This is a genomic window from Paracoccus broussonetiae (assembly GCF_031854425.1).
In the GTDB taxonomy this organism is placed as follows: Bacteria; Pseudomonadota; Alphaproteobacteria; order Rhodobacterales; family Rhodobacteraceae; genus Paracoccus; species Paracoccus broussonetiae.
The window spans coordinates 1-55849 of the sequence record NZ_JAVRQI010000007.1; the positions used below are offsets into that span (position 1 = coordinate 1).

Annotated in this window: 59 protein-coding genes and 1 riboswitch (1 of these 60 cut by a window edge); of the genes, 19 read left to right on the plus strand and 40 right to left on the minus strand. The window is 63.5% G+C overall.

Annotated features, from left to right (window positions below):
• Positions 1-174: 174 nt before the first annotated feature.
• Genes RM190_RS10025 through dapA form a run of 6 tightly spaced genes read right to left on the minus strand, consistent with a single transcriptional unit; the run spans position 175 to position 5854 of the window.
• The gene (locus RM190_RS10025) at positions 175-1677 is read right to left on the minus strand and encodes an AMP-binding protein (protein ID WP_311759293.1); all 1503 of its coding nucleotides are present in this window, start codon (positions 1675-1677) and stop codon (positions 175-177) included.
• Between the two features lie 17 nt (positions 1678-1694).
• A complete protein-coding gene (locus RM190_RS10030; protein ID WP_311759294.1) occupies positions 1695-2102 on the minus strand; it encodes a DUF3830 family protein in 408 nt (135 codons plus the stop codon).
• 11 nt (positions 2103-2113) lie between these two features.
• The gene (locus RM190_RS10035) at positions 2114-3400 is read right to left on the minus strand and encodes a TRAP transporter large permease (RefSeq protein ID WP_311759295.1); all 1287 of its coding nucleotides are present in this window, start codon (positions 3398-3400) and stop codon (positions 2114-2116) included.
• The gene (locus RM190_RS10040; protein ID WP_311759296.1) at positions 3400-3915 is read right to left on the minus strand and encodes a TRAP transporter small permease; all 516 of its coding nucleotides are present in this window, start codon (positions 3913-3915) and stop codon (positions 3400-3402) included. Before RM190_RS10040 ends, RM190_RS10035 begins: the two co-directional genes overlap by 1 nt.
• Positions 3916-3974: 59 nt before the next feature.
• Positions 3975-4949 (minus strand): TRAP transporter substrate-binding protein, encoded by a 975-nt coding sequence (locus tag RM190_RS10045; RefSeq protein ID WP_311759297.1) that lies wholly within the window; start codon positions 4947-4949, stop codon positions 3975-3977.
• Positions 4950-4978: 29 nt separating this feature from the next.
• Entirely contained in the window at positions 4979-5854 is an 876-nt protein-coding gene (dapA, locus tag RM190_RS10050; RefSeq protein WP_311759298.1) for a 4-hydroxy-tetrahydrodipicolinate synthase, read from the minus strand.
• Between the two features lie 123 nt (positions 5855-5977).
• Here dapA and RM190_RS10055 point away from each other — a divergent pair, with 123 nt between their 5' ends.
• From RM190_RS10055 to RM190_RS10070, 4 genes are read left to right on the plus strand one after another with little or no spacing between them, the layout of a single operon-like run.
• The gene (locus RM190_RS10055; protein ID WP_311759299.1) at positions 5978-6343 is read left to right on the plus strand and encodes a tautomerase family protein; all 366 of its coding nucleotides are present in this window, start codon (positions 5978-5980) and stop codon (positions 6341-6343) included.
• A gap of 42 nt (positions 6344-6385) precedes the next feature.
• Complete coding sequence (locus tag RM190_RS10060) at positions 6386-7528, plus strand: acyl-CoA dehydrogenase family protein (RefSeq protein ID WP_311759532.1); 1143 nt, start codon at positions 6386-6388, stop codon at positions 7526-7528.
• On the plus strand, positions 7525-7959 hold the full coding sequence (locus tag RM190_RS10065; RefSeq protein WP_311759300.1) for a MaoC family dehydratase: 435 nt from the start codon (positions 7525-7527) through the stop codon (positions 7957-7959). The genes RM190_RS10060 and RM190_RS10065 overlap by 4 nt, the downstream gene beginning before the upstream one ends.
• Positions 7960-7961: 2 nt before the next feature.
• Complete coding sequence (locus tag RM190_RS10070) at positions 7962-8624, plus strand: GntR family transcriptional regulator (RefSeq protein WP_311759301.1); 663 nt, start codon at positions 7962-7964, stop codon at positions 8622-8624.
• Here the strand turns inward: RM190_RS10070 and RM190_RS10075 are convergent.
• From RM190_RS10075 to RM190_RS10090, 4 genes are all read right to left on the minus strand, one after another.
• Entirely contained in the window at positions 8621-8830 is a 210-nt protein-coding gene (locus tag RM190_RS10075; protein WP_311759302.1) for a hypothetical protein, read from the minus strand. The two genes, RM190_RS10070 and RM190_RS10075, sit on opposite strands and share 4 nt — an antisense overlap.
• A gap of 107 nt (positions 8831-8937) precedes the next feature.
• Positions 8938-9897 carry a TRAP transporter substrate-binding protein gene (locus RM190_RS10080; RefSeq protein WP_311759303.1) on the minus strand — a complete coding sequence of 320 codons (960 nt, stop codon included), beginning with the start codon at positions 9895-9897 and terminating at the stop codon, positions 8938-8940.
• Between the two features lie 23 nt (positions 9898-9920).
• Positions 9921-11201 carry a TRAP transporter large permease gene (locus RM190_RS10085; protein ID WP_311759304.1) on the minus strand — a complete coding sequence of 427 codons (1281 nt, stop codon included), beginning with the start codon at positions 11199-11201 and terminating at the stop codon, positions 9921-9923.
• Positions 11202-11203: 2 nt separating this feature from the next.
• A complete protein-coding gene (locus RM190_RS10090; RefSeq protein WP_311759305.1) occupies positions 11204-11758 on the minus strand; it encodes a TRAP transporter small permease in 555 nt (184 codons plus the stop codon).
• A gap of 204 nt (positions 11759-11962) precedes the next feature.
• Here RM190_RS10090 and RM190_RS10095 point away from each other — a divergent pair, with 204 nt between their 5' ends.
• Positions 11963-12730: an HpcH/HpaI aldolase family protein gene (locus RM190_RS10095; protein ID WP_311759306.1), complete on the plus strand. Its 768-nt coding sequence runs from the start codon at positions 11963-11965 to the stop codon at positions 12728-12730.
• Here RM190_RS10095 and RM190_RS10100 read toward each other — a convergent pair.
• The 9 genes from RM190_RS10100 to RM190_RS10140 form a co-directional block, all read right to left on the minus strand.
• Positions 12727-13644 (minus strand): LysR family transcriptional regulator, encoded by a 918-nt coding sequence (locus RM190_RS10100; protein WP_311759307.1) that lies wholly within the window; start codon positions 13642-13644, stop codon positions 12727-12729. The two genes, RM190_RS10095 and RM190_RS10100, sit on opposite strands and share 4 nt — an antisense overlap.
• A gap of 31 nt (positions 13645-13675) precedes the next feature.
• Positions 13676-13963, minus strand: coding sequence for a DUF4286 family protein (locus RM190_RS10105; RefSeq protein WP_311759308.1), 288 nt, complete (start codon positions 13961-13963; stop codon positions 13676-13678).
• On the minus strand, positions 13960-14871 hold the full coding sequence (locus tag RM190_RS10110; protein ID WP_311759309.1) for a dihydrodipicolinate synthase family protein: 912 nt from the start codon (positions 14869-14871) through the stop codon (positions 13960-13962). Before RM190_RS10110 ends, RM190_RS10105 begins: the two co-directional genes overlap by 4 nt.
• Positions 14868-15797 (minus strand): dihydrodipicolinate synthase family protein, encoded by a 930-nt coding sequence (locus tag RM190_RS10115; RefSeq protein WP_311759310.1) that lies wholly within the window; start codon positions 15795-15797, stop codon positions 14868-14870. The genes RM190_RS10110 and RM190_RS10115 overlap by 4 nt, the downstream gene beginning before the upstream one ends.
• On the minus strand, positions 15794-16228 hold the full coding sequence (locus RM190_RS10120; protein ID WP_311759311.1) for a MaoC family dehydratase: 435 nt from the start codon (positions 16226-16228) through the stop codon (positions 15794-15796). Before RM190_RS10120 ends, RM190_RS10115 begins: the two co-directional genes overlap by 4 nt.
• A complete protein-coding gene (locus RM190_RS10125) occupies positions 16221-16625 on the minus strand; it encodes a hypothetical protein (protein ID WP_311759312.1) in 405 nt (134 codons plus the stop codon). Before RM190_RS10125 ends, RM190_RS10120 begins: the two co-directional genes overlap by 8 nt.
• Positions 16626-16636: 11 nt before the next feature.
• The gene (locus tag RM190_RS10130) at positions 16637-17773 is read right to left on the minus strand and encodes an acyl-CoA dehydrogenase family protein (RefSeq protein ID WP_311759313.1); all 1137 of its coding nucleotides are present in this window, start codon (positions 17771-17773) and stop codon (positions 16637-16639) included.
• Positions 17774-17798: 25 nt separating this feature from the next.
• Entirely contained in the window at positions 17799-19001 is a 1203-nt protein-coding gene (locus RM190_RS10135; RefSeq protein ID WP_311759314.1) for a CaiB/BaiF CoA transferase family protein, read from the minus strand.
• Between the two features lie 465 nt (positions 19002-19466).
• Positions 19467-20417 (minus strand): GlxA family transcriptional regulator, encoded by a 951-nt coding sequence (locus RM190_RS10140; protein WP_311759315.1) that lies wholly within the window; start codon positions 20415-20417, stop codon positions 19467-19469.
• A 45-nt stretch (positions 20418-20462) separates the two neighbouring features.
• Between RM190_RS10140 and RM190_RS10145 the strand changes: the two genes are divergently transcribed.
• The 5 genes from RM190_RS10145 (at position 20463) to RM190_RS10165 (ending at position 24860) form a co-directional block, all read left to right on the plus strand.
• Positions 20463-21293: an MBL fold metallo-hydrolase gene (locus tag RM190_RS10145; protein WP_311759316.1), complete on the plus strand. Its 831-nt coding sequence runs from the start codon at positions 20463-20465 to the stop codon at positions 21291-21293.
• A 19-nt stretch (positions 21294-21312) separates the two neighbouring features.
• Complete coding sequence (locus RM190_RS10150) at positions 21313-21858, plus strand: cysteine hydrolase family protein (protein ID WP_311759317.1); 546 nt, start codon at positions 21313-21315, stop codon at positions 21856-21858.
• A 79-nt stretch (positions 21859-21937) separates the two neighbouring features.
• Entirely contained in the window at positions 21938-23122 is a 1185-nt protein-coding gene (locus RM190_RS10155) for an MFS transporter (RefSeq protein ID WP_311759318.1), read from the plus strand.
• Between the two features lie 189 nt (positions 23123-23311).
• Positions 23312-23884, plus strand: a complete 573-nt coding sequence (locus tag RM190_RS10160; RefSeq protein WP_311759319.1) for a TetR/AcrR family transcriptional regulator — start codon at positions 23312-23314, stop codon at positions 23882-23884.
• Entirely contained in the window at positions 23877-24860 is a 984-nt protein-coding gene (locus RM190_RS10165) for an NAD-dependent epimerase/dehydratase family protein (RefSeq protein ID WP_311759320.1), read from the plus strand. Before RM190_RS10160 ends, RM190_RS10165 begins: the two co-directional genes overlap by 8 nt.
• Before the next feature lie 283 nt (positions 24861-25143).
• Here RM190_RS10165 and RM190_RS10170 read toward each other — a convergent pair whose 3' ends face one another.
• Entirely contained in the window at positions 25144-26286 is a 1143-nt protein-coding gene (locus RM190_RS10170) for a Hint domain-containing protein (RefSeq protein WP_311759321.1), read from the minus strand.
• Positions 26287-26717: 431 nt separating this feature from the next.
• On the opposite strand from RM190_RS10170, the gene RM190_RS10175 reads away from it, so the two are divergent.
• Positions 26718-27758, plus strand: a complete 1041-nt coding sequence (locus RM190_RS10175) for a hypothetical protein (protein ID WP_311759322.1) — start codon at positions 26718-26720, stop codon at positions 27756-27758.
• A 249-nt stretch (positions 27759-28007) separates the two neighbouring features.
• Here the strand turns inward: RM190_RS10175 and RM190_RS10180 are convergent, their stop codons facing one another.
• Complete coding sequence (locus tag RM190_RS10180) at positions 28008-29120, minus strand: NAD(P)/FAD-dependent oxidoreductase (protein WP_311759323.1); 1113 nt, start codon at positions 29118-29120, stop codon at positions 28008-28010.
• A 408-nt stretch (positions 29121-29528) separates the two neighbouring features.
• Positions 29529-29675: riboswitch (FMN riboswitch) on the plus strand.
• A gap of 74 nt (positions 29676-29749) precedes the next feature.
• On the opposite strand from RM190_RS10180, the gene RM190_RS10185 reads away from it, so the two are divergent.
• Positions 29750-30229, plus strand: a complete 480-nt coding sequence (locus RM190_RS10185) for a 6,7-dimethyl-8-ribityllumazine synthase (protein ID WP_311759324.1) — start codon at positions 29750-29752, stop codon at positions 30227-30229.
• A gap of 180 nt (positions 30230-30409) precedes the next feature.
• Complete coding sequence (locus RM190_RS10190; RefSeq protein ID WP_311759325.1) at positions 30410-30721, plus strand: hypothetical protein; 312 nt, start codon at positions 30410-30412, stop codon at positions 30719-30721.
• A gap of 73 nt (positions 30722-30794) precedes the next feature.
• Here the strand turns inward: RM190_RS10190 and RM190_RS10195 are convergent, their stop codons facing one another.
• The 8 genes from RM190_RS10195 to RM190_RS10230 form a co-directional block, all read right to left on the minus strand.
• Complete coding sequence (locus RM190_RS10195) at positions 30795-31826, minus strand: MBL fold metallo-hydrolase (RefSeq protein ID WP_311759326.1); 1032 nt, start codon at positions 31824-31826, stop codon at positions 30795-30797.
• A complete protein-coding gene (locus RM190_RS10200) occupies positions 31814-33541 on the minus strand; it encodes an ABC transporter permease (RefSeq protein ID WP_311759327.1) in 1728 nt (575 codons plus the stop codon). The genes RM190_RS10195 and RM190_RS10200 overlap by 13 nt, the downstream gene beginning before the upstream one ends.
• Positions 33542-33547: 6 nt before the next feature.
• The gene (locus RM190_RS10205) at positions 33548-34516 is read right to left on the minus strand and encodes an ABC transporter substrate-binding protein (RefSeq protein ID WP_311759328.1); all 969 of its coding nucleotides are present in this window, start codon (positions 34514-34516) and stop codon (positions 33548-33550) included.
• On the minus strand, positions 34507-35652 hold the full coding sequence (locus RM190_RS10210) for an ABC transporter ATP-binding protein (protein ID WP_311759329.1): 1146 nt from the start codon (positions 35650-35652) through the stop codon (positions 34507-34509). The genes RM190_RS10205 and RM190_RS10210 overlap by 10 nt, the downstream gene beginning before the upstream one ends.
• A gap of 218 nt (positions 35653-35870) precedes the next feature.
• Complete coding sequence (locus RM190_RS10215) at positions 35871-36608, minus strand: calcium-binding protein (RefSeq protein ID WP_311759330.1); 738 nt, start codon at positions 36606-36608, stop codon at positions 35871-35873.
• A 103-nt stretch (positions 36609-36711) separates the two neighbouring features.
• Complete coding sequence (locus tag RM190_RS10220) at positions 36712-36858, minus strand: hypothetical protein (protein ID WP_311759331.1); 147 nt, start codon at positions 36856-36858, stop codon at positions 36712-36714.
• A 203-nt stretch (positions 36859-37061) separates the two neighbouring features.
• Positions 37062-37817: an anti-sigma factor family protein gene (locus RM190_RS10225; RefSeq protein WP_311759332.1), complete on the minus strand. Its 756-nt coding sequence runs from the start codon at positions 37815-37817 to the stop codon at positions 37062-37064.
• Positions 37818-37861: 44 nt separating this feature from the next.
• On the minus strand, positions 37862-38353 hold the full coding sequence (locus tag RM190_RS10230) for an RNA polymerase sigma factor (protein WP_311759333.1): 492 nt from the start codon (positions 38351-38353) through the stop codon (positions 37862-37864).
• Positions 38354-38445: 92 nt separating this feature from the next.
• On the opposite strand from RM190_RS10230, the gene RM190_RS10235 reads away from it, so the two are divergent.
• The gene (locus tag RM190_RS10235) at positions 38446-39792 is read left to right on the plus strand and encodes a S8 family serine peptidase (RefSeq protein WP_311759334.1); all 1347 of its coding nucleotides are present in this window, start codon (positions 38446-38448) and stop codon (positions 39790-39792) included.
• 234 nt (positions 39793-40026) lie between these two features.
• Positions 40027-40401, plus strand: a complete 375-nt coding sequence (locus RM190_RS10240) for a hypothetical protein (protein ID WP_311759335.1) — start codon at positions 40027-40029, stop codon at positions 40399-40401.
• A gap of 26 nt (positions 40402-40427) precedes the next feature.
• Here the strand turns inward: RM190_RS10240 and RM190_RS10245 are convergent, their stop codons facing one another.
• The 7 genes from RM190_RS10245 to RM190_RS10275 form a co-directional block, all read right to left on the minus strand.
• Entirely contained in the window at positions 40428-41339 is a 912-nt protein-coding gene (locus tag RM190_RS10245) for an NAD-dependent epimerase/dehydratase family protein (protein ID WP_311759336.1), read from the minus strand.
• Between the two features lie 26 nt (positions 41340-41365).
• Positions 41366-42331, minus strand: coding sequence for a mannonate dehydratase (locus tag RM190_RS10250; protein WP_311759337.1), 966 nt, complete (start codon positions 42329-42331; stop codon positions 41366-41368).
• A gap of 22 nt (positions 42332-42353) precedes the next feature.
• Complete coding sequence (locus RM190_RS10255) at positions 42354-43424, minus strand: ABC transporter ATP-binding protein (protein ID WP_311759338.1); 1071 nt, start codon at positions 43422-43424, stop codon at positions 42354-42356.
• Positions 43425-43438: 14 nt separating this feature from the next.
• The gene (locus RM190_RS10260) at positions 43439-44182 is read right to left on the minus strand and encodes a ribonuclease activity regulator RraA (protein WP_311759339.1); all 744 of its coding nucleotides are present in this window, start codon (positions 44180-44182) and stop codon (positions 43439-43441) included.
• A gap of 77 nt (positions 44183-44259) precedes the next feature.
• Positions 44260-45534 (minus strand): ABC transporter substrate-binding protein, encoded by a 1275-nt coding sequence (locus RM190_RS10265; protein ID WP_311759340.1) that lies wholly within the window; start codon positions 45532-45534, stop codon positions 44260-44262.
• 36 nt (positions 45535-45570) lie between these two features.
• On the minus strand, positions 45571-46413 hold the full coding sequence (locus RM190_RS10270; RefSeq protein WP_311759341.1) for a carbohydrate ABC transporter permease: 843 nt from the start codon (positions 46411-46413) through the stop codon (positions 45571-45573).
• Positions 46414-46430: 17 nt separating this feature from the next.
• A complete protein-coding gene (locus tag RM190_RS10275) occupies positions 46431-47372 on the minus strand; it encodes a carbohydrate ABC transporter permease (RefSeq protein ID WP_311759342.1) in 942 nt (313 codons plus the stop codon).
• 156 nt (positions 47373-47528) lie between these two features.
• On the opposite strand from RM190_RS10275, the gene RM190_RS10280 reads away from it, so the two are divergent.
• Positions 47529-48299, plus strand: a complete 771-nt coding sequence (locus RM190_RS10280) for an IclR family transcriptional regulator (protein WP_311759343.1) — start codon at positions 47529-47531, stop codon at positions 48297-48299.
• A gap of 257 nt (positions 48300-48556) precedes the next feature.
• A complete protein-coding gene (locus RM190_RS10285; RefSeq protein WP_311759344.1) occupies positions 48557-49702 on the plus strand; it encodes a Hint domain-containing protein in 1146 nt (381 codons plus the stop codon).
• A 217-nt stretch (positions 49703-49919) separates the two neighbouring features.
• Here the strand turns inward: RM190_RS10285 and RM190_RS10290 are convergent, their stop codons facing one another.
• Positions 49920-50516 carry a TetR/AcrR family transcriptional regulator gene (locus tag RM190_RS10290; RefSeq protein WP_311759345.1) on the minus strand — a complete coding sequence of 199 codons (597 nt, stop codon included), beginning with the start codon at positions 50514-50516 and terminating at the stop codon, positions 49920-49922.
• Between the two features lie 117 nt (positions 50517-50633).
• Between RM190_RS10290 and RM190_RS10295 the strand changes: the two genes are divergently transcribed.
• Complete coding sequence (locus RM190_RS10295; RefSeq protein ID WP_311759346.1) at positions 50634-52178, plus strand: MFS transporter; 1545 nt, start codon at positions 50634-50636, stop codon at positions 52176-52178.
• Positions 52175-52561: a YybH family protein gene (locus RM190_RS10300; RefSeq protein ID WP_311759347.1), complete on the plus strand. Its 387-nt coding sequence runs from the start codon at positions 52175-52177 to the stop codon at positions 52559-52561. Before RM190_RS10295 ends, RM190_RS10300 begins: the two co-directional genes overlap by 4 nt.
• Before the next feature lie 125 nt (positions 52562-52686).
• Here RM190_RS10300 and RM190_RS10305 read toward each other — a convergent pair whose 3' ends face one another.
• The 3 genes from RM190_RS10305 to RM190_RS10315 form a co-directional block, all read right to left on the minus strand.
• Positions 52687-54819, minus strand: coding sequence for a TonB-dependent siderophore receptor (locus RM190_RS10305; protein ID WP_311759348.1), 2133 nt, complete (start codon positions 54817-54819; stop codon positions 52687-52689).
• A gap of 160 nt (positions 54820-54979) precedes the next feature.
• Positions 54980-55783, minus strand: coding sequence for an ABC transporter ATP-binding protein (locus RM190_RS10310; RefSeq protein ID WP_311759349.1), 804 nt, complete (start codon positions 55781-55783; stop codon positions 54980-54982).
• Positions 55780-55849 carry the 3' end of a FecCD family ABC transporter permease gene (locus RM190_RS10315; protein WP_311759350.1) on the minus strand. 977 nt of this gene lie beyond the right edge of the window, so the window shows 70 of its 1047 coding nt (coding positions 978-1047); its start codon lies beyond the right edge, outside the window — the gene reads right to left on this strand; it ends in the stop codon at positions 55780-55782. The genes RM190_RS10310 and RM190_RS10315 overlap by 4 nt, the downstream gene beginning before the upstream one ends.

Below are 55849 nucleotides of genomic sequence, written 5' to 3' on the forward strand. Positions count from 1 at the left end.
CGCAGGCCCACCGCCAACGATCACAACGTCATATTCCATCGCCTCGCGGACGGTATCGCTCATGCCTGAATGCCTTTCCTGCTGGGCGGTAGTCGTGCCAAAGCGCGGCGCCCGCCCCAAATCATTGCCGTCTCGCTTGGCGTCGGGCTTTGCACGTGATGATTGCGCCGCCGCTCAGCCGGCTGGTGTCAGGGCAGCGCCTTCGGTGTCGGGAAGTGCCTTGCGCCGCAGCTTGCCGAAGCCGTCGCGCGGCAGCATTTCAACCAGCCGCCAGGACTTTGGCACCTCCTCGGGACTGAGGAAACGGCGCGCCCAGGCTGCAAGGTCCGCCTGTCCCAGCGTCACGCCCTCGCGCGGGACGACGGCGGCCGCGACGCACTGGCCCCATTCCCGGTCGGCAATGCCGAAAACGGCGACATCGGCGACATCGGGGTGGCGCAGCAGGACGGCCTCGATCGCTTCGGGGTGAAGCTTGACCCCGCCGGTGTTGATCACGTCATCGCAGCGCCCGGAGAGGTAGAGGTAGCCCTCCTCGTCCAGCCAACCGGAATCCCCGATGCTCTGGAAACCCTCGGCATCGCGGCGGGGCCGGGGCGCGGCGGGGCCAAGATATTCGCTGCGCCCTGCCACGTCGTCGGGCCGCATGAAGATCTCTCCGGCCACACCGGCGGGCTGCAATTCACCCCTTGGACCATAAATGCGGATCTCGGTTTCGAATCCCCTGCCCACCGAGCCGGGATGACCAAGCCATTCCTTTCCCCGGATGACGGTCTGGCCGGTATTCTCGCCCGAGCCATACATTTCCGAGACGCGTTCCGGTCCCAGGCGATCGATCCATGCCTGCTTCAACCATGGCGCGCAGGGCGCGCCGGTGTGGTAAAGCATGTGCAGGCTGTCCAGGCGCGCGGGCGCCTGCCGGTCGGCCTCAAGCATGCGCACCATCATCGTCGGCACAAGCATCACGAAGCCGACCTCATGACGCTCGATGGCCGCAAGCGCACGAGCGGCGTCGAACTTCTCCATCAGGACGATGCGGTTGCCCTCGAACAAGCCATTCTGCGCCCAGGTGAAGGGCGCGTTATGCGACATCGCACCGCAAACAAGCTGCGTCTGATCGGCCCGGAACCCGAGGGCGGGTGCGATCCGCCCCCAGCTTTGCCCCGGCACGCGCAGGTGCGGGCGATGATCACACATCAGCTTTGGCAGTCCGGTCGAACCGCCCGACATCACGATCTTGGCAGGGCATGGGACCGCGTCCGGAAGGAACGCGCCCCGGCCCTGCCCCGCCGCGACCAGCGCCTCGGGCCCGAGGTCGCCAACCGGCCCGCGCGCCTGCCCCACAACCAGCCGCGCGCAGCTGCGGGCGCGAAGCGACGCGGCGGCTTCGGGCGTGATCGCGGGATCCATCACCAACGTCGTCGCGCCGACTCGCCATACCGCGAGAGCAAGCGCCAGATGCGCCACGACATTGCCAAGCGCGATCCCCACCACGTCGCCCTGTCCGATGCCCCGGGCGGCAAGCCCCTGCGCCATCCGCTCGACCAACCGGTCGAGCCCGGACCAGGAGAGCGATGCTTCGGCCCCGTCCCGGGGCAGAAAGCGGATCGCTTCGGCTTCGCCGCGGGCTGCGGCAAGAGCGCGCAACCGCGCGGAATAGCTGATCGGGGCAAGGGTCATCGGTGGCTCCGTAGCGATCAGGCCTGCTCGATCCTGATCTCCTGCGCGCCCTCCCAGAGCACTTTCGGGCCGATCTCCGCAAGCTTGTCGAGATTCGAGGTAAGCGTCATGAAGTGATTGCCCGCCAATTGACCAAGCTTCGAGGCGAAATGCACCCCGCCATAGGCAAGCAGGATCTCGGTCTCGCTGATGCCGCCGGGATAAAGGATGAACTGGCCCGGCGCCGGATAGCTGGTGTGGTTCTCGTAGCCCAGGCCGAAATCCTCGTCCCCAAGCGGGATCCAGACGCCCTCGCCGCTCCAGCGGACGTGGACGACCTTGCTGATATAGGGCAACTGCTTCTTGAAGGCCTCGACGGTCTTCGGGGCTGCGGCCTCGAACTTTGCGTCGAATTCGATGCCCGAGATGGTGACTTTAAGTTCCATTGAGATTTTCCTTATTCGATCAGGCCGAAGGCGCGCGGCAGCAGCAGCGACAGACCCGGCAGGTAGGTGACGGCGAGGAGGACGACAAACATGGCCGCCAGCGGCAGGCCCAGCTTGCGCGTGACCTGCATGACGGTTCGCCCGGCTACGCTGGACGAGACGAAGAGCGAGACGCCATAGGGAGGCGTCACGGTGCCGATGGCAAAGTTCATGACCACCACCAGCGCGAAGTGGATCGGATCGATGCCAAGCTGAGTCGCGATAGGGGCGAGCACCGGGACGAGGATCAGGATCGCGGCGATCGTCTCCATGAACATCCCCACGACCAGCAGCAACAAGTTCACGATGAGCAGGAAGACGATCGGGCTGGACGAAACCGAGTTCAGCCATTCCCCGAGAATCTGCGGGACGTTCGCATTCGCAATCAACCACGAGAAGACGCTGGCCGTGCCGATGATCAGCATGACCGCCGCCGACAGCGAAACCGTGCGAAGGATCAGCACGGGCAGTTGCGAGGGTTTCAGTTCGCGGTAGACGAAGACGCCGACCAGAAGCCCGTAGAAGGCCGAGACTGCCGCCGCCTCGGTCGGGGTGAACGCACCGCCAAGGATGCCGCCGAGGATCAGGAAGGGCATTCCCGCCGCTGGCAGCGCGGCCCAGCCGGTTTTCAGCAGGCGCGACATGGTGAAGGGCTCGGTCTCGCGGTAGGTATCGCCACCCTTGCGCGCAAAGTAATAGGCGCAAACCATCAGCAGCAGGATGCACAGAAAGCCCGGCACGATCCCGGCGATGAAGAGCGCACCGATCGACACGTTCGACACCACCGCCATGATGACCATGGTCAGGCTGGGTGGGATGACCTGGGCAAGCGACCCCGCACAGGCGATCAGTGCCGCGCCGAAATCGATGTCATAGCGTCGGCGGCGCAGTTGCGGCTGCATGATCGCCGAGATCGCTGCCGTATCTGCCGAGCCGGAGCCGGAGATCGCGGCAAGCCCAGCCGCGGCCACGCAGGACACCTGGTAAAGCGAGCCCACGATCCAGCCGATCAGCGCCGAGGCAAAGGCCACGATGCGGCGCGAGATGCCGCCCGCATCCATGATGACCCCCGCGAATACGAAGAAGGGGATCGCCATCAGGGTGAAAGTGTTCAGGCCCGCGAAAACCCGCTGGCTGACGATGGCGACGGGCACGTCCGTGGTCGTCAGCAGCGCGAGCACGGCCGAGGCCCCCAGCACGAAGACGACCGGCACGCCAAGGGCAAGAAAGCCCGCGAAGGCAATGGCGATAATGAGCATCAGACGGCCTCCTCTTCGGTCTCGGGTTTGGGTGGGGGAAAGGGATCGTCCCAGCGCTGAACGACCGACAGGAAGAGTTCCAGGATCATGTAGGCCGCGCCGACGGGCAGGCAGGCATACATGTACATCATCGGCACCCGCATCGAGGGCGAGGTCTGGAACTGCCCAAGCTTCAGCAGCGGCAGGCTGCCATAGGCCAACACCGCAAGGAATGCGCCCGAGACCAGCGCAATCAGCACCAGGGCCGCGCGCGCCCCCGCCAGTGGCAGCTTAGACGGCAGAAGGTCGATGGCGACGTGCTGCCCGCGCGCCAGCGTCACGCCCGCGCCAAGCAGCACCAGCCAGATCTGGCAAAAGGTCGCGATCTCGGCCGCCTGCGAGATCGAAAAATTCAGGAAGTAGCGCCCGGCAACCTGGACCAGCACCGCCACCAGCATGACCGAGAAAAGCGCCACCACCACGGCCGACACGATTGCGCGCAGGACGAGGCAAATGCGCTCGATGATAGCAAACATTCGGAGGTTCCCCCTTCACCGTCCGATGGCCGAAGCCACCGGACAAGGACATGCCGTGGTCACTCGACCTTGCCGATCAGATCGAACAGCTCTTTCTGGGCATCGGACTTCAGATAGCCCTGCTTGATGCCCTCGGCCGCGCTGCGGAAGGGTGTGATGTCGGGATGGCTGATCTTGACGCCCGCCGCCTCGATATCTGCCACACGGGCCGCGTCGCTGTCGCGATAGGTGGCGCGCTGGAAGCTGCCAGCCTCTTTGCCGGCCGCGTCCAGTGCGGCCCGGACGTCATCGGGCAGTCCCTGATAGGCGGCCTCGCCCATGATCACGGGGGCGACCAGCTCGAGCCAGCCGATCATCGCCCAGTCGGGCGCGACCTCATAGAACTTCTGCGCGTAAAAGTTGGTATTCGCGGCCTCGGCCCCGTCGACCACGCCGGTCTCAAGCGCTCCGTAAAGCTCGGTATAAGCCAGCGGGGTCGGATTCGCTCCGAAAGCCTTGAAAGTGTCGACATGGGCCGGGTTCTGCATGGTGCGGATCTTCAACCCGCCAAGGTCCGACATCTGCTCGATCGGTTTCTTGGTCATGATATGCCGCGTGCCGGCCGAGAAGAAGGTGATCAGGTGGAACCCCTGCGCCTTCAGCGCCTCCTGCACCTCGGCGATGACGGCGGGATCGTCCAGCGCGCGGTCCATCTGCTGGGCATCCTTGAACAGGAACGGCAGGCTGAAGACCGAAAGATCTGGCACGAAGTTCGCCAGCGTCTCATTCGCGGTCACGGCGATGTCGACCGTGCCGATCTGGGTGCCCTGGATGCTCTCCATCTCATCGCCAAGCGTAGCATTGTCAAAGACCTGGATTGTGGCCTTGCCACCGGTCTTCTCGCCCATCAGTTCGCCCATCTTGCGCATGCCGACGCCATAAGGCTCGTCGGCATTCGCATTGTGGCTGGCCTTGAGGGTGACGTCCGCAGCCGAAGCGGGGGACAGGGCGAAGGAGGCAAGGACAAGGCCAAGCGCCAGGCTTTTCATTTTCATCGTAATCTTCCCTGTTGGTTTGTCTTGGTTCATTTCAGAAGGTCGAGCTCGGCCAGAATGCCGCGCAGCCGGGCTTCAGCATCGGCGGGCAGCGGAAGGCGCGGCGGGCGTGGGTCGCCCATCGGACGCCCGACCAGCCGCATCGCCGACTTGGTGGCCGAGACATAGAGATCCCCCGCCAGCGCGTTGATCAGCGGCAGGCTTTGCAGATACAGGCTGCGGCCAAGTGCTGCGTCGCCATCGACCGTCTCGGTGAAGGTCTGCGCCGACAGCGCGGGCGCAATGTTCGACATGACCGAGCTGTAGCCCTCGGCCCCGGCAAGATAGCTCTCCCACGGGTAATAGCCCGCAAACACGGTCATCCGGTCCCCGCATAGGTCCAGAAGCTCGGTCACGCGGTGGACGTTCTTTGACGTGTCCTTGATGTAGCTGATGTTCTCGACTTCCGAGAGCCGGGCGACCAGCGGCGCGGTCAGATCGACATTCGCTGTAAAAGGATTGTTGTAGAGCATCATCGGGATCGAGATCGCCTCGGCCACACGGGTGAAGTGCGCCACAAGCTCCGCCTCGGTCGGCGAGGAGTAATAGGGCGGCACCAGCATCACGCCATCCGCCCCAAGGCTTTCGGCCTCGCGGCTGAGGGAGACGGCCTCGTCTGTCCATTCGGCCGCGGTACCGATCAGGACCGGCACCCGGCCCGCAACTTGCTTGATGGTGGTCTCTGCCACCGCCGCGCGTTCATCACGGGTCAGCGACAGGAATTCGCCGGTGCTGCCCAGCGGGATCAGGCCATGCACGCCCTCTTCGATCTGCCATTCCACATAGCTGCGCAAGGCGGCCAGATCGACCTGTCCCTTGTCGTCGAAGGGGGTCACGCAGACCGTATAGCTTCCGCGAAACTTCATTTCCGCTCTCCCGAAACTGATCCAATTCAAAACTGTTGATTTAAGATTTGATGTGATCTGATATTGTGTCAATAGGAAGATATCAGATCATATCTGATCAGACAGCCACGGATGGAAACCCTCATGCCTTTCATCGAAGTCACCGATTCCGGCCCGCCCCACGAGATTCGCCAGCGTGCGACCGGCACCATGACCGATGGTCTGTGTCGGGCATTTGCGATCAAGCCTGAAATCGTGACCTGCTATTATAATTCAGCCCCCGACTATTCTTACGGGCATGCGGGAAAACACGGCAAAAACGCCGAAACTTTCCGCATCTTCATAAAAATCCACGCATTCCCGCGTGACGCCCCAGCCAAGGGAGAGGCGGCGCGGCTGATCACTGCCGCAGTGACCGAGGCCTATGGAACCGATGCCAAGAACGTCATCGTCTACTTCATTGACCGCGCCCCCGAAGACGCGTTCCACGCAGGATTCCCCTCGGCCTGAGGTCGAATATGACAGATCAACTATCGCTTATTGGAGATTATTTTGGATCACTTCCTGAGTGACGAACAGCGCATGGTCCGCGACACCGCGCGCAAGCTCTCGGACGAGGTCATCGCGCCGGTCGCCGCGCGAATCGACCGTGAGGACGCCTTCCCCCGCGAGACTTACCTGGCACTGGCCGAACTTGGCCTGTTCGGCGTCGCGCTGCCCGAGGATGCCGGCGGCGCGGGCATGGACGCACTGACGGCCTGCATCGTGATGGAGGAGATCGCTCGCGGCTCGGGCGCGGTTGGCAATGCCTTCGCCATCCCGGTCGAGGCGGCCCTGTTCTTGAACCACCACGGCGACGCCGCACACAAAGCGCTGATCCCCAACATCCTTGACGGCAGCGTGATTCCCGCGACCGCCGTGACCGAGCCCGACAACGGCTCCGACGTCGCCAGCATGAAGACCGTCGCCCGGCGCGAGGGCGACGACTATGTCATCACCGGCTCGAAAGCCTGGGTCACGTTCGGACAGGTCGCCGACGTGATCATGGTTTTCGCCAAGACCGACCCCGCCGCGGGGCACAGGGGCATTTCCTGCATCCTGGTCGAAACAGATCGTCCGGGCGTCCATCGCGGCAAGTCCGAGGAGCTGTTGGGCATGCACGGCCTTGCCGAATGCATGATCGCGCTGGATGACGTGCGTGTGCCGGTGACCAACCGGATCGGACCGGAGAACGGGGCCTTCAAGATGGCGATGGAGAATTTCAACTTCTCGCGCCTGATGATGTCATCCATGGCGCTTGGCATGGCGCAGGCGGCGATGGAGGACGCGATCGCATATGCCCATGACCGCAGGCAGTTCGGCAAGCCGATCTTCGAGTTTCAGGCGATCCAGTTCATGATCGCCGACATGGCCAAGGACATCGCAGCTGCCCGCCTGCTGATCCATCACGCGGCAAAGCTTTACGATGCCGGCCAGCCCATCGCGCTGGAAGCCGCGCAGGCCAAGCTCTTCACCACCGACATGGCGCAGGTCCATATCTCCAATGCGCTGCAGATCCATGGCGGCAACGGCTATTCGCGCGAATTCCGGGTCGAGCGGCTTTTCCGTGACGTGCGGCTGAGCCAGATCTATGAAGGCACCAACCAGATCCAGCGCATGATCATCGCGCGGCAAGTCGGAAAGCAATACGCATGAACCTGTTCTATGAGGATGTCGAACTCGGGACCAGCCACACCACGCCCGACCATCGCATCACCGAGGCCGACATCGCCGATTTCTGCCGCCTGACCCGCGATCACCACCCGTTGCACACTGACGCCGAATATGCGCGCGATGCCGGGTTTCCGGGCATCATCGTGCATGGGCTTTACGGTCTCTCGCTTATGGAGGGGTTGAAGACCGAATTGCATCTTTACGACGAAAGCTCGATCGCCTCGCTCGGCTGGGACAAGGTGCGCTTCCTGAAGCCGCTGGTCGCGGGTGACGTGATCCATGTCGAGATGGACTTCACCGCCAAGCGTGAAAGCAAGGGGCGCGGCATCGTGACCGAGGCCGTGCGCCTTCTGCGCGGCGACGAGGTCGTCATCGATGCCGAGCATGTCTCGCTGATCCGGAAGCGGGGGTGATCATGGACGAGCCGCTCGACAGCGCGCTGAACTCGGCCGATCAGGCGACGCGCCTGATCCGCGAGGCGATCCTTTCGGGACAGATGGCACCGGGCGAACGGCTGAAGACCGCAGAGCTGGCCCAGCGGCTTGGCCTGTCGACCATGCCGCTGCGCGAGGCGCTCAGGAAGCTCGAGGGTGAGGGGCTGGTCCAGATCGAGCCGAACCGGGGAGCGACGGTCCGCAAGCTGGACCGCGCCTATATCACCGACCTGTTCGAACTGAACACCGACCTACGCATCTGCGCGGTCAGGCGCGGCATGGCCACGTTGACGCTGGAACGCATCCGCGCGCTGGAGGCCTTAGCGCAAGAATATCGCGAACACCTCGACCGGGGCGAGGATCTCGAGGCGATCCGCGTCAACCGCGACTTCAACGCCAAGCTGGTCGAGTTCGGTGGTAACCGCGAGGCGCTGCGCGTCTTCCTGCGCGGCTGGGACATCATCTTCGCCTTCCGCCGCGGCTATGGCTATGGCACCGGTCGCAGGCGGGTCATGGCCGAGGAGATGCAATTGCTGATCGACGCCCTTCGCCGCCACGACAACGTGGCGGCAGAGGCGATCCTGCGCATGCAGAACGCGGCGATGATGGAAGACCTCGTCTCGCGGATCGCGCCTGACGTCTAGGCCCTGTCGTCAGTTGCAAATGCCTCGCTGATCCCGCGATCGACATAGTTGCCCGCCGTGGCCGGACCCGTCACCACGCCCTCGGCCATGATGGTCCGGCCGCGCAGGATGGTGCGGCCCGGCGATCCGGTGACGGCCATGCCCTCGTAGGGGGTATAGTCGTGATCCAGCCTTTGGCGATGCCTTCCGAGAACAGATTTTGACACGCTAGCGGTCGCCCGCCGTGATGAACAGGGCGCTGCGGATGGCGGTATCGAGCATGCCTGTCCCTCGTCCTTCGCGTGGCGGCACCCCTGAAGGCGCCGCACGGGTGTTATTCGGTCATGACTTTCAGCAGCGCCTGCTGGCCCGCCGTGGTGAGCTGGCTTTCGTAAAGCGGCTTCGAGGCCTCGCGGAAGGGGACCGGGTCGGGCTGGGTGATGTTCGCGCCCGCGGCCTTGAATTTGTCGATCAGCGGCTGTTCCTGATCCTCGACATAGCCGCGCTCCCATGCCGCGGCTTCCCTGCCCGCCTCCATCAACGCGGTCTGGATGTTTTCAGGCAGGGCATCGAACGCGCCCTTCTGCATCACCACCGGCGCGGTCATGTTCAGCCAGCCGACCTGCGCGAAATCGGGCGCGACCTCATAGAACTTCATCCCATCATAGCCGGTCGAGGCGGCCTCTGCCCCATCCACGACGCCCGATTGCAATGCGCCGTAAAGCTCGTTGTACGACATAGGCGTCGGGTTCGCGCCATAGGCGCGCCAGGCCTCGACATGGACCGGGTTCTGCATGGTGCGGATCTTCAGCCCGGCCAGATCGCCAATGCCCTCGACCGGCTTTTTGGTCATCAGGTGGCGCAACCCCGAGGAATGGACGCCCAGAAGCTGGAAACCGGAATTGTTGGCGGAAGCCTCCATCAGGTCCCAGTTCGCGTCGATCTTGCCGCCCAACTCTCCAATGCTCGGAAACAGGAAGGGCATGTCGAAGACCTTGTAATCCTCGACATAGTTCGACAGCAGCGCGTTCGAGGTCATCGACATATCGATGCTGCCCAGCATCACGCCCTCGATCAACTGGGATTCGTCGCCAAGCTGGCCGCCCGGAAAGATCTCCAGCGTCGCCCCGCCGTTGGTCTTGGCCTCAAGCAGTTCGCGCATCTTTTGCAGGCCCTTGTCCTGCACCTCGTCGGCCGCATTGGTATGGCCGATCTTGAACTTGTATTCCTGCGCCGCGAGCGGGCTCGCAACGGCGGCGACAAGGGTGGCAGAGGCAAACAGTCGTTTCAGCATTTCTTGTTCCCTGTTGTATATGGCTAGCGAATGAAGGTGTCAGGCAACCAAAGCGAGATCGCCGGCACATAGGTAACGAGACCCAGCACGATCAGCATCGCCCCCAGCGGCAGCCAGATCTGGCGCGAGACCTGTTCGATCCGACGGCCGGCGACACTGGCTGCGACGTATAGGCAAATCCCATAGGGGGGCGTGATCAGGCCGATCGACAGGTTCAACGACACGATGATCCCGAAATGGACCGGGTCGATGCCAAAGCTTTGCGCGATCGGCGACAGGATCGGCAGCAGGATCAGCACGGCCGAGATGCTTTCCATGAACATGCCCACGACCAGCAGCAACAAGTTGACGATCAGCAGGAAGACCCAGGGGTTTTGCGTGATGCCGGTCAGCCAGGCCTTCAGCATGGCAGGCAGGCCTGCCGTGGCGATGACCCAGGTAAAGACGCTGGCGGTCGCGACAATGATCAGCACCGTCGCCGAAAGGCTAATCGCCTTCAGCATGATGCGCGGCAGGTCCGAGGGCCTGATCTCGCGATAGATCAGCATGGTGATGATCAGCGTCGCGAACAACGCGACGCAGGCGGCCTCGGTCGCGGTAAAGACGCCGCCGACGATGCCACCGACCACGATCAACGGGATCAGCAGCCCCGGACCCGCGTCCAGGAAGCCGCGCCACAGCCGGACCAGCGTGAAGGCCTGGGCGTCGCGGTAAACCTCGCCCTGACGGCGGCAGTAGATCCAGCAGCCGACCATCAGGAAGATCATGACCATCAGGCCCGGCACCACGCCGCCAAGGAACATCGCGCCGATCGACTGATTGGAGGTGATCGCGATCACGATCATCACGATCGAGGGTGGAATGATAGAGGCCAGCGCACCCGATGCCGCGATGACCGAGGCCGCAAGATCAATGTTGTAGCGCCGCTTCTTCATCTCGGGGACCATGACGGCGCTGATCGCGGCGGTATCCGCCGAGCCCGAGCCCGAGATCGCTGCAAGCCCGGTCCCGGTCACGATCGCGACCATGTAGAGGCTGCCGGTGATCCAGCCGACCAGCGCCTCGGCCAGCGCAACGAAGCGGCGTGCGATGCCGCCTGCTTCCATAAGCAGGCCCGAGGCCACGAAGAAAGGAATCGCCATCAGTGTGAAGGAACTGATCCCGCCATAGATGCGCTGCGCGACGATCGACACCGGCGCGCCGGTAGTCAGTTCGATCGCGATCAACCCCGCGATGCCCAGAGCGAGTACGATGGGCATCCCCGAAATCAGAAGGACGAGAAAGCCGGACAGTGCGACGCCCATGCTCAGTCCTCCTGACTTGCGGTTGCACCCGGGCGCAGGACCCGCGGCAAGGTGGTAATCGCGAACTCGATCAGGAAATAGGCAAATCCGACCGGCAGGGCCGCATAGGGAATCGCCATCGGCAGGCGCAGCGCAGGCGATTTAACCATCAGCCCGATCGACAGCATCGAGAGCGAGCCGACCACCACCACGCCGAGAAACCAGATCCCCAGCAGGAAGGCCGCGCCGTTGACGATGCGCTGCACCCCCACCGGCGCCTTCAGGATCAGAAAATCAACGCCGACATGCTGGTTGTAGCGCATCGCGACCCCCGCCCCGAGGAGCGTCAGCCAGACCTGCGCGAAGGTCGCCGTCTCCTCACTCCAGGCGATCGAATAGTTGAAAAAATAGCGTCCCACCACCTGCGCGAGGATCGCCAGAGCCATATAGGCCAGCAGTGCCAGGACGACACCGTCGACAAGGCGCCGCAGCAACCAAAGTCCACGATTAGCGATGCGTATCAGTGGATTGCATGCAGTTTCTGATACGCAGGTATTTGCGATTGACGGATGGGCCATCCTTGTTTCCCCTTCGACCTGTCGGCGGGTTGCGGCGCTTTCGCGCTCTTTGCCATGTCTGATAGGTTATCGGGAAAAGACGCTTCAAGAAGTCACACGACTATAAATAAACTGATACACAGTATTTAACGCGTGCTTTCAGCGAATAATCTCCAAACGAACCGGTTAGCCTTGGGGATCACCAATCCGACGCTTGGACACGCAATGACCAACAGCCTAGATACTGAGCAAAAGCAGAACTCGGACACGCGGCGCATCGGCATCGCCTTTTGCATTCTCGGCCGGCCCGAGGCCGTTCTGCTGGCGCGCGGTGCCGAATTCGACTTTGCCGTCGTCGACATGGAACACGGCCCGCTGGGGATGGATGCCCTCGGGCAGGTGGCGACTGCCGGGCTTGCCGCAAACTTTCCGGTTTGGGCCCGGGTCGGCGGGCCAAGGTCTGGCGACCTGGCGCGCGTCTTCGATTGCGGGGCTACCGGGCTGATCGTGCCGCATGTGGACAGCGTGGCCGAGGCGCGCGAGATCGTGCGCGCCTGCCGCTTTGCGCCCCTTGGCGGGCGCAGCATTCCCGGACCAATACCGACGCTTGACTATGCGCTTTTGTCCGCCCTCGACTTTTGCGATCAGGCGGACCGCGCGGTCAGCATCGCGGCAATGATCGAAAGCGCGGCGGGGTTGGAGGCGGTCGACGAAATCGCCGCCGTCGACGGGATCGACATGCTCGTCATCGGAACGAACGATCTTGCCGACGGTCTGGGATTGAGGGGACAGGTCGAACACGCCACGGTGTTGGCCGCGTTTGGCCGGATTGCCGGTGCCGCCGCGCGCCATGGCAAGGAATTCGGGGTGATGGGCCTGCCTCCGCATCTGATCGCAAGCCACGCGCCCGGCGCCACGCTGATCGTCGCGACGAACGACACGAACCTGCTGGTTGGTGGCGGCGCCCAGGAGGTCGCCCGGCTGCGCAGCTAGGGGGTTGAGGCGGCATGCATCTCGGCCAACTGCGTTTTCACACGGTCCGATACGGCCTTCATGAAGCGTCGGGTCTGGCGAGAAAGGGTCTTGGTACGCAGCGTTGCCGCAACCAAGTTGAAACGCAGCCGCGACTGGAAGGGACGGACCGTCAGCCCGGGGCGCAGCGCCACATGGGCCGAAAGCTCGTCGACAATGGCGACGCCCCACCCTTCGCCGACGATGCGCGAAGCCGCGTTCATGAACCGGGTCTCGATCGAGGGGCGATATTCCATGCCGCATTCGTGGAAACAATCCGCGATCATCATGCCGACCCTGTTGGCGGTGCGGGGCCCGACCAGCGGATGACCATCCAGATCGCGCGGTGTGACCTGCGCCAGCGCCGCCAGGGGATGATCCTCGGGGCAGATGCAGACCGCGCGCAGTTCCGCGATCAGTTCGAAGTCAAGCGCCTGCCGGTCATAGGCCGAGATGACGAATGCCACGTCCGCCAACCCGTTCTCGACGACCTGAAGAACGCTGTCGAGCGGTCGGGTCTCAAGCGAAATCTGGATCTGGGGATATTGGCGCGCGTAGTCGGCGATGGCGCGGGGCAGCACCGCCTCGCTGATCTCGGCGGTCGAGGCGATGCGCACCCGTCCGATCCGCCCCGCACGCAGATCGGCGGCGCGCTGGTTGACGGCATCGCGCAGCAGGAAGAGGGGCTCGGATTCCTCCAGGAGGATCATTGTCTCCTCGGTTGGGACCAGCCGGTTCGACTGCCGCTCGAAGAGCGGAAACCCGAGCAATGTCTCGACATGGCGGATGGTGTTCGAGATCGAGGGCTGGGACATTCCAAGCTGCTCGGCCGCGCCCACGGTGGTGCGGTACTGGACGACCGCTCGCAGGATTTCGAGCTGTCTGAGGTTCAGCATGTCCCGTGCACGTTCCCTTGCGTGCATCCTCTCAGCTTCGCGTCAGGCGGATGCGGTGAAAGTTCCGGACCTTGTCTGCGAAGGGCCCGAAGCCCTTGATAGCGTTGAACTCGGGTGTTTCATAGACCTCGGGACCGGTGATCGTATAGATCGCGACGTGGCGTGCCCCACCCTCAAGGCATTTCTCGCGCCGGGCGTCCAGCCATCCGGGGCAATCGAGGATCTGCGGCAGGTGAATGTTGTCGTACCATTCGTTGAACGCAGCTTCATGCTCGGGGTCGATGTCGACGAAGACGATGTGGGATTGCAGTTCGGTCATTGGGAAAGCTCCACGCAGGGGCGCAGCGCGGCCATCAGGGCAGCACGTTCGTCGGGCGTGACTGAAGGGGTCGGCGCGCGGCAGATGTCGTTAGGGATGCGGCCAAGATCGGCGAGGCAGGCCTTCAGCCGCGCGGCGGCCATGTGACCGGGCGCGGCGTAAACGAGCTTCGCAAAATCGAACAGCGCCTCGTGGATCGCGAGCGCCTGCGCATGGCGACCCTCGCGGACATGGCGGTCGAGCGCCACGATCAACTCCGGCACAACGGCGGCAAGACTGACCGCGCTGCCATCGCTGCCGATCAAATAACAGGCGTAAAGATGCTCGTCGCCCGAGGCCATGACGGCGACTTCAGGCCGCGCGGCACGTGTGATCCGGCGCGTCATCTCATAGGCGCGGGTTTCCCAACTGCCCTCCTTGATGCCTGCGACGTTCTCGATTTCCAGAAGCGCGCGCAGCACGTCGGGCGTATAGGCCAGCTTTCCCGAACCAACTGAGCCCTGGAACAGATAGATTGGCGCGCCCGCCACCTCGGCGATGCCGCGGTGATGGGCGATGATCGCGCGCGGATCGGCGCCAAGCGCCCAGGAGAAAGGCGCAAAGACCATGATCGCATCGGCCCCGGCGCGCAGCGCAGCCTCGGCATCGCCGGCGGCCTGCATGGTCGATTCCGAACTGACCGCCGCAAGGATGCGGGCCTTGGGCGCGACCTCGCGCGCAATCCGCACGATCTGGGCCTGTTCCTCGCGCGAGGTGAAGACCCCCTCCCCCGCATGGCCGTTCAGCAAGAGCCCGTCCAGACCCGACGTCGCCATCACGGAGGCGAAATGCAGTTCCTGCGCTGCCGAGTCGATCCTGCCGTCCGGCGTCATCGTGCAGATCGTGGCAGCGTAAAGGCCGCCGTTCATTGCAGCACTCCGGCAGTGACCAGGGCCTTGCGGACGCCCTCGACGACGGCATCGGATTGCGGCAGCAAGGGCAGGCGCGGGGCAGAGTTCCTGATCACGCCCATCAGACGCAGGCCGTCCTTCATCCGCGTATGCATGTCGACGACCGGCGAAGGGCCATAGATCGCGCGGACCACCGGATAAAGCCGGTCATTCGCCGCGCGCATCCGGGCAAGATCCAAGTCCTGCGACGCCTTCCACAGATCCGCCAGCAGGTCCGGCACCAGGCTCGCCAGCCCCGAAAGGATGCCGTCGCCGCCAAGTGCCACCTGCGCAAAGAACCAGTGGAAGTTCGAGGGCAGGATCGCCACATCGGGTGCCACGGCCTTCACCGCACGCCTGTTCTCGTCATAGGCGAGAAGCGTGGCCGAGCCTTCCTTGATCGCGACAACCTCGGGGATCTGGGCCATTTCGGCCAGAACCGGGGTCGAGAAGCCAAAGCCCGACGCAATCGGAAACTGGAAGATCGAGAGCGGCATTTGCAGCTCTGCGCCCAGCTTTTCGATGAATCTGACGCCCGCCGCCGTGTTGGCATTTCCGCCGCCGAGCGCCTCGGCGGGGAAGATCACCGCGACATCCGCACCCGCTTCGCGCGCGGCTTCGGCCTGCGCGACCGCCTCGGGATAGCCGGTGGGCACGACCCCGGCCAGCAGGATGCGGTCCTTGCCGATATGGTCGCGAGTGCGGCGGATGACCTCGGCCTTCTCCTCTGCGGTCAGCGCGGTCGCCTCGCCCGCATGGCCGTTCACGAAGACGCAATCGGTCGTCTCGGGACGCGCGCAATGCGCAAGCACGGCCTCGTAGCCGGCCCAGTCGATAGCGCCGTCTTCGTGGAAGGGAAGAACGGTTGCGACGGTAATGCCGCCAAGATCCTTGCCGGTAATCATGCGATCACTTTCTTTCTGGGGAATTTCAGGGTGGCGTCGGCCTTGAGGACCTCGACGCCTTCCTCATTCTTCGCGCTGGCCTGCCAGTCCACGGTGCGGTTCTCGGGATCGATGCCCGAGATCCAGATGTCGAAGGTCAGCGTATCGCCGTAGCGCACGGCACCGGTGAACCAGAAACAGTCGCGGATCGAGACCCCGACCGTGCCCACCAGTTCCGCGGTCAGGACCGAGGTGCAGATCCCCGCAACAAGGATGCCAGGTGCCAGCCGCTCGCCAAAGCGCGTGGTCGAGGCATAGCCCTCGTCCACATGCACCGGACCGAAATCACCGGTCGCAGCGATATACATAGCCCCATCGGCTTCGGTAACGGTCTTCGCGACGCTGACCCGATCACCGACCGAGAACTCGTCGATGTTGCGGATGTCATACATGGGGCGCATCCAGCGGCACGAGGAGCGCCTTGCCGGTGATGACCTCGACCCCGTCCAGCGTGGCGGAAAGGTCGAAGCGCACCTTATCCGCCGCGCTTTCAGTAACTGTCGCCGTCGCCTCCAGCGAACTGCCGACCGGGAAGGCGCGGTCAAATCCCAACTCGATCCCGCCAAGGCGGAAGCCCGGCCCGGCCAGTCGGCCGAAGGCGGTCGAGAACAGGCCCGCCGCCGCCAGTTCAAAAACCAGCATGTCGGGCTGGCCCTGCGTGCGCGCGAAGGCGCGGTCGACATGCGCGCGGCCCATATTGCCCGAGATGCCGGTGAAGAAGCCCTGTTCGGCCACGGTCATGGTCTTGCGGAAGGTCATCGCCTGACCGATTGCGGGAAGCTCGCTCATGTTCTGATCCTTCACAGGCTAAGGCCGCGCTTGATCACCGAACGGGCGATCAGCATGCGGTGCACCTCGGAGGTGCCGTCATAGATCCGGGTGACGCGGGCATCGCGGTAGATCCGCTCGAGCGGCAGTTCCTTGGTGAAGCCGTAGCCGCCAAAGACCTGAATGCCCCGGTCGGCGACACGGCCCAGCATTTCCGAGGCCTGCACCTTGACCATCGACACCTTGTCGCGCGGGTCCATGCCGTTGTCTTCCTCCCATGCGGTGTTCAAAACCATCATGCGGGTGGCAAAGATCTCGGTCGCGCTGTCGGCGATCATCTGCTGGACCATCTGGAAATCGCCGATCGGCTGGCCGAATTGCTGGCGGGTCGCGGCGTGCTGGCGCATCAGTTCCAGCACGCGGCTGGCCATGCCCACGGCACGCGCACCGATATGGCCCAGACGGATGCCGCCGACATTGGCCATCATCACCTTGAAGCCCTCGCCCACCGGACCAAGCACATTGCCCTTGGGAATGCGGACATCGTCAAAGGTCAGCTCGGCATGGCCATAGCCACGATGGCCCATCATTGGCTGGTTGCGCGCGACCTTGAAGCCGGGCGTGTCCTTGTCGACGATCAGCAGGCTGATGCCGCCGCGCGCACGCTTCTCGGCATCAGTCACCGCCATGACGATGACGTAATCCGCAATGTCACCGTCCGAGATGAAATGCTTGGTGCCGTTCAGCACCCATTCATCGCCGTCCAGATAGGCATTGGTCCTGATCGCGGCCGCGTCCGAACCCGCACCCGGCTCGGTGATAGCCATGGCGCAGATCTTGTCGCCCTTGACGGTCGGATACAGGTATTTGTCGCGCAACGGCCCGTCGAAGCGTTCCAGCATCGGGTAGACCTGCCCGAAGATCCGACGGATCAGCGCGTCCGAAGTCTGGCCAAGCTGCTCCTCGACAAGGCACATGTCGAGCACGCCAAGACCGCCGCCGCCGACCTCCTCGGACATGTTCAGCGCATAGAATCCCAGCGACTGCGCCTCGGCACGGACCGCCGCCAGCTTGTCGGCGGGGATGCGGGCATTCTCTTCGGTCTCCTGCTCAAGCGGCTGGACCTTTTCGCGCACGAAGCGACCGATCGCCTCGGTCACCATTTTCATTTCATCGGAAATCGCGAAATCCATCTCAGCCCCGCATCTTTTCGGTTTGTGCGACAGCGCCGCTGGCAATCAGTGCGTCGATTTCGCCCTGGCTCAGCCCAACCTCGGCCAGTACTTCGCGGGTCTGGCCGCCCAGCGGCTGGGGCGTCAGCCGCACCTCCGGCAATTCGCCGTCATAGCGGATCGGGTGAGACAGCAGCGTCATGGGCGACCCGCCCTGCGTCCGGGCGTCGATGAAGGCACCCAGATGCTCTACCTGCGGGTTGTCGCGAAGGCTGTCATAATCGCGCACCAACTCATGCCAGACGCCCGCCTTCGCCAGCCGATCCAGCGCCTGTGCCGCAGTCAGCGCGGCCATGCCGCCGGCAACCATCGCGGAAATATCGCCCCGTTTGTCGAAGCCGTCTTTCTCGGAGAAATCGGCAAGCTGCGGCAGGTTCAGGGCCTCGGCCAGATCGGCAGGCTTCGACATCGAGATCATGACGTGACCATCCGCGACCGCGTAGATGCCGTAGGGCGCGGGGCTGAACCAGTTAGCCATCCCGGCCTGACCGCGCGGGCCGCTGCGATCGGCGCCGTTCATCCATGCGGTGATCGACTCGCCCTGCAGGTCCAGCGCGGCCTGCAGCATATTGACCTCGATGCGTTTGCCCTCACCGGTCCGCTCACGCTCGTAAAGTGCGGCGAGGATGCCAGCCACGGTCAGCGCAGCGGCGTGGTGGTCGATAGGAACCGTCCCGATGGCGACCGGACCGCTTTCCATGCTGCCGGTATGGGCCGCGAGGCCTGACATCGCCTGCAGCAGCACGTCCTGACCGGGCCGGTCGCGATAGGGACCGTCGCCGCCGTAGCCGGTGGTCGCGGCATAGATCAGGCGCGGATTGATCGCGCGCATCGCAGCCTCGGACAGACCCAGCTTGTCGAGCGTGCCGGGGCGGAAATTCTCCATCACGACATCGGCGCGCGCGATCAGGCGGCGCACGGCGGCAAGCCCCTCGGGTGATTTGAGGTCCACCGCGATCGAGCGCTTGTTGCGTCCGGTCGTCATGTGGTTGACGCTGGTCTCGTCGACGAAACGGTTGCCGACGGCCCAGTTGCGCTGGAACGCCCCTCCCAGCGGCTCGACCGCGATAACATCCGCGCCGATGTCGCCAAGGAACTGCGCCGCGGCCGGTCCTGACAGAAAATGGTTGAAGCTGAGGACCGTAATGCCGTCCAACGCGCCCATGTCGTCACCCCTGTTGGTTCTGATTTCCGACAGGTTAGGTCAGGGAGCGGGATCAGGGGAATATAGCCAGGTATGATATTGGGGGCCAAGAGAATTTGAAAATCAAATATTAATTGCCGGGCTCTCCGGGCTCTTCCGCACAACTCGGCTGATGTTCGCGCTGCTCAAAGCCGCTTACCCGTAAAGCTAAGGGCTTCGTAGGATAGAAGGTCCTCAGTTGAGGTGTGCTCAAGCTGATCCGCGATGAATGTGGAAAGCCTTCGACCAGCTAGAATTTCAACCGACGAACCAAGGGTTGGAAGTGTTCGAACTAAGGCGACAATAGTGTCTGGATTATCTTCAAGCTTGCTGCCGAACAAGAATTTCCGCGCAGGCTTCGCGGTAGCCCCCCGTTTCCCACCCATGGTCAGCCCCGTTCAGGAAGCGCCTCTTGGGACCAATCCCAGATAGCGTGCGTCAGATGCTTCAGACGTGAAACCGACGGCGATATTCGGCCGGAGAAAGTCCCACGATGCGCAAGAAGACCTTCCGAAAGGCGCCCGGATCGTTGTAACCGACCTCCCACGCAATCTGATCGACGTTCTTAGTTCCGAACTGCAGCAACTCGCGCGCCGTTCTCATTCGCAGACGCTGGATGTAGTCGGTCGTCGTCAGACCCGTCGCCTTCTTGAAGCGGCGCAGGAAGGTTCTGCCCTCCAACCCGGATTCAGCGACGAGCCGGGACAACTCGACCTCCTTCGCGCCGCTCGACTCCAGCCAATGCTGGACTTTCAGCACGGCCGCATCGCCGTGCGACAGGTTGGGGGCAAATCCACTGTAGTAACGCTGTTCGCGATGCGGAGGATCGACAAGCAGGGTTCGGGCGGTCTGGATCATCGTGTCGGGACCAAGGATGCGGTCCACGATCTTTAGCCCGACGTCGACCCACGACATAGCACCGCCTCCGGTGATGAGATCGCCGTCCTCGATCACCATCCGGTCGAGATCCAGCCGGATCTTCGGGAAGCGTTCGTGCATCGCATGGTCGAAGGTCCAGTGCGTAGTGATCGTGCGCCCGTCCAGCAGGCCGGTTTCCCCCAAGACGAAAGCGCCAGTGCAGATTGATGCCAGCGTCGCGCCATCGGCATGGCGGGCGCGCAACCACGGCGCTTCGGCCATCGCCACCTCGCGCGGGATCGGCTGGCCCAGGGTCGGCGGCACGATCAGCACTGCGGGCGCGGTCGTGGCCTCCGGCATGGTGTCATGCACGCGGCCTCCGTCCTTCCAGTGGCTGATGCGCAAGGTGCGGACAGAGTTTGGGTGCTGCTGTCCGACAACACGGTTGGCCGTGGCGAACAGATCCGTCAGGCCCAGCACAGCCGCCATCTGCGCCCCGGGATAAAGGACGATGCCGATTTCAGTGATGCGATCCGGCATGGCGATACTGAACCTATATTTGTCGATAGCGCCACTTATAGGCAGATGCGCGGGCAGATATCTAGCGTTTCAAAGATTGTATGGAGACTTCTCACCGTGAAGATCACGCAAGTCCGGAATGCCACGCTGCGCATCGACATCGGAAAAACCCGCTTTCTGATCGATCCTTACCTGGCGGAAAAAGGCACCTACGAAGGGTTCGCGGCATCCGTCGATCCCGCGCAGCCCAATCCTCGGGCCCACGTCCGCAACCCCACTGCCGAGCTTTCGGTGCCGCTGGACCAGATCCTTGCCGTTGATGCTGTCATCGTCACCCATACCCATGCCGATCATTGGGATGAGGCCGCCATTCGGCTGGTCCCCAAACGCCTTCCGATTTTCGTGCAGAACGAAGCCGACGCTGCGACGATCCGCGCGCAGGGTTTCGAAGATGTCCGCGTTCTGGGCGATCGCGCAGTGTTCGAAGGTGTGACCCTGACCAAAACGCCCGGCCAGCATGGTTCGGACGACGCACATAAGCTCATGGGAGACGTGATGGGTGTCTTGCTCCAACATCCTGATGAGAAACGCCTCTATGTTGCGGGGGACACGGTGTGGAACGATCATGTCGAAGGAAACCTTGCCGAACACGCGCCGCAGGTCGTCGTCGTGAACGCGGGTGATGCGCGCATCGTCGGCCTTGGCGCGATCATCATGGGCGTCGATGATGTGAAGAAGGTCTGCGAAGCCGCGCCGGATGCCACTGTCATTGCCAGCCACATGGAGGCGGTCAACCATGCCGAGCTTACCCGGGAGGCGCTTCGCACGGACTCTGAAAATCGCGGCTATGCGCGCAACCTGCTGATCCCGGCGGATGGCGAGACGATATCGCTCTGAACCTTGAAAGGAAGATAACATGACCAAAACAGCAGTCATCGTCGTGGACCTGCAACAGGACTACCTGACCTCCGGCCGCTTTGCACTGGAGGGTATCGACCAGGCAGTCGCCAATGCCCGCACTGTCATCGATGCTGCGCGCGACGCAGGTGTCGCGGTGTTCAACATCCGCCACGAGAATCCGGTCGGCGCACCCTTCTTCGAACCGGATACTGATGGCGCCCGGTTCATCCCCGAGGTGGCACCGAAAACGGGCGAGGCCGTGATAACCAAGAACTTCCCTAACTCCTTCCGTGAGACGGGGCTGAAGGCGGGGCTGGAAGAAGAGGGCGTCACCGATGTCGTCATCGTCGGCGCGATGAGTCACATGTGCATCGACGCGACGACCCGTGCTGCGGCCGACCATGGCTATCGTGTCACGGTCGTGGCGGACGCCTGCGCCACGCGGGACTCTGAGTTCGATGGACGTCTCGTGCCAGCGGCCGACGTGCACGCAGCCTTCATGTCGGCACTGGCCTTCGCCTATGCCGAAGTGAAGAAGACCGCCGAGGTCCACTTCGACTGATCAAATGAAGCGGGCGGCCCGGTCCAAAACCAAGCCGCCCGCTTCGGGCAAATCACTCATATCGGATACGAGGCATCCCGTGGAAACCTTGCCCACGCGCAATCTTGCTGTCCTGGTTGCCGCACAGTCCCTTGGCGGTGCCAGCGCGCCGATCGTTATCTCGCTGGGCGGGCTGGTCGGGCAGCAGCTGTCCAGCAATCCGGCGCTGGCCACGTTTCCGGTCAGCATGTTCAACCTCGGACTGGCCCTCGGCACGCTTCCGGCCGCTGCGATCATGCGGCGTTTTGGGCGGCGCAACGGCTATCTGCTTGGGGCGGCGATCGGAGTCGTCTCGGGGCTGATCGCCGCCGCTGGGATCTGGATCGGGGCGTTCGCAGTGTTCTGTTTCGGCACGTTCGCCGCTGGGCTATACGCATCTTATGTCCAAACCTACCGCTTCGCCGCAGCTGACGGATGTGAGCCCGCCAAGCGCGGCCGTGCGATTTCGTGGGTTATGGTCGGGGGACTTTGCGCCGCCGTAATTGGACCGCAGCTCGTGATCCTGACGCGCGATTCGGTGCCGGGCATCGCCTATGCAGGCAGTTTCCTTAGCCAGGCCGCGCTGGCGATGCTTGCCTTGCCGGTGCTTGCCATGCTTCATGCCCCGCGCGCTCCAACGGCTCACGCAGCCAAAGGCGGGCGCAGCGCAATGCAGCTTCTCTCGTCACCCGTGTTTCTTCTTGCCGTGATGGCCGGTGTCGTATCCTACGGGCTTATGGCGTTTGTGATGACCGCAGCGCCGATGGCAATGGTCGGGCATGGCCATTCGGTCGATCACGCGGCCCATGGCATCCAGTGGCATGTGCTTGCGATGTTCGCGCCAAGCATCGTCACAGGCAGATTGATCGCCCGTTTCGGCATGGAACGCGTCACCGCGTTCGGCCTTGTCATCATCGGTCTTTCCGGGGCCGTGGCACTTGCGGGGCTGGGCGTGACACATTTCTATGTCTCGCTGATCCTGCTGGGGCTTGGCTGGAACTTTGGGTTCATCGGCGCGACGGCGATGGTGGCCGATGCCCATACCGAAGCCGAGCGCGGCACAGCGCAGGGGTTGAACGATTTCATCGTGTTCGGCACCGTGGCCGTGGGTTCATTCTTTTCTGGGGCTCTGCTGCAGACAGCGGGCTGGGAGCAAATCAACCTGCTGATCTTCCCCGCAATTGCGCTTGCCCTTGCACCCCTGATCTGGCGGATGGCCCACGAAAAGGGTGTGTCGGCAATCTAGCCCCACGATGTCGAGGTTGCTCGGAAAATTGCTGCTCCGAGCGCTGAGAGTTCAAGCCGACTTCGCCCGATTGCGGAACTTACGCTTCTTCTTGTGCAGGATGCCTGGGTCTGAACGACTGCTGGATGTGCTTGACGGCACATATGCACCCGTTTATTTCCAACCGGTCGGAAATAAACGGGTGCATCCATGGCAAGACCCCGCAAACATGATCAGAACGAAATTCTTGATGCCGTGGAGCGGGTGGTGGCCCGCGACGGAATCCTGAACGTCGAGGCTGTCGCAAAAGAGGCGGGCGTATCCAAGGCCACCGTGCTTTATAAACACCCCAGTAAGCGCGATCTGATTGCGGCGTTGGTCTTGCGCACGATCAAGGCGGACAATGCCTTCAACCAGCAATGTGCCGAATACTTCGCGGCTGAACCCGATGCCCCACTGCGCGGGCGTATCGAGGCGGCGCGCCGTAGCCCTCCGGTTCAAGGCGGCAACCCTGCGGTGCTGAGCCTTGTCGCGGCTCTCATGCAGGACAGCGCCATGCGCGAAATCTTCCGCGACAATCAAAACAGTATCGGGCAAGAGCTTTTGGCGACTGCCAGCGTACCGCGTGCCGCCCGTATTGCGTGGCTTGCACTGGAGGGGCTGAAATTTCAGGAGCACATGGAACTGCATGATTGGACTGAGGCCGAGCGCACCGAAATTCTGCAAGACATCGAAGCTCTTGCCCTGACCGGCATTGTCAAACCCGGCGGCCAAGATGACTGATCGCACCATCTTCATTACCGGCGCCAACGGCTATGTCGGACGCAACCTCATCCGTCATTACATCTGCGCTGGCCGACCCGTCATTGGAATGGTCCGCAGCCAACCAGCAGCAGAGCGTGTTGCCGCCCTTGGCGCAAGACCCGTGATCGGCGACATGTTGACCAGCGACCTGACGCCTTTGATGCAAGGCGCAGATAACCTGATCCATGCGGCCGCAAATCTTGACCACGGTGCGGGTCGGGCTGCGCTTGCTGCGAACCGTGACGGCACGGCCCGCGTCATGACGGCGGCACAGCAAGCCGGGATCGGCGCAGTCGTCCATATCAGTACGGATTCCGTGCTTCAGGCTGGAATGCCGCTTCGGGACGTCGATGAAACGACGCCGTATCCGGCCCGTCCGGCAGGAGCCTATTCGTCCGGCAAGGCCGAGGCCGAACGCATCGCATTACAGGCCGCCCAAACGATGCGGGTGATGATCCTGCGCCCGCGCATGGTCTGGGGGCGCGATGACGGCACCGCGCTGCCAACGCTTGCGACGATGGTGCGAAATGGGCGCTTTGCCTGGATTTCGAACGGCAGTTATTTATCTTCGACGACGCATATCGCCAATCTCTGCCACGCGGTCGATCTGGCGCTGGAACGAGGCCAAACTGGCAGGATTTATCATATCACGGACGGCCCGGCCCGACCGTTCCGTGATATCGTTACTGACCTCATGGCAACCCAAGACCTGAGCGTGCCCGAGAAATCCGTCCCTCGGGGGATCTTGCGCCTGATCGCAAGGTTCGGTGACGTCCTCCACAGGTTCAGCGGGGGCCGCCTGCGCGGACCGCTAAGCTTCCAAGAATTTGCCACGAGCGCTTTGGAAATCTCGCTGAACACTGCCAGAGCGCAGCGTGAACTTGGGTTCGCGCCGGTCATATCGTGGGAAGCAGGGCTGGAAGAGTTGCGCCTGGGCAGTTGGAGCAGCCCCTGATTCCTGAAGGGTCTGAAGGTTCATGTGCAGACCTTTCCACCGCAGTGGAGAATAGCGATGTCGTCCGCATCGGTACCCTGACGGCGGAGTCTGCGCTGCGATGTTTTTCGAACGGATGTTCCGGGAACGCCGCCGCGCGGCATTGGCAGGATGCGACCGTCAGGTAGGGGCCGGGCCTTCCCATCTTCGGTCAGTGCCGCCGACCTCCTCCAAGCCTACCAATTGCTTGTTCTGCAGCATCTCCCTCAGAACCCATTGCGGACGGTCGTGCTTGGCGTCGGATTCATTCGTGGTGCAAGGGGTGAGTGTTCTCAAGCATCCGTTCCGGAATATCGCACCGAGGTTGCGGAACCACGGGAAGGCGTCCGCTCGCGATCGCCCGCTTCACGAACTGAACTGTCCTGAATGGCAGGGCCGGATCACCATAAGGCTGTGCCGGATCGTCGGCAAACCCACCACTCACCGACAGGACAACGTTCCTGTCGCGCGCAGGCAGTTGTTCCAGCATCCAGCGGCCGGGCCAGAACGTTTCCGCAGCCAGTCCTTCTGCCCGGATGATCGCATGCGAAGCCGTGAGCAGCGTCACATAGCGAAGGCGCGCCACGCCCCGGACGTTCCGAACGCCCGGCAACGCGAGCAGGGACTTTGCCGGTGCCAGCAGCGGTCCCTCTCCAAGATCGATAACGATGCGATGCTGGCGCGACAGCACTAAATCACGCGTCGGCAGGCCAGGTCCCAGCGCCCCGGCCGCGATCACGATCGGTCGCCTGGGATCGTCCCGACCAAGGAATTCGATCAGGCGCTGACCAATCCATCTTATCGCAGTTGCTCCGGTCGCGGTGCTGATCAGGTCCCCTACCCTCAGCGTTTCGACCGCGCGCTGACCGTCGGGAGTATCGACCAGCGTACCCTCGGCAAAGCAAGGAAACCTGGGCGAGACATCCGCGAAATCCAACCGTCCGTCGTTATCGCCAATGGCCGCATTGCCGATATCGCTTTCTGGAAAGGTGTATTCGATAAAGGTGGGCGGCCCGCTCTGAATGTTCGCGCTGCTGTTCAGGTCAAGGATGAAGCCATTGTAGGCATGCGTTACATCTGGAATATTAAGGCTGATCTCGAATCCGCCGGGAAAGAGAAATGTATACTCATCTCCCGACGCAAGATTATTGAAAACATCATGGCGCGGAACGGCCTGTTGAAGCAATACCGCGCCACTATCGTCAGTGATGGTGACAAATTGGCCGTTGGCGAAATGTTCCTCTCCGTCCGAGACCTGGGTGACGGTAACGGTGTAGATCTCGTCTGCACCGCCCACGGGGGCCACATCAAAAGCCGTTAGCTGAGTTTCTTGTCCGTTTCCGGACCACCTCACTGAGGTAAATCCCAGAAGTTGATCGCCTCGAATGGTCAGGGTTACAGTGGGCATCGGCGGTTCACCTAATCTCTAGGTTAACAACTGTAATTCCGGGCATGGTAGATCCCGTATATTGATTCCCACAAGAGGGAGCGGATTAAAGGTGGTGTATTATAAAACCGATACGGCGGGGTATTCCTCTACCTGTCGGAGAGATTCATATTTTAATTGAAATCCCAGATTGTTTGTTGGCCAGCAGCGACAAGGGAGGATCAATTTTGGGCACTGGCCTGCTTCCGCTGTGTTGTGGCCTCATTCGCAACTGCTTTACCGCGGGTCTGTCGCGGATCATGCCGCCGCAGGACTTGGATTGCGGATGCTGGCAGAAATGCACAGAAGGCCACGTGTGACTTCTCGCCAGAGGGTGTTGACCCAGGCGCGAAAACTACAGGATGTCGGCGCAGCGCGATCGTGAGTGGAGTTATTTGCATGGATGCGTTCGTATGAGCGACCCCAGCCTGCCCCCGCTTGACCAGGATGAGCAGATCCTGCTGACGGGCCGCGCCAGCTTCAGAGCTGGCGAGGTTCGCAGGATTTTTCTCGTCTTTACCGTGCTTTGGCCAGTGTTTTTTATTGTGATGACCGAGACCTTGAGGATTCGTGGAGGATACCTGCCGCCGTTGGCAACAGCGATAGTGACCGGCATCCTGTTGCTGTTCGCGTTTATGATCCTGACGCCTGCCGTCTGGCTAATGAATCGAGGGCGGATCTGGGCCGTCACAAACCAGCGTATTATCGACAATAAAGGTCTGGTCCTCGCGGTCTCGCGCATTGGCAGGATTGAGCGCAATGGCGTGATACGCAGCGACGGCATCCCTCCCTTTGCTCTGTCAGGCGCGGACCCCGCGAGATTGCGCGAAGTCCTGCAGCCCTTTCTGGCGAAAGGCCGAGAGCAATTCGCATCGGTCCTGCCATCGGGTATTCCTGACGGTCTGCCGCATCCTTCTGCGTCGCGCCACGCGTCCTTCTGGTCGTCAGAACTGCAACCTGGTGAAATCCTGCTGTGGGCAGGCCGCTCTGGTCGATTTTGGCCGATCCTTCGTGTCGCATTTTTGCTTACGATCGTGGCGGCCAGTCTTTTTGTGCCGTCCCAGACAATGGTGGCAATTGTTCTGCTGATCTTCTCGATTGCGGTATCGATTAGCATTGCACGCCCCCCGCGGTTTGCGATCACCGATCGCCGCGTCTTGGTCACAGCGCTGCGCCTGCAGCGCATCTCGCGCATCGGAACCAGCGCAAGGCAACTGCCGATGTCGGGGGCCAGCTTCATCGTCGATTGGACGAGCGTGTCGATTTCCGAAGCCAGTCGCGGCGCGGCCACTCGATTTGTCGTAATGAAAGAATTGTCGCGCGCCGACGCAAAGGCCGTGGAGCGGGTATTGTTCGCACTCATCCCGCGTCACGCGGCACAGGCCTATCATCCACCACCGCTGCCAATATCTGCGGACGCCTTTTCAACGCAGAAGCAGATCGGTCGCCTCTGATCGAATAAGTTTTAATGTCCGCATAGGTACTGGCCTCAATCCGGTCTGCGGCAAGAAGGCGGATACGATCGGTAAGGTCGATGTTCAGAGCCCAAAGCTGCCAGTCGTCATGGTAGCTGCCGCTTAAAGCGCTGCCGCTGCGCGTGAACGCGTCACAGGCCATGGCCGAGGCAGGCCTTGCACGCCGCTGGCGGCAGTTGAGCTAAGTCGGGGCGCGACCGGGTATCGCAGGGACCAGGGACTGGCGCGTCAGCGCAGCGCCCCTTGCAGCCTTGCCGCGACCAGATCCCCCAGAAAAAGCGACGAGGTAAGGCCGGGGCTTTCGATGCCGAACAGGTTCACCAGCCCCGGCACGCCGTGGATCTCGGGCCCCTGCACCACAAAATCCTGCGCGGGTGCCCCCTGTGGGACGATCTTGGGGCGGATGCCGGTATAGCCGGGTGCCAGCGCGCCATCGACCAGGTCGGGCCAATAGCGGCGAATGGCGTGGTAGAACCCCTCCTCGCGCCCCGGATCAAAGCTGTAATCCGGGCTGTCGACCCAGCTGACATCGGGGCCGAATTTTGCCTGCCCGCCCAGATCCAGCGTCAGGTGCACGCCAAGGCCGCCGGGCACCGGCACGGGATAGATCAGCCGCGAAAACGGCGACCGTCCCCGCAAAAGGAAGTAATGACCCTTGGCGAAAAACGCGCGCGGCACATGCGCGGGATCCAAGCCCGCGAACGCGCCTGCCAGTTGGGGCGCGAAAAGTCCCGCGGCATTGACGACGGAACGCGCCCTCAGCGTCACCGGATCGACCCCCATGACATCCAGCTCGATCCCCGCCGCGTTGATCCGACCGGATCTGACCGGACTCTGAAAGGAAAAAAGCGCACCATGCGCCTCGGCATCGCCTTGCAGCGCCAGCATCAACCCGTGACTGTCGATTATTCCCGTCTCTGGCGAAAGCAGCCCCGCGACGCAATCCAGCGCAGGCTCCATCACCCGCAAGTCACGTGCCGCAAGCAAGCGGATGTTCTCGACGCCATTTGCTTCGGCCCGGGCATGGATGGCGGCAAGTTGCTCCGCCTCTGCCGCATCCGTGGCCACGATGATCTTGCCGCAGCGCCGGACATCGACCCCCTGGTCTTCGCAATAATCGTAAAGGCTGCGCCGACCGGCGACACATGCCCGAGCCATCAGGCTGTCACGGGGATAGTAGATGCCCGCGTGGATGACTTCGCTGTTGCGTGAGGAGGTTCCGGTTCCGATGGTTTCCGCTGTCTCCAGCACAAGCACCTCGCGGCCGGCCATGGCAAGCGCGCGGGCCGCGGCCAGTCCGACGACACCTGCACCGATCACCACGCAATCGACATCTTCCATGATTGCCCCTGAAGCATCGCCCACGTTCATGAACCAGTCAGAATCCGTATTTTTCCGGCGACCACAACTCCCCGTCCTGATCGCGCTTGGGCTGTGTGTCATGGTCTCGCCTCGCGCACATTAGACGCTCCGCCCCTGCCCCGGTCTCGCGCACCGACAGGCCGAAGGCTTGGTGGCTTTTTGCCACTCGGCCGCGGATGTCTCTATCCACATTTCCTGGGGATAAATCAGTGTATAGACCTATCCGAACGCCTGCATTGCAGCGCCCCCACGGGCCTGCCTAAATATCGGGCATATCGCGCGATGACGGCCCGGTGCTCAGGAACATCCCACCCGCATCAAGGCGGGGCCATTGAACGCGGTGGGCTGCAAAAGCGGTTGCAGCGGCGCGAAAAAGTCTCAAACTGGGCCAGTTCTCAGGGCGGGGCGGAAATCCCCACCGGCGGTAAGCAGGACGTTCTGCAAGCCCGCGAGCGCCTTCCGGTTCCGGAAGGGTCAGCAGATCAGGTGCGATTCCTGGGCCGACGGTCATAGTCCGGATGAAAGAGAACATGTTCGCAGCCCCTTTCCGGGGCTGGGAGTGTGTGATCGCCTTGGGTGACGTGTCAGGCAGACCAAGGAGTGACCACATGACACAGACCCCCAGCGCTTGGGCGCCCAGCAGCCCGGTTCTCAATCCCGCAATCCGTTTCGCCTTCATCAAGGCCAACTGGCATTCCGATGTCGTTGATCAGGCCTTGAAAGGCTTTCTGGAGATCATCCCCGAAGCACATGTCGACGTCTTTGACGTCCCCGGCGCGTTCGAGATGCCCCTTGTCGCCAAGAAGCTGGCGGGCTCGGGTCGTTATGCCGCGGTGGCGGCGGCGGCGCTGGTCGTGGACGGCGGCATCTATCGTCACGACTTCGTGGCGCAGGCTGTGGTCAGCGGTCTGATGCAGGCCGGGATGGAGACCGGGGTGCCGGTCCTGTCGGTGTCCCTGACCCCTCATCACTATCAGGAAGGTGGGGACCATCACCGCCGCATCTTCGCCGAACATTTCGTCGGCAAGGGCCGCGAGGCAGGCGAGGCCGCCCTGAGCATCTGGCAACTCCATTCGGAACTGGCCTGATATCTCACACTGTGGACGGCCCCGCCGTCCACAGATGCCGCCCTTTTCGTGACGGGCGCGGACGGCCGCCGGGTTTGGTCCCGGCTGTTTTGCAAGCGCGCCCGGGGCGTGCAGGTGTACACTGGCAGCGGATCAAGATCGTGGAGGTGGCTCATGCCCCGGTTCCTTGCTGTCTACACCATGAAACCCGAAGACTTTGCCCGTTTTCGAAGCCTGCCCAAGTCCGAGCAGGATGCCATCGATGCGGTGGGCGTCAAGGAATGGGCCGCCTGGGAAGAAAGGAACGCCGCGGCCATCCTCGACCGTGGCGGCATGGTGGGCAAGACCACGCGCATCACCAAAGACGGGGTCACCGATGCGGCGAACCCGTTCTGCGGCTATCTTGTGATCGAGGCCGAGACCGCCAAGGCCGCGGCGCTGCTGTTCCGGGACCATCCCCATATCACCGTTTTTCCCGGCGACGGCGTGGACATCATGCCCTTCGTGACCTGACCCTTGTGCGGGGCGGCATCCCATGACCGCGCCGGGTCCGATTTCGGACGACCGACATCAGCCGGGACAAGGTTCAGGAGTTTTCCCGACCCGTTCCCCAGACGCCGGCCAGTGCTTGCGCGAGGTCAGGGGCGTCGTCCAATGCGCCGAAGGCGGGGACTAGATGCCTTGCGCGCGTGATCCCGGCCAGCCAGATCTGGTCACGGGCGCGGGGATGCACGTTCCAGTTTCGCCGGGTGGCGCGGCCATCGGCGATCAGCCCCGCCGCCGCGCTGCCGGGGGCGACATGGCCGGTCAGGACGAAGCGCCATCCGCGTGCATCGGCAATCAGGCATGACATCAGATCGCCCGGCCGTTCGGTATCGGCGACGATGATGACATCGCCGTCGCGCGCCTCGGATGGGGTCGCGATCACGCGCAGGGCGGGCAATGCGCCCTGCATTTCGACCCGGATCTGCGGACAGACCACGGGCGACAGCCCAAGGGCGGACAGGTGTCGCGCCATATCCGCGCCGCGTCCAAGGATCGGCACGGGCAGCACCGTGCTGGGCGTGATGCTGTCCGCCAGCGCCTGCACCTGTTCGGCCAAGGGCTGATCCCTGTCTCCATAGGAAAGATCGGTGATGACCAGATCCGCCGGTGGAGGGGGATCAAGGGGCAGGATCTCGGATTCCCGGCTCCAGTCCCCCATGTAAAGCGCCCCACCCTCTTGCGGCAGATGCAGCCACAAGCCGCCCAGGGCATGCCCGTCGCGTCCGACCGTGACAGGCAGGTCAAGCAGTCGCGCCGGGCCCCGAGCCGGCAAGTCGTGGCAGGCTTGGGGCGGCAGATGCAGGCCCAGCAGCGGCAGGGCGTCAAAGGTCGCGCGGGTCGCAAAGACCGGCGGGCGACCCAGACCTGGCCAAAGGTCGATGGCCCCGACATGATCGATATGCGCGTGCGACAGAAAGATGGCGTCGATCGGGCCGATACCCTCCAGGTCCGGGCGCTGGCCCGGCCGCGGCCCCTCGCCCAGATCCAGCAACAGCCGCCGCCCCGCGATCTCAAGCAGGAAGGCGGCGGGGGCTTTCCCGCCAAGGCCACTGAATGCCGTCAGAATTGCCATGGCAGAACGCCCTTCGGCAGAAAACGGGACAGGATCGTCGATAGCAGCATCAGCACCAGCACGCCAAGGATCATCAGGCAGCCGACAGCGGCAGCAAGGGTCGAGGCCCCGCCTTCCTCAAGGAAGATGATCATCGGCCCTATGGTGCGCGTCCCCGAGGAGATCAGCAGGATCGAGGTCTGGATCTCGTTGATCGCGGTCATGAAGACGATCACGGCGGCGGCGATTGCCGTGGGCGCGATCAGCGGCCAGATCACATCGCGCATCCGGCGCAGGAAACCCGCACCCGCGACGCGCGCAGCCTCTTCCAGCGCGCGGTCGATCTGGGCGTAGCCGGACAGAACCGGGCGCAGGGCCAGTGCGAAAAACCCTGCGACATAGGCCGCCAGGATGATCCAGGGCGTGCCATAGATCGACAGGCCGATCCCCGGCAAGGGGCGCAGGAACAGCAGGATCATGGCGACGCCAAGCGTGATGCCCGGCAGCGCATAGGCGGCTTCGGACCCGAAATGCAAAAGCCGCACCAATGGCCCGCGCCGCCATGTCAGGAAATAGCCAAGGAAGACCGAGGCCAGCATCAGGAAACCCACCGTCGCCAGCGTCAGCCACAACGAGGTGACGAAGGCGTCCCGCAGCGAGACCTGCTGGAACAGCGCCGAGACATAGTTTTTCCAGGTGATGGTCTCTGCCGTCAGCGGCAAGCCGTAGGCAGTGACCAGCGAGGTCTGCAGCAGCGCCGAAAACGGCAGCAGCAGCGACAGGATCAGATAGGCCCACAGCATCGCGGCGACCGGAATTCCGGCCCGACCCAGGGGCAGCATCAAGGGGCGACTGCCCAGATCGACGCGGGTATCGTTGCGCTCGCCCATGCGGGCGGTCAGCAGGACGCCCGCCACGGTCAATGCGGTCAGGACCAGCGACAGCGCCGCCATGTTCGGCAGGGCGCTTGGGCCCAGCCCGTTGATCTGCTGATAGATCTGGGTGATCAGCGTCGGCACGCGGGCCGGAATGCCCAGCATGGCCTGAATGCCGAAATTCCCGATGGCCGAGACAAAGGCAAGGCTGGCCGCAGCCACCATGCCGCCGCGCGCCAAGGGCAGGATGACCGTCAGCAGCACCCGGACCGGACCGGCCCCGGCGGCCCGCGCCGCCTCGGCCAGATCCTGCGGGATGCGGCGCAGGCTGGCCTGCAGCGCCAGATAGACCAGCGGCGCGTTATAGATGCCCAGCAGCAGGATGATCCCGGCCCGCGAGTACAAGGGATGCCGCGTGCCCGCCTCCATCGACAGGCCAAGAAGGCCCAGGACCGGGCTCGTGGGCGAAAAGGCCTGGATCCAGGCCATGGCCGTCACCTGCGGAGGGATCATCAGGGGCAGCACAAAGGCAAAGACCAGCGCCGATTTTCCCTTCAGGTCGGTCTGCACCATGATGACCGCGAAAATCGCGCCGACCAGCAGGGATACCAGCGTCGAGGCCAGCGATATCTGGATGGTGTTCCAGATCGCGGCCCCGGTCTGCGGCCGCGAGAACAGCTTTGCCAGCCGCTCGGCCGCGAACACCCCGTCGTCAAGCAGGGCGGCCTGAGCCAGCCGCAGCATCGGCGCGACCGAAACCGATAGGATCAGCACCGCCAGCAGCGCCAGCGCGACCCCTTCCGAGGTCAGGCGGAAAAGGGGCGCGCGCGGCGCCCCCTTGCGGTGCCAGATGGCGGTCATTCCGGATCAGCCGCCGAAGATTTCGGTGAACCTTGCGCGGGCCTCGCTGTCCTCGGCGACGGCGCGATCGGCATCCAGCGGCAGCAGCTTGATTTCGGCCAGCGCGGGCATCCCCTCGGGCGAGGCAACCCGCGGATCGATCGGCATGTAACCCTGTTCGGCGGCCAGTTTCTGGCCGTCCTCGGACAGGACGAAGCTGACGAAGGTCTGTGCCGCCTCGACCTGATTGGTGCCGGCGATGATCGCCACCGGCTCGGTGAAGAAGGTGGCGCCTTCGGTCGGATAGACGAACTCCACCGGCGAGCCTGCCTTCTTGGCGCGCAGCACATCGGCGTCGATGTTGACGCCATATTTCATCTGCCCCCCGGCCACCGCCTTCAGCACCGGGCCGTTGCCGCCCTCGGGGACCACGCCAAGCGCGTTCAGGCGCTCGTAATAGCCCCAGCCCTGGCTGGCATCCTGCAGCAGGGAATGCATGTGAACCAGCGCCGCGCCGGAATAAAGCGGGCTTGGGGCCACGATCTGACCGGCATTGGCATCCTGGAACAGGTCGCCCCAGCCGGTGACAGGGGCGGCGATCTGGGTGTTGTAGACGATCCCGGTGGACGAGATCTTGGTGCCGAAGAAGGTCTTGTCGGCGTCGTACATCAGCGGGTCGATGTCCTTGACCGGGGCGTCGGGCCAGGGCAGCAGCAGGCCCTGTTGCTTCAGCGTGCCCAGGTTGATGCTGTCAGCGACCAGCAGCACATCGGCCTTGATGCCGCCGGCCTGCTGCTCGGCGGTCAGGATGTTCATCAGCTGCGACGTGCCGTTGCGCATCCATTCCACGGTGATGTCGGGATGCTTGGCCATGAAGGCGTCGACGGTCTGCTGCGCGATCTCGGGCGATTGCGAGGTGTAAAGCGTCAGCGTGGTCTGCGCCGAGACCGCGGTCGCGGAAAGCATCAAGGCAAGGGCAGTGACAGTCAGGCGCATTGGAATTGCTCCGTAAGATGCGATGAGAACGAAGGGCCCGGCACCGTGCCGGGGGCATGGTTGCCGGAATGCGGAATGGTCCAGAGGTCGCGGAACACCAGATTAAGGATCGCGCCCGGCTCGGGGGCGGCGTCCGTATCGGGCAGCATCATCGGCAGGCGCAGGCCGGGATCCGCCTCGGGGCGCAGGTCATAGGACCAGCCGCCACCGCGATAGGTCCGGGCAGTGACACGGGCGGGGATGCCGGCCTCGCCCGGACGGGCGGGCAGGATATCGACCGGATGGGTCGAGGCCACCGCGAGCGGCCGGGCGATCTCTCCGGCATGGCAGCGCAGCCGGACGCGCGCGCCCAGCAGGTCCGCCGTCGCAAGGCCGTTCCCCATCGGGCGCAAGCCCTCGACCGGCAGCACCAGCCCGTCCCCGATGAACCCCGCGACCGTGGCGTCGGCAGGTTCGCGGTAAAGTTGCCGGGGGCTGGCGCATTGCAGCAGGCGGCCTTTGTCCATCACGGCGATGCGGTCGGCAAGCGCCATCGCCTCGGACTGGTCATGGGTGACATAGACCAGCGTCGCGCCGCTTTCCCGGTGAAAGCGGCGAAACTCCTCCTCCATGGCGGCGCGCAGATGTACGTCCAGATTTGCCAGCGGCTCGTCCAGCAGCACCAGATTGGATCCTGCGGCCAGACAGCGCGCCAACGCGACCCGCTGGCGCTGCCCGCCCGACAGGTCCGCCGGGCGACGCTCGGCAAAAGGCGTCAGATTGACGGTGTCGAGCGCGCGCGCCACGCGGGCCTCGCGCTCAAGCCGCGGCAGGCGCGCCACCTTCAGCGCATAGCCGACATTCCCTGCCACGGACATGTGCGGCCACAGCGCGTAATTCTGGAACACGATGCCGATCCCGCGCCCTTCGGGCGGCACCATGACCTTGCCGCCAGCGACCTGCCGGTCGCCAAGGCTGATGCTGCCTTCATCGGGGCGGTCAAATCCCGCAACCAACCGCAGAAGCGTGGTCTTGCCACAGCCCGAAGGGCCAAGCACCGCCACGAACTCGCCCGCCGCGATGTCAAGGTCGATGCCGGACAGAACCCTGGTCTCGCCATAGCTCCTGCCGATGTTCGACAGCCGCAAACCCGTCATGCCGCGCTGCCCCTTTCCTGCCATTGCGGCGCGACAGATGCAGGCGCGCCATGACAGCAGGGTGGCCGTTCTGTAAATTCTTGATGAACCTTGCGCTTCGGATGCCACGCGGCGTGGAAGAAGGGCGGCCCCTGCAAGGGCCGCCCGAGTGACACCGGATGGCGATTTTCGCCACCGGCAGGATGCGGGGGGTGGTCGGCACCCCCTGCCCCGATTGCTCACCAGTTGAAATCGTCGCCGCCAAGCTGGTTCAGGCGGGTATCCTCGATGACCAGATGGTCGGTCCCGGCCCGGATCACGACGTCGTTTCCGACCTGACTGGCCGCGGCGCGCACGTCCGTCCAGCTGTCGAAACGCGCATAGGCCGAAAGGTCGATCGTGTCCTCGTCCCGCTCGAAATCGGTGACGCGGTCGCGTCCGCCGTTCCAGACGAACACATCCGCACCCTCGCCCCCCGTCATGGTGTCGTTCCCGGCGCCGCCATTCAGGGTGTCATTGCCCTCATGCGCGACGATGCGGTCGGCCCCCGCCTCGCCAAACATGCGGTCGTCGCCTTCGCCGCCATAGATGATGTCATTGCCTGCTCCAGCGCGGACGGTGTCGTTGCCCTCGCCCGCGCTGATCGTATCGCGGCCCGAACCGCTGACCGACAGGTCGTTGCCCGAGCCAAGCGTGATCGAGTTGTTGCCGCCACCGGCGCGGACGATGTCATTGCCTTCGCCGGCATTGATCACGTCATTGCCGCTCAGCGCGTCGATCACGTCATTCCCCGAGCCGCCATTGACGCGGTTATGGCCCTCGCCCGCATTGATGCGGTCATTGCCCTCGCCACCGTCGATGGTGTCATTGCCGCCATGTCCAAGGATCGTGTCATCGCCGGACATGCCAAGGATCCTGTCCGCAAGGTTGGTGCCGTTCAGGCGGTTGTCGTCGTCATTGCCACGGATATTGGCCATGGTTGCTCTCCGTCAGTCTGGAATGGACCGGCATGAACGGCGGCCTTTTGACCGCGCTCCGCATCCCGGCTGCCGGTTCGGCCGGTGCGGAATTCAGGCGCCCTCAGACGCGCTGGCGATCCGCCAGTCGCTGGCCGGGAGGCCGCATGACCGAGGCAGGGCCGATCCCGCGTTCACCGGCCGGGCGCACATCCCTGAGCGGCAGTGTTTCCCCGAGGCCCGTGGGCGCAGTCAGAACGGTCGGTGTCATCTCATCCCCTTTCGGTCGTCTGCAGGGGATACGCGCGGGAGGTGGCAACTATTCCCGGCCAGTGCGAAAAAAACGAAAAAGGCGGCCACAGCCGCCATATGAACTTGAGAAAATTGGATATTTTACCGGATGTTCAGCGCGCCCAATTGCCGGGGCTGGGGTCAAATCCAACCGTGGGGGCCGACGCCGCGGCACCCACGGGCCTATTCCCGCAGGGCGGCGGCCTCCTCCTCGGGGGTCAGGGGCGCCGTGGCGCCAATCGCCGCGATGGCGTCGTCCATGCTGCCTTGACCCGAGGCCGGGCGATAGTCCTGCCCCGCTGCCTCGGGGACCGCCGCATGGCGCAGGGTCCAGCCCGCGGCCTCGCGGCAGGCCAGAACCGCGCGCTGTGCGGTCTCGTATTCGCGGCAAAGCGCCCCATCCAAGCCCCGGAACGAAGCGATCATCGCCAGTTCGCCGCCATCATCCGAAGCCTGCACCTGCCCCGAGGGCAAAGCGTCCAGCGCCGCCAGCTCTGCCGGGCTGAAATCACGCGGGGCGGGCGCGTCCGCCCATTCCCACCACCCCAGCCCGATCGCAACAATGGCGGCGGAAGCGGCAGCCGCCAGCCAGGGCCTGCGATTCAGGTTTGCCGGTCGCCGCGGCGCGCGGGCGGGCGCGGTCAGCGGCGTGCCCCCGGACGGCAGGACCGGGCGTGGGCCAGCGGCATGGCTGGCGGTCGGGGAAGGCACGATCCGCGTCGGGGCGGCGGTGGCGGATCTGCGGATCATCGCGGCCAACGGGTCTTCGCCCTTCGGGTCCGCACGCAGCCCGGACAGCAGACGCCGGGTTTCCTGAAATCGGTGCAGCCGGGATTGCAGTTCGGGATCGGCGGCAATGGCGCGGCGCAGCTCCTCGGCCCGTGCCGGGTCAAGCTCGCCATCGGCCAGCGCCATCAAGGTTTCGTCGTCGATCTGCATGGGCCCGTCCTTTCCGCCATCCCCGGCCGTATACGTCCCGCCGCTCATGTTATTCCCAGACGTTCGGAAAGCGCCAGCCGCGCGCGCGACAGCCGGCTCATTACCGTGCCGATCGGGATGTCCAGAATGCGCGCGGTTTCGGCATAGGTCATCTCCTCCACACAGACGAGATGCAGGATCTCGCGCTGTTCGGGGTGCAGCTCGGCCATCGCCGTCTCGACATTGCGCAGCATCAACCGGGCCTCCAGCGCGGGGGTCGGGTCGATGGGTAGGGCTTCGGGCATGTCATGGACGTCCAGTTGCACGCCCGCGCTGCGTTGCCGCCGGGTCTGGTCGATGAAGCCGTTGCGCATGATGCGGAACAGCCACGGCTCCAACCGCTGGGCCGGGTCATGGCTGCCGGCATTGGCGATGGCGCGCTCGACCGTTTGCTGAACCAGATCGTCGGCCTGATCGGCGCGACGCGTCAGGGACAGCGCATAGCGCCGCAGGTTGGGCAAAAGCGCGATCAGCGCCTCGGCAAAAGCCGCGTCCATTCCACCTCCCTGCGTCAAAAAAAAGACGAAGCCGGGGAATAATAGAGGGTGCAGAACGTAGAATGTCCAGAAACCCCCGGTCGGAGGACCTGATGCCGCGCCACCCCTTGCTGTTGCTGGCCCTTGCGCTGGCCGTGATCCTGGCCGACCTGAATCCGCAACAGCCGGGCCGGGGCCCTGCCGCCGCATGGGCCGATGACGATGATGACGACCGGGGGGACGATGACGACGATGACGACGACGCACCCCTGCGCCGCCGCCCCGCGCCGCAACCCGTCGTCCGCGTGGCCCCCCTGCCCCAGCTGGCCCCGAACGAGGTGATCGCACGCGGCCTGTCATCCGCCGATCTGCGGGTTCTGCAGGATGCGGGATTCCGAGTGCTGCGCAGGGTGGCGCTTGCCGACGGCGCATCGCTGCACCGGCTGCGCAAGCCTGACCGCATGTCGATGCAGGAAGCGCGCGCAACGGTGCGTGACATGGGCTCGGCCAATGCGGCGGATTTCAACCATTTCTACCGGCCGGGCAATGCCGCGCCCGCCTGTTCCGGCGCGGACTGCCCGGCCCGTCAGATGATCGCATGGCCCGCGGACACCTCCGGATGCGGCGGCCCGGTGCGGATCGGCATGGTCGATACCGGGCTGAATGCCGATCATGCGGTCCTGAAGGATGCCCGGATTGCCGTGCACCGCATCGATCGGGGCAAGGGCGCGCGCTCGGATGCGCTGCATGGCACCGCAGTCGCGGCACTGCTGGTCGGGCGGGCGGACAGCCGTTCCCCCGGCCTTGTGCCGCAGGCCGAACTGGTCGCCGTCGATGCCTTTCACAAGCAGCGCGAGGATGAGCGCGCCGATGCTTTTGCCTTGGTCGAGGCGCTGGACTATCTGAGCGCGCAGCAGGTCGACATCGTCAACCTGTCGCTGGCCGGCCCCCCGAACGAGGCCCTGCGCGCCCAGATCCAGCAGATGGCCCGGCAGGACATCGTGCTGGTCGCGGCGGCAGGCAATGGGGGACCGGCGGCGAAACCGGCCTTTCCCGCCGCCTATGAACAGGTCATCGCGGTTACTGCGGTCGATCGGCGCGAACAGGTCTATCGCCGCGCCAATCGGGGCAAACATATCGATCTGGCAGCGCCGGGTGTGAATGTGTGGACCGCGGCCTCGATCAGCGGCGCGCGGACCAAGACCGGGACGTCATTCGCAGCACCCTTCGTCACCGCCGCCGCCGCTTTGCTGCTGCAAGCCGAGCCGCAGTTGACCGCGTCCCAGGTCCGCGCGCGCCTGCAGCTGGGCGCCCGCGATTTGGGCAAGGCCGGGCTGGATGAGGTCTTTGGTCACGGGCTGGTTCGTCCCATTCCGGCCTGCACGACCCCTGCCGGTGGGCCGTCACGGCACGGGCAGGCAGCCTCGGCCATGCCAGCGGACGGATCGGGGATGAGGTGATCCCGATTGGGGTCACGCGCCGGTTCGTGTGTTCCTGAGATGACCAGACAGCAGATTGATCGCTGCGCCAGAAGTCTTCAGACTGCTGATGATCGTTGATGTCCATCAGGAGGGTTCGGATGCCCCGCATCCTGGCTGCGCCCCATTGCAGGGAAGCCGTCCTGCCTGCAAAAGCGAACGATATTCCCCGTCCGCCGCCAGAGTGCGGCCCCAACCCCCCGGCCGACTGATACCATGAGCTTCTTCGACGATCCCTGGACCGATCCGACCGATCGAGATGCCTTCAGCCTGAACTTTGTTCCGCCGTCCACGGTCGCGGCGGTTGCGGCCGAAGGGCTTGCCCTTCGTGCGCGCTTTGGGCGGGGGGGAACGGCGGTCGGGATCGCCCGCGCCGAGGGGCTTGCAGGACGCTCGCCTCTGCAAGCGGCCGAGATGCGCGTGATCGCGGGCTGGTTCGCCCGACATTCCAAGGTCCGCCGCGCGACCGGATGGGCCGACCCGGAAAAGCCATCGGCCGGCTGGATCGCGTGGCAGTTGTGGGGCGGAGACGCTGGGCGCGCCTGGGTCGAGGCCGAGCGGGGTCGGTGGCTGCCGTTATGCACCGGATGACCATGGCGCAATGACGGGTCCTGTCCCTAACCCGCGGGCAAAATCCGGGCGAACAGGTCGTCTTGCGGGTGGTAGCCGATCGATTCCGCCCCGCGCGCCAGCGACCAATCCATTCCCTCGTTTGCCGATACGCCGTTCACGACAATGCTCGCCTGTGGCCAGCGGTCTGCTCCCGCTGATATGGCAGCCAGTATCAACTGCCGAAAATCCGCGTTCGACAGCCACATCCCGCGAAACCAGCGCTGGTTTCGCGCATCGTCGGGACCGGCATGGGCATGCGCGGTCGTGCCGCTGCCATGCGAGCCGGTGGCGGTAATGTGGTTCGGATCGTTCTCGCCCGGCAATATCCACCCGATCCGCAGCGAGATCGTGGACATGCGCCCGTCCGACCCTGCCGCAAGACTGGCAAGGAAGCGCTCTCCCATCAGCTTCGAGGTGGCATAGATCGTTGAATCGACAAGTCTCTGCCCGTCATGCCAGTGGGTTCCGGGTGCCGGAGGAAGGTCGTCGCGCAGACCTCCGGGGGTAAGCGCCGCTGCCAGATCGCCGTCCTTGTAGCCACCCATGACATGATTGGACGAACCGAAGATCACGCGCGAGACGCCGTTGGCCGCAGCGCAAAGCCCCAGATTGACGGTGATGTCGAATGACGCGGTGGCGTCCTGCCAGCTCGCATCGGGATACGGATTGACGGCAGCGAAATGCAGGACGCAATCGACGCCCTGCATGTGCTGCCGCCACGACCCATCGGCACGGGTCAGGTCGGCAAGGACGGCCTGAAGCCGGGGGTGGGCGGGAAGATCCGGGGGCAGTTCCGGCCAGTAAAAGCCGATGACCCGGCTGCACCATTCAGTGGCAAGCAGCGCCTCGATCGCCTTGGCGCCAAGATTGCCGCCAGCGCCGCTGACCAGCACAACCCGTTCCTGTTCGTTCCGCATTCCAACCCCCTTCCCGACCCGGCCGGTCAGTCGCGATAGACCACTTCCTGGATGCCCCGGATATAGCCGATGGCATAAAGGCGACCAAAGGCCGAATAGCCCGCGTCGTCATTGCTGTCGCCTTCGACAGTGGGAACATGGTCCGGGCGCAAGACGCCATCGAAACCGATATCGCGATAGGCCTGCATGCAGGCGACCATGTCGGTCTTGCCCGCGTCATGCCACGTCTCGTGGAACTTGGTCGGCACGCCCTCGACATCGCGGAAATGGACGAAGCTGATCTTGTCGCCGAATTTGCGGATCGTCGCGGGCAGGTCGTCCGTCATCAGGGTGAAGTTGCCCTGACACATGGTGATGGTGTTCCGCTCGGACGGGATCATCGCCAGCAGACGTTCGAAATTCGGAACCGTCCGCATGATCCGGCCCACGCCACGGATCGGCGAGGTCGGCGGGTCATCGGGATGCATCGACAAGGTCACACCGGCCTTTTCCGCCACCGGCATCACCCGGCGCAGGAAATACTCCAGGCTTTCCCACAGCGCCTCTTCGCTGATCGGCGGCTGATCGGTCAGGTCCTCGGGCACCTGCGCCAGATCAAAGGCGGTGACGACCGAGCCGCCGCGGCTGGGTTTGGCGAAATCGGTGCGCAGCCAGTTGAAATCCGCCATCCACTCGTAGCACCAGACCGGGATGCCCAGCTTGCCCATGTTGACGAGCAGCTTGCAGACCTCGTCGATCTCTTCATCCCGGCCGGGCAGGCCACGCTTGGCCTTGTTCAGCGGCGGGCGGGATTCGATGACGCGCAGGTCGAAGCCGGCCTCGTTGTAGCGTTCCTTGACGCGGGTCAGCGGCCCGAGGTCGCAGGAGGTCTCGCCCGCATGGATCAGGTCTTCGGGGGGCAGGCCGCCCACGGCAAGGTTGACGCCTGCCTGCTGCGCGAGGCGCCAGATTTTGTTCGGCGTCGGCGCAATGAATTCGGCGATCTGGATCATGATGTCTCCGTAGGAATGGATGTCAGGCGGCCCGAATGGCCTTGCTCTGAGCATCGAAGAAATGTGCGCGCGCAGGATCGTAGGCCAAATGGATCACGGATCCCTTGCGCACCGATGTCTCGTTGTCGATCTTGGCGACCAGCACGGTGCCTTTGCCGATCTCGACATGGACGATGGCCTGTTCGCCCAGACGCTCGACATTGGTGACGGTGCCGGTGAAAGCGGCCTCGGATTGCGCAACCTCGCGCAGGTGTTCGGGGCGGATGCCAAGTTGCAGCCCCTTCCCCGAATTGCGCGCATGATCCGGCAAGCCGATTTCCCCGCCGCCGGGAAACCGGATGCGATCCCCCGAGCTTTCGACAGGGATCACGTTCATTGCAGGCGAGCCGATGAATTGCGCGACGAAGACATTGGCCGGACGGTGGTAAAGCTCCATCGGGCTGCCCACCTGTTCGATCTGTCCGGCATTCAGCACGACGATGCGATCTGCCAGGGTCATCGCCTCGGTCTGGTCATGCGTCACATAGATCATCGTCGTGCCGGGCATCGCGTCCTTGAGGTTCGTGATCTCGATCCGTGTCGCGACCCGCAAGGCGGCGTCTAGGTTCGACAGCGGCTCGTCGAACAGGAAGACGTCGGGATCGCGGGTGATGGCGCGGCCAATGGCGACGCGCTGGCGTTGACCGCCGGAAAGCTGCTTGGGCAGCCGGTCCAGATAATCGGTCAATTGCAGCATGGCCGCCGCCTTGTTGACCTTGGCGTCACGCTCGGCCTTGGGGATCTTTGCGAGCTTCAGGCCGAATGCCATGTTATCCCGGACCGTCATATGCGGGTAAAGCGCATAGGACTGGAACACCATGGCGATCCCGCGCGCATCGGGGGGAACCTCGTTCGCCCGCATGCCGCCGATATCCAGCGTGCCGTCCGAGATTTCCTCAAGCCCCGCAATCAGCCGCAGAAGCGTGGATTTGCCGCAACCCGATGGGCCGACAAAAACGATGAACTCACCGCTTTTGATGTCGAGATCGATCCCCTTGATGACCTGATGGCCCCCGAAGGTCTTGCGGATCTGGCTCAGACGGACATCTGCCATGACATGCCCCCCGTTCAGCCGTGGCTTGCCTGCGCGGCGCGCCAGGCTTCGTATTCGCCGCGTGCGTCGTCGCGAAGGGGGTAGTATTTGCGCAGGTCCGCACCTTCCAGCAACTTCATGCGGGTGAATTCTTCCCATTCGACGTGATGGGTCGCGCGCTCCAGCAATTCCTGCGCCATGGCGGCAGGGACCACGACCGCGCCATCGTCATCGGCGATGATGATGTCGCCGGGATAGACCAGCGCCTCGCCACAGGCGATCGGGACATTCACCGCAAAGGGAATGATGTTGGTCTGCGTGTGATAATTCGGCGTGACGCCCTTGATCCAGTAGCCAAGGTCAAGGTCAAGGCATTGGGTCGAGTCCCGGATGCAGCCGTCGATGATGACGCCCTTGCCGCCCTTGCCCGCGAAATAGCTGAGCATCATCGAGCCGAAGATCCCGCTTGTCATGTCGCCGCGCGCATCGACGACGATGATGTCGCCCTCTTGCGTGTGGTAAAGCGCATGGCGGTGCAGCTGCGCCTCGGGGTCGTCATATTCGTTGGCGCCGTAAATATCCTCGCGCTTGGGCATGAATTGCAGCGTCAGGGCCGGGCCGGCGATCGAACGCCCGCGCGTATAGGGCACCGGCCCGCGAAGGAAGGTGTCGCGAAGTCCCATCTGGTTCAACTCGCCGGCGGCGGTCGCGCTGCCCACCTTGGCAAGCGCCTCGCACAGGGCACGAGGGGGGCGATTGATGTCAGGGGTATGTGTCACTGTCTTAATCCTGAGAGGGGTTTTCGGGGTATCGCCTGCGGCGGTTCCCGCCCGGTATCGAGCGGGAACCCGGAGGGTCACTCGACCTTGAGTTCTTCGATCTTGGCGGCGGCCCAGGCCACGGCATCCTCTGGCGTCTCGCCATCGACCAGCACCCGCTGGATCGACTGGGTCACGACCTTCGAGGTGCTGACGGTTGCCGCCCAAGCGGTGGGGGGACCGGCAAAGCCATCCACGACCCCGTTGCGCGCCATTTCGTCAAAATTGGCGAAATCGGGGTTTTCGGCAAAGAGCGGCATGGATTTCGTCATGTCGGGATAGATCGGGATCCAGCGGCCGCCGACGGTTTCGATGATCTTCTGGTAGTTGTCGGGCTTGAAGAAGTAGCGCAGCCACGCTTTCGCGTCGTCCTGACGCTCCGACTTGTTGCTGACCATCCACGAGAAGGTCGACAGCAGCGTGGCCGAACGGCCTTTCTCGCCCGGTCCGACCGGCATCGGGATCAGGGCGGTATCGGCCAGAAGGTCCTGATCGTTATCCTTGAGCCAGCTGTAGACGCTGGGCGGGTTCATGATGAACGCGGCGCGCCCGGTCTGATAGGCGGTGTTGTTGCCCGCATCGTCCCAGGTCAGGGTCGAGCGCGGGATCGTGCCTTCGGCGAACATGTCGGCGATGTACTTATAGGCCGCGACCGTCTCGGGCGAATTCCACGTCACCTTGGTCCCGGTCTCGTCGAACATCTGGCCACCGAAGGACCAGACCACCATGCGGGCCATGGTCTCGGCATCATTGGCCTCGCTGGTGGGAAGACCGAAAGCCGTGATCGCCGGGTTCTTGGCCAGGATCGCCTGCGATGCGGTGCGCAATTCGTCGAGGGTCTTGGGAAGGCCAAGTCCGACCTCTTCCAGCAGGTCCTTGCGCGCGAACATCGGGACCACGTCGACCTCCAGCGGCAGCGCCATCGCCTTGCCATCGCGCATGACCGAAGGAACGGTGCTTTCGTAGATGCCACCGTCCACAGCGCGCATCTCGGCCAGAATGTCGTCCACCGGCTGGGTCACTCCAAGCTTGGCGAAGTACTGCACCTGCTGGCCGACATTCATGAAGACGTCGGGCATTGCATCGCCCTGAATGGCCGCGGCAAGACGCTCGTTCAGGACGTTGGCGGGAACGATGCTGTATTCGACCGAGATGCCGCGTTCGCGTCCGAAGTCCTCGGCCATCTGGGTGATCAGGTCATCGGCCTGCTGGTTGAACGCCTGGATCGCCCAGATCGTCAGGTCCTGCGCATGGGACATCGCGGGCAATAGCAGCGCGACCGAGGTCGTCAACGAGGCGATAAGCTTCTTCATGTATTTTCCTCCTCCAAACCATTGAATTGCTGGGGATCACCCCTTGACGCTGCCCGCGGCCAATCCCTCGACGATGTAGCGCTGCGCGACGATGTAGATGACGAGAATGGGAATGATGGCGATGACCGAGCTGGCCATGAGCTGGCCCCAGATGAAGGTGTCGCCCATGATCAGGCCGTTCAGACCGGCGGTGAAGGTCTTGGTCTCGTTCGAGTGGACAAAGACCAGCGCATAAAGGAACTCGTTCCAGGCATGGGTAAAGGCGAACAGCGCCACCACCGCGAAGCCCGGCGTCGCGATCGGCAGGATCACCTTCAGAAGCGTCTGCAGGCGGCTTGCGCCATCCATCCGCGCCGCCTCGTCCAGTTCGGCGGGAATGGTGCGGAAATAGCCGATCAGCATCCATGTGCAGAAGGGGACGGTGAAGGTCAGATAGGCCACGACAAGGCCCGTCTTGGTGTTCATCAGACCCATGGATTGCAGGACCAGAAACAGGGGAATGAACAGCAAGGACGGCGGCAGCAGATAGGCCGTGACGATGGTGCGCGCGGCAATCGCCTTGCCCTTGAACCGCATCCGCGCCACCGGATAGGCGGCAAGCGCCCCCACCACGGCCGAGATGACGGTGACCGCCACCGCGACCTGCGCCGAGTTCCAGACATAGCGTATGAATTGCGAGCCCCAGATGCTGGCCTCGAAATTCGACCATGTCAGCTTGTGTGGATAAAGCGTTGGCGGATAGGCATAAATCTCGCGCGAGGTCTTCAGCGAGGTGACGACCACCCAATAGATCGGCGCCAGTGCCCAGATCACCGAGAAGCCCACGCCAAGCGTCGTGAATATCCGGCGCGCCGTCTTTTCCGATTTCGAACGGACCATTCTCTGCCCCTCCCTTTTCAGTTCTCGTCCTTCAGCATGCGGCGGGTCAGCAGCACGATGAGGATCAGGAAGACCGGGATGACCGAGACAAGCACGGCGGCGCCTAGGCCAAGATTGCTTTGCGCAATGCCGTAGTGATAGGCCAGCGTCGGCAGGATATGGGTGCGCATGGCCGGCCCGCCCCCGGTCAGGACATGGACCATGTGGAACGAGTTGAAGGTCCAGATCGTCGACAGCATCACGGTGACGAAGATCACTTCCTTCATCTGCGGCAGCGTGACCGAAAAGAACCGGCGGATCGGCTTTGCCCCGTCGATGGCCGCGGCCTCGTTCAGGTCGGACGGGATCGAGCTGAGCGCGGCCAGAAACATCATCGTGAAGAACGGCAGACCGTGCCAGATCATCGCGATGCCGATGGACCACAGGCCCCAACTCGGGTCCGACAACCAATAGATCGGTTTGTCCGACAGCTTCAGGGACATCGCGAGATAGGACAGGACGCCCGCCTGCTCGTCAAAGATCCATTTCCACGACAGGCCCGCGATCAGGCCCGGAACCGCCCAAGGCAGAAAGGCAAGCGCGCGGATCAGTCCGCGCATCGGCATCGGTTGCGACAATGCGACCGCGCAGCCCAGGCCCAGCACCAGCTTGACCGCGACAACGCCCAGCGTCAGCACAAGCGAATTCCATGCCGCCCGGATGTAATGCGGGTCCGAGAAAAGCTTCTTGAAATTCGCGAATCCGACATAGGCCCCGCCCTGCCCGACCATCTGGTTCGAGAAGGCGGTCGAGACCCCGTCCACCATCGGATAGGCCACGAAAGTGGCAAAGACCGCCGCAGCCGGAGCAAGGAACAGATAGGCGACAAGCCAGTCCGGCCGGTGCTTTCTGACGCGACGCGGCAGCGGTGGCGCGGTGAAACCGTCGGGCAAGCCCGCGGCCAAATTCTCTTTCGTCACGACGCGGTCCTCCCCGACAGCGGCCTTCTGGTTACGCGCCTGCTCGCCCGAGCGGCCCGCATCCTCCCTCGCCTCGCAATCTTCTAAGTTTCATATTTGACACTTTGAAGTTCACATTGTAAACTTATAAAATCGTGAACCGCGAGCTGTCAAGCCATGTCCGACGAGAGTGAACTGTCTGCAAACCGCAATCCGGCCATCGAAAAAATGATGGCGATCCTGACGGAAATAGAACGCCAGCCCAATGGCTTGCCGCTTGGACGTGTCGCCGAGGCGGCGGGCGTCACGCGCTCGACCGCCTATCGGATCCTGAACTCGCTGCTGGCGCATGACATGCTGCGCCAACTCGACAATTCGCATTTTGTGCTGGGAAGCAGGCTGCTGAGCCTCGCCGATTCCGTGACCGTCGGCGCCTTGGGAACAAGGGTCGCGGCGGCCGCCCAACCCGTCATCGACGAGGTCAGCCGGACGCTTGGCGAGACGGTGAAAGTCTCGGTCTGCGATCGCGGGCAGATCGTGGTCGTGGCCGTAAGCCTGGGCCGCAAGGCCCGCGCCCTGCAGGCACAATTGGGGGAACACCTGCCGATCCACGCGGGTGCCGGCAGCAAGGTCTTGCTTGCCCATCTGTCCAGGGAAGAGATGGAACGCGTTCTTGGCAGCAAGCTGCCGACCTATACGGAACGCACGCTGAGCGATCCGGGTGAACTGTTGTCAGAGCTTGAAAAGGTCCGCCAGCAGGGCTGGTCGAAAGATCCCGGCGAGTTCGACCTTTCGGTGCGCGCCTACGCGGCACCGATCCGAAACCGGCAAGGGCTGGTGGTCGCGGCCCTGAGCATTCCGTTCTTTGCCGACGTGTCGCAGGATTATGAGGCAGCGTTGCTGGATGCCGCCCAGACGGCCGCGCAACGCATTTCCGACATGCTGTAGCAGTGGAATCTCGGGGTTGGACCTTGCCTTCTTCGGGATGCAGGCGTGACCCGGCAAGATCAATCGAATGGGCCAGTTATCTCTGGCTATCTGAATGCGTCCCTGAATGGCCGCTGCCGGTTTCAACATCTCCGACGTGGATCGCCGTCAGATCATTGGGAAGCGCGGTCTATTTAGGGTTGTATTGACCTCTTGTCATGCCATGCTTCCGTCCGAAGCGCGACTTTCCTTTCCTCCTCCTCAGCAAAGGGTCTGAAATGGCAACTTTCAGCGTCTCTCCCGATTCCATTGCAAACGGCACCATCCAACAAGAAGATGGAAACACGGTCGTCTCGCCGGACAACCTGCCGATCCATGACTTTCTGACGAGTCAGGGGCTCGACAGCAGCCAGGCGACCGTCGTTATCACCATCTCGGATGAGCACATCGTCGATACCGAGGATCTGGACGGCGACGGAGAGCCTGACGCCTATGTGCCCAATGGAACGCCCTTGGCCGGCTTCGAGATTGACGTCTATGGCGATGGATCACTGGTCTACACGGTCCTTCCCCAGAACCCGAACCAGGGTACGCTCAGCACCAACAATCAGGTCAGCGGCAACGTCAGCAGCTTCAACGGCGGGTTCCACATTTATGACTCCGATGGGCTACAGGTCGGCGAATTGAGCGGAAATCTTTACCTTTCCAGCGATGGGGACTTCACCGCGGGGGAAAACAAGGTCGTCGCACCGCAAGACAATGGCGGCTTCGTGATCGATGATCTGGCAGTCGTCTGCTTCACGCGCGGGACGTGGATCGAAACCCCGGCCGGACCAAGGCGGGTTGAGGATCTGTCCGTGGGCGACCTGATCACGACCCTGGATCACGGCCCCCAGGCAATTCGATGGATCGGGTCCAAACGGGTTGTCGGTGCGGCTTTGGCGCGGATGCCGAATCTGATTCCGATGCGCATTGCTGCCGGCGCCTTGGGTTCCGGCCTGCCGGCGGCCGACCTCGTTGTCTCGCCACAACACCGCGTATTGCTTTCCTCGGGCATCGCACGGCGAATGTTCGGTTCCGAGGAGGTTCTGGTGCCTGCTAAGAAGCTCGCCTCCCTTCCAGGGGTGACGCAAGAAGCGATCGGAGAGGTGGAATACTTCCACATCCTCATGGACAGGCATGAGATCGTGATCGCCAACGGAACCCCGACCGAAACATTGCTGACGGGACCGGTCGCGCTCAGATCGGTTGGGGCCGAGGCCAGAAGAGAGATCCTGGCGCTGTTTCCCCAACTCGCCGTGCCGGGATATCCCACCCAACCGGCGCGCCGTATTGCCGAACCAGGACGCGCGGAAACGCTGGTGAAACGTCACATGAAGAATGAACGGCATCTGGTTGCAGGATCAGGCTTCTCTGGCAGATAGGACAAACCTGACAGGCGGCTGAACTGCTTGGGATCACTTCGGCGCCTGCCAGATCGATGTCGAGGGTTACAAGCAACCCTTGACATGCGTCGAAGCCCGCATCGCCATGACGTTCGCGTCGGGTGCGCGACCGTCGCCCAAGTGCCGGGCCCATCGAGCCTGCGAACGCGCGAATTGCGGTTCAGGTGACGGTGGGCAAAGGCGCAGCCGCCTGCAGCTAACCTTGCCCCTTGGGCCACATCCCTATCGCCATGTCGACGATCTGGATCAGTTCCTGTCGTGACGCGCCGCCTTTGGCCTGAACGGCGATCCCGGTCGCAACGGTCATCACATAGGCTGCCAGCGACGATGCGGTCCAGCCCGGCGGCAACTGGCCGGCCTGCTGGAATTCCTCGAACCGTGTGGCGACATCGACCTGGGCCCGCCGCCTCTGCCTTGCCATTTCCTGCCGCAGGGGTTCGGATTCCGGTCCGGTGGCAAGCGCGCCCTGCACCATCAGACAGCCTTCCGGGGTATCCGCACCAGACACAAGATCGACCTCACCCATCAGGATTGCCAGCGCCACCTCGCGGGCCGAAGTCTTCGCGAATGCCGCGTCATAAAGTTTCTCGCCGTAAAGATCATAGCAACCGACCGCCTTCATGAAGAGGCTCTGCTTGTTTCCGAAGGCGTTGTAGAGGCTGGGCACGGTCATCCCCATCGCCTTGGCAAGCATGGAAATCGACGTCCCTTCATAGCCATGTCGCCAGAACAGGTGCAGCGCGGTTTCCAGCGCCTCGTTCTCGTCGAACAGTCTCGGGCGTCCTCGCGACAATTATATAGTCCTCGCTAGAAAAAGATTGACCGGGCGGGTCATCGAATTATTATAGTGATCGATCCAATTATCAAGCGGCGGCGCCCCGGCAGTTGCCGATATTGAGCGGAGACCGACATGCCAGTGCCGCACCACGCTTCAGCGGGCCGCGAACAGTGGCTCGGGCTTGCCGTCCTTGCCCTTCCGACCCTGCTGGTGTCGATGGACATGACGATCCTTCATCTCGCCACACCCTCGCTCAGCGCGGCGCTTCGCCCGAGCGGGCAGGAGTTGCTGTGGATGGCGGATATCTATGGCTTCCTGATGGCTGGGGCACTTATTCCCATGGGGGCGCTTGGCAACCGCATCGGCAAGCGCCGGTTGCTGCTGGGCGGATCGGTCCTTTTCGGGCTGGCATCGGTTCTGGCGGGTTTCTCCGGCAACGCGGCGATGCTGATCGGCGCGCGGGCGATTTTGGGCGTCGCCGGGGCCATGCTTCTGCCCTCGACCCTGGCTATAATCCGCGGCCTGTTCCTTGTGCCGCGCCAGCGCAGCATCGCCATCGGGATCTGGACCACCTGCTTTACGCTGGGCGGCGTGATCGGCCCTCTTGTGGGCGGGTTGCTGCTTCAGCATTTCTGGTGGGGCTCGGTCTTTCTGGTTGGGGTTCCGGTCATGGCGATCTTGCTGGTGCTGGGCCCGGTTTTCCTGCCCGACATCCGCGGGTCCAAGGACCACCCGGTCGACGGGGCAAGCGTCCTCCTGTCGATGCTGGCCGTGCTTGCCATCGCCTATGGCGTCAAGCACCTCGCCGAGGTTGGCGCGACGGCCACGGCCCTGGCAGCCTTGCTGACCGGGGGCCTTGCCGGCTGGACCTTCCTCCATCGTCAGGGACAACTGGTGCATCCGCTGGTCGATCCCGGTCTTTTCAGGAAAGGGGCCTTCGCCGCGGCACTGGGCGCAAACATGATGGCGCTTTTCGCCTGGGTCGGGGCCTCGCTGCTGGTTGCGCAATATCTGCAACTCGTCATCGGGCTGACACCGATGATCGCGGGCTTATGGTCCATCCCTCCGGCAATTGCCTGTATCGCCGGGTGCCTTGCAGCGCCTGCCGTCGCCCGGCATCTCGCGGTAAAAACCGTCGTCACCGTCGCTTTGCTGATCGTGGCGGCCGGATTTGCCTTGCTGGCGGCGCTTGCCCCCGGTCTGGGACTCTTCGCGGTCATTTCCGGCATGTGCGTTCTGGGCCTTGGCGTGGCGACCATTATCACCCTCGGCACCGATCTCATCCTGACAACGGCACCTGCCGACAAGGCGGGCGCGGCCTCGGCGATTTCCGAGACGGGGGCCGAGCTTGGCGGAGCTTTCGGCGTCGCGGTGTTGGGCAGCGTCGGCGTGGCCGTCTACCAAGCGGGGGTTGCCATCCCCGAAGGGATTGACGCCGACCGGGGCATGGCAGCGAAAGCCACTTTGGGTGCGGCCGTCGAACTCGCCGCCGCCCTGCCGGGGTCCAGCGGCGCGGCCTTGCTTGCCTCTGCCCGGCTGGCTTTCGAGCGCGGCCTTGTCCTGGCCTCGGTCATGGGGTTCTGCATCTTGCTTGGCACGGCAATCCTGTTCGCATGGACCAACCTGCGGCGCAGCCCTTCGCAGGCCGCCAGTCGAAGCAAAGGAGTGACCAAATGACAATGGCGCAGAAAGAGCGGGAAATTCACGCATTGATCGCCGACTGGACGGATGCGGTCTGCAAGGGGGACATCCAGCGCGTGCTGAAGGATCGGACGGACGACATCGTCATGTACGACGTGCCAAAGCCGATCCAATCGATCGGGATCGCGGCCTATGAAGCAAGCTGGAAGCTGTTTTTCGACCACAACCCGCCCGGGCCGGATTGCTTCAGCTTTCGTGACATCCAGATTGTCGCTGGCGAGGATGTCGCCTATGCGTTCGGGCTGCTCATCATCGGGGGCGGGGACGCGCAGTGCCGGCTAACCCTTGGGTTGCGGCGGGTCGATGGGACATGGAAGGTGACGCATGAACATCACTCCATGCCGATCCTGCCTGGGTGATGGCGGGCCGAGGCCTCCCAGCATGATCAGGCGGTAATCGGCGAAGCCTGCGGGCGGATGGGGTTGCAATTCAGGTCGCCGCCGCCATCGGTTCAATCCCGATGGCGACGGCTTTTCGTGAACCCTTAGAAGCTGTGGCGCAGCGTGGCCTGGATCGCACGGCCGGGGTTATAGTAATCCGCCGTGCCGCTGCCGACGACATATTGCTCGTCCAGCAGGTTGCTCACGTTGATCGCGATCTCGGTATTGTCCTGCACCCGATAGGTGAAGGCGGCGTCCAGCGTGGTCATCGCCTTGCTCTTGCCGCTGTCATTGGTCGCGTTGAAGTAATACGAACCAAGGTAGCGCGCGCCAAGGCCGAAGGTCATGTCGCCACGGGCTTCGTTGCCCGGAACGGTATAGTTGACCCAGATCGAGGCGATGTGGTTCGGGACCGAGGCGAACTCGTTGCCCGAGATATCCGTCCCGCGCGAGTCACCGCGCACCACTTCAGTATCGAGGTAGGAATATGAGGCGAGGACGCTGATGTTCTCGTCAATCTCGGCCTTGCCTTCCAGATCGAAGCCGCGCACGCGGGTCTCGCCGATGACTTCGCGGGTGATGGTGCCGTCATCCTGCACGACCGCGATGGTCACGTCCTTCTTGGTCAGGTCATAGACCGAGGCCGAGAACAGCGCGTTGATCGCCGTCGGCTCGTATTTCACGCCGACTTCGTATTGTTCGCCGCGTTCGGGCTCGACACCGATCACGGGCGGCGCGACGGATTCGACATAGCTGACATAGGTCGAGATTTCGGGCGTGACCTTATAAGTCAGCGCACCGCGCCACGAGGTTTCCGAGAAATCATCGCTGTCGTCGGTGCCGGCAAGCGAGTCGGTCGCGTCGACGTCCATCCAGTCGTGGCGTACGCCGACGGTCGCGATGAAGCGGTCATCGAATGACAGGTTCTCCTGCAGGAAGACCGATTGGGTCGAGTAATCCGTGTCGGTTTGCTGATAGGCGACAAGGCCGGTCGGCGGGCCGCTGAAAACCGGGTCCGCAATGTCGATCGGTGCCGCGGCGCCGTAATAGGACGTGCTGGAGGTCGAGGCATCGCGGAATTCGACGCCCGCCAGCGTGCTGCTGTCGATATTGTCAAAGCTCGCGTCGTATTTCAGGATCGCGTTGCCGATCAGCTCCTGGGCATCGCTGTCCGAACTGAGCGCAAAGCGCGAGATCTCGGTCCCGACACGACCGGCATAGTCGTAGAGATAGACATAGCCGTAATTGTCGGTCAGGTCGCTGTAGCGCAGGTTCGCCTGCAGGCTCAGGCCGTTGCCGAAATCATGCGACAGCATGCCGGTGATGCTGGTGCGCTCGACATCGTGGTAGTTGAAATCGGGCTCGCCGAAGAAGTCGCTGCGGTCGTATTCGCGGTCCAGCGGATAGCCGCCGCTGTTCGGCGTGCCGTCCCGCTTCAGATAGTCCAGCACGACGCTGAGCGTTGTTGCGTCACTCGGCTTCCAGGTCAGCCCGCCCATCAGGAAGGTCTCGTTGTCCTTCGAGTGGTCATATTCCAGTTCGCTGTCCTGCACCTTGGCGGTGAAGCGATAGGCAAGCGTCTCGTCCGCGTTCAGGGTATTGCCCATATCCACGCCGATCTCGGCATGGTTGAACGAGCCATAGGACAGGTAGGTATCGGCGAACTGCTCGAATTTCGGGGTCTTGGTCACGAAGTTGACCGAGCCGCCCGGATCCGACGTCCCGAACAGGGTGGAGTTCGCGCCGCGAATGACCTCGACCCGCTCATAGGCGAAAGGCTCCTCGCGCACGCCGCGCATCGAGCCGAGAGTCAGGCCGTCGCGATAGGTCGTCGCCTGATAGCCGCGGATCAGGAAATAGTCGTTGCGGTCGTCCGAACCGTAAAAGTCGGTGACGACGCCGGGGGTATAGGCCAGCACCTCCTCAAGCGTTTCGGCGTCGCGGTCCTGTATCTCTTTCTGGGTGATGACGGATACCGAGGCGGGCGTATCAAGAATGCTGGTCGCAACCTTGCCGCCGACCCAAAGTTCGCGCGCGACGATCGAGTTCGCGTCGTCATCCGCCGAGCCCTGCGCGTTGATGATGACAGGCGACAGCCGGTACGCTGTCGTCTCGGTCGCATCCGCCGCTTGCTGTGCGAAGGCAGGTGCCGCGACGATCGCCGTGCAACCCAAAAGGACGGTGGTCAGGCACCCCCGTGAAACGCGCGCGAGACCGCTGAACTGATTATCAGGCATCCTGAGGATCCTTTTCAGAGTGAATTAGTAGGATTTGTCACAGGAGCGTTAGCCCCAGGCCCCGACCGTTGCAAGGCCGGCGGGATGGTCTTTGGCTGGGCTTGCCTTCTTGGCGTTCTCTGTTGCTAGATTGCAACAGTTTCGAGCCATGTTGTCGGTGTCACTGGGCCAGCCGGTGACGGCCGATCGGCAGAATCAGCGGCTTGCCCGAGATCGGGTCGGGAATGACGCGGCTGCGCAAGCCAAAGACCTGCAAGACATTTTCCACCGTCAAGACCTCTTCCGGCGGACCGAAGGCGTGCAATCTGCCCTTGGCCATGGCGACAAGGCTGTCGGCATAGCGCGCCGCCAGATTAAGGTCGTGCAGCACCATGACGATGGTGATGCCCCTTGTCTGGTTCAGGTCGGTCAGCAGGTCCAGCACCTCGACCTGATGGCTGACGTCGAGGAAGGTCGTCGGCTCGTCCAGCAGCAGCAGCTCGGTTTCCTGCGCCAGCGCCATCGCGATCCAGACCCGCTGACGCTGGCCGCCGGAAAGCTCGTCAACGGCGCGGTCGGCAAGATCGGCGATCCGGGTGACCTCCAGCGCGGTCGCAACCGCCTCGTCGTCGCGCTTGCTCCAGCGCGACAGAAGACCGTGATGTGGATGACGCCCGCGCCCGACCAGATCCGCGACGGTGATCCCCTCGGGCGCGATCGGCGCCTGCGGCAGCAGGCCCAGACTGCGCGCAAGTTCGCGCGTGGGATAGCGGTGGACGGATTTTCCATCCAGCAGGACCTGGCCCTGGCTGGGCGTGATCAGCCGCGACATGGTCCGCAGCAGGGTCGATTTGCCGCAGCCATTCGCGCCGACGATGGCGGTGATCCGGCCAGAGGGCACGACCAGATCCAGATCGTGCAGGATGGTGCTGTCGCCATAGCCTGCGGTCAGGTTCTCGGCCACGAGGCTTTTCGAAGCGGTCATAGGGAACCTCCGGCGCGGTTCACCCGCACGATCAGATAAAGCAGGTAGGGCGCGCCAAGGGCGCCG

Bases quoted from the DNA above. Each gene is read 5' to 3' on its own strand.
- RM190_RS10025 (WP_311759293.1), bottom strand. From the start codon at position 1,677: ATGACCCTTGCCCCGATCAGCTATTCCGCGCGGTTGCGCGCTCTTGCC.
- RM190_RS10030 (WP_311759294.1), bottom strand. From the start codon at position 2,102: ATGGAACTTAAAGTCACCATCTCGGGCATCGAATTCGACGCAAAGTTC.
- RM190_RS10035 (WP_311759295.1), bottom strand. From the start codon at position 3,400: ATGCTCATTATCGCCATTGCCTTCGCGGGCTTTCTTGCCCTTGGCGTG.
- RM190_RS10040 (WP_311759296.1), bottom strand. From the start codon at position 3,915: ATGTTTGCTATCATCGAGCGCATTTGCCTCGTCCTGCGCGCAATCGTG.
- RM190_RS10045 (WP_311759297.1), bottom strand. From the start codon at position 4,949: ATGAAAATGAAAAGCCTGGCGCTTGGCCTTGTCCTTGCCTCCTTCGCC.
- dapA (WP_311759298.1), bottom strand. From the start codon at position 5,854: ATGAAGTTTCGCGGAAGCTATACGGTCTGCGTGACCCCCTTCGACGAC.
- RM190_RS10055 (WP_311759299.1), top strand. From the start codon at position 5,978: ATGCCTTTCATCGAAGTCACCGATTCCGGCCCGCCCCACGAGATTCGC.
- RM190_RS10065 (WP_311759300.1), top strand. From the start codon at position 7,525: ATGAACCTGTTCTATGAGGATGTCGAACTCGGGACCAGCCACACCACG.
- RM190_RS10070 (WP_311759301.1), top strand. From the start codon at position 7,962: ATGGACGAGCCGCTCGACAGCGCGCTGAACTCGGCCGATCAGGCGACG.
- RM190_RS10080 (WP_311759303.1), bottom strand. From the start codon at position 9,897: ATGCTGAAACGACTGTTTGCCTCTGCCACCCTTGTCGCCGCCGTTGCG.
- RM190_RS10085 (WP_311759304.1), bottom strand. From the start codon at position 11,201: ATGGGCGTCGCACTGTCCGGCTTTCTCGTCCTTCTGATTTCGGGGATG.
- RM190_RS10090 (WP_311759305.1), bottom strand. From the start codon at position 11,758: ATGGCCCATCCGTCAATCGCAAATACCTGCGTATCAGAAACTGCATGC.
- RM190_RS10095 (WP_311759306.1), top strand. From the start codon at position 11,963: ATGACCAACAGCCTAGATACTGAGCAAAAGCAGAACTCGGACACGCGG.
- RM190_RS10100 (WP_311759307.1), bottom strand. From the start codon at position 13,644: ATGCTGAACCTCAGACAGCTCGAAATCCTGCGAGCGGTCGTCCAGTAC.
- RM190_RS10105 (WP_311759308.1), bottom strand. From the start codon at position 13,963: ATGACCGAACTGCAATCCCACATCGTCTTCGTCGACATCGACCCCGAG.
- RM190_RS10110 (WP_311759309.1), bottom strand. From the start codon at position 14,871: ATGAACGGCGGCCTTTACGCTGCCACGATCTGCACGATGACGCCGGAC.
- RM190_RS10115 (WP_311759310.1), bottom strand. From the start codon at position 15,797: ATGATTACCGGCAAGGATCTTGGCGGCATTACCGTCGCAACCGTTCTT.
- RM190_RS10120 (WP_311759311.1), bottom strand. From the start codon at position 16,228: ATGTATGACATCCGCAACATCGACGAGTTCTCGGTCGGTGATCGGGTC.
- RM190_RS10125 (WP_311759312.1), bottom strand. From the start codon at position 16,625: ATGAGCGAGCTTCCCGCAATCGGTCAGGCGATGACCTTCCGCAAGACC.
- RM190_RS10130 (WP_311759313.1), bottom strand. From the start codon at position 17,773: ATGAAAATGGTGACCGAGGCGATCGGTCGCTTCGTGCGCGAAAAGGTC.
- RM190_RS10135 (WP_311759314.1), bottom strand. From the start codon at position 19,001: ATGGGCGCGTTGGACGGCATTACGGTCCTCAGCTTCAACCATTTTCTG.
- RM190_RS10140 (WP_311759315.1), bottom strand. From the start codon at position 20,417: ATGCCGGATCGCATCACTGAAATCGGCATCGTCCTTTATCCCGGGGCG.
- RM190_RS10145 (WP_311759316.1), top strand. From the start codon at position 20,463: ATGCGCGGGCAGATATCTAGCGTTTCAAAGATTGTATGGAGACTTCTC.
- RM190_RS10150 (WP_311759317.1), top strand. From the start codon at position 21,313: ATGACCAAAACAGCAGTCATCGTCGTGGACCTGCAACAGGACTACCTG.
- RM190_RS10160 (WP_311759319.1), top strand. From the start codon at position 23,312: ATGGCAAGACCCCGCAAACATGATCAGAACGAAATTCTTGATGCCGTG.
- RM190_RS10165 (WP_311759320.1), top strand. From the start codon at position 23,877: ATGACTGATCGCACCATCTTCATTACCGGCGCCAACGGCTATGTCGGA.
- RM190_RS10170 (WP_311759321.1), bottom strand. From the start codon at position 26,286: ATGCCCACTGTAACCCTGACCATTCGAGGCGATCAACTTCTGGGATTT.
- RM190_RS10175 (WP_311759322.1), top strand. From the start codon at position 26,718: ATGAGCGACCCCAGCCTGCCCCCGCTTGACCAGGATGAGCAGATCCTG.
- RM190_RS10180 (WP_311759323.1), bottom strand. From the start codon at position 29,120: ATGGAAGATGTCGATTGCGTGGTGATCGGTGCAGGTGTCGTCGGACTG.
- RM190_RS10185 (WP_311759324.1), top strand. From the start codon at position 29,750: ATGACACAGACCCCCAGCGCTTGGGCGCCCAGCAGCCCGGTTCTCAAT.
- RM190_RS10190 (WP_311759325.1), top strand. From the start codon at position 30,410: ATGAAACCCGAAGACTTTGCCCGTTTTCGAAGCCTGCCCAAGTCCGAG.
- RM190_RS10195 (WP_311759326.1), bottom strand. From the start codon at position 31,826: ATGGCAATTCTGACGGCATTCAGTGGCCTTGGCGGGAAAGCCCCCGCC.
- RM190_RS10200 (WP_311759327.1), bottom strand. From the start codon at position 33,541: ATGACCGCCATCTGGCACCGCAAGGGGGCGCCGCGCGCGCCCCTTTTC.
- RM190_RS10205 (WP_311759328.1), bottom strand. From the start codon at position 34,516: ATGCGCCTGACTGTCACTGCCCTTGCCTTGATGCTTTCCGCGACCGCG.
- RM190_RS10210 (WP_311759329.1), bottom strand. From the start codon at position 35,652: ATGACGGGTTTGCGGCTGTCGAACATCGGCAGGAGCTATGGCGAGACC.
- RM190_RS10215 (WP_311759330.1), bottom strand. From the start codon at position 36,608: ATGGCCAATATCCGTGGCAATGACGACGACAACCGCCTGAACGGCACC.
- RM190_RS10220 (WP_311759331.1), bottom strand. From the start codon at position 36,858: ATGACACCGACCGTTCTGACTGCGCCCACGGGCCTCGGGGAAACACTG.
- RM190_RS10225 (WP_311759332.1), bottom strand. From the start codon at position 37,817: ATGCAGATCGACGACGAAACCTTGATGGCGCTGGCCGATGGCGAGCTT.
- RM190_RS10230 (WP_311759333.1), bottom strand. From the start codon at position 38,353: ATGGACGCGGCTTTTGCCGAGGCGCTGATCGCGCTTTTGCCCAACCTG.
- RM190_RS10235 (WP_311759334.1), top strand. From the start codon at position 38,446: ATGCCGCGCCACCCCTTGCTGTTGCTGGCCCTTGCGCTGGCCGTGATC.
- RM190_RS10240 (WP_311759335.1), top strand. From the start codon at position 40,027: ATGAGCTTCTTCGACGATCCCTGGACCGATCCGACCGATCGAGATGCC.
- RM190_RS10245 (WP_311759336.1), bottom strand. From the start codon at position 41,339: ATGCGGAACGAACAGGAACGGGTTGTGCTGGTCAGCGGCGCTGGCGGC.
- RM190_RS10250 (WP_311759337.1), bottom strand. From the start codon at position 42,331: ATGATCCAGATCGCCGAATTCATTGCGCCGACGCCGAACAAAATCTGG.
- RM190_RS10255 (WP_311759338.1), bottom strand. From the start codon at position 43,424: ATGGCAGATGTCCGTCTGAGCCAGATCCGCAAGACCTTCGGGGGCCAT.
- RM190_RS10265 (WP_311759340.1), bottom strand. From the start codon at position 45,534: ATGAAGAAGCTTATCGCCTCGTTGACGACCTCGGTCGCGCTGCTATTG.
- RM190_RS10270 (WP_311759341.1), bottom strand. From the start codon at position 46,413: ATGGTCCGTTCGAAATCGGAAAAGACGGCGCGCCGGATATTCACGACG.
- RM190_RS10280 (WP_311759343.1), top strand. From the start codon at position 47,529: ATGTCCGACGAGAGTGAACTGTCTGCAAACCGCAATCCGGCCATCGAA.
- RM190_RS10285 (WP_311759344.1), top strand. From the start codon at position 48,557: ATGGCAACTTTCAGCGTCTCTCCCGATTCCATTGCAAACGGCACCATC.
- RM190_RS10295 (WP_311759346.1), top strand. From the start codon at position 50,634: ATGCCAGTGCCGCACCACGCTTCAGCGGGCCGCGAACAGTGGCTCGGG.
- RM190_RS10300 (WP_311759347.1), top strand. From the start codon at position 52,175: ATGACAATGGCGCAGAAAGAGCGGGAAATTCACGCATTGATCGCCGAC.
- RM190_RS10305 (WP_311759348.1), bottom strand. From the start codon at position 54,819: ATGCCTGATAATCAGTTCAGCGGTCTCGCGCGCGTTTCACGGGGGTGC.
- RM190_RS10310 (WP_311759349.1), bottom strand. From the start codon at position 55,783: ATGACCGCTTCGAAAAGCCTCGTGGCCGAGAACCTGACCGCAGGCTAT.